52 protein-coding genes, 2 pseudogenes and 1 riboswitch (1 of these 55 running past the window's edge) are annotated in these 56249 nt (G+C 72.7%); of the genes and pseudogenes, 34 read left to right on the top strand and 20 right to left on the bottom strand.

The window, feature by feature from the left end; genetic code table 11:
• Positions 1–1228, top strand: the end of a protein-coding gene (gene aceE, locus NIE79_RS21785; RefSeq protein WP_308193205.1) for a pyruvate dehydrogenase (acetyl-transferring), homodimeric type. The gene continues 1511 nt to the left of window position 1, outside the view; only the last 1228 of its 2739 coding nucleotides appear in the window; its start codon lies off the left edge, out of view; it ends in the stop codon at positions 1226–1228.
• Positions 1229–1362: 134 nt separating this feature from the next.
• Here aceE and NIE79_RS21780 read toward each other — a convergent pair whose 3' ends face one another.
• Complete coding sequence (locus tag NIE79_RS21780; RefSeq protein WP_238680317.1) at positions 1363–1809, bottom strand: SRPBCC family protein; 447 nt, start codon at positions 1807–1809, stop codon at positions 1363–1365.
• Positions 1810–1997: 188 nt separating this feature from the next.
• On the opposite strand from NIE79_RS21780, the gene NIE79_RS21775 reads away from it, so the two are divergent.
• From NIE79_RS21775 to gltX, 3 genes are read left to right on the top strand one after another with little or no spacing between them, the layout of a single operon-like run.
• Entirely contained in the window at positions 1998–3347 is a 1350-nt protein-coding gene (locus tag NIE79_RS21775) for a GH1 family beta-glucosidase (RefSeq protein ID WP_238680316.1), read from the top strand.
• Positions 3344–4621, top strand: coding sequence for an MFS transporter (locus NIE79_RS21770; protein ID WP_238680315.1), 1278 nt, complete (start codon positions 3344–3346; stop codon positions 4619–4621). Before NIE79_RS21775 ends, NIE79_RS21770 begins: the two co-directional genes overlap by 4 nt.
• A 46-nt stretch (positions 4622–4667) precedes the next feature.
• Positions 4668–6077 carry a glutamate--tRNA ligase gene (gene gltX / locus NIE79_RS21765; protein ID WP_308193204.1) on the top strand — a complete coding sequence of 470 codons (1410 nt, stop codon included), beginning with the start codon at positions 4668–4670 and terminating at the stop codon, positions 6075–6077.
• A gap of 124 nt (positions 6078–6201) precedes the next feature.
• On the opposite strand, the gene NIE79_RS21760 is transcribed toward gltX, so the two are convergent.
• Complete coding sequence (locus tag NIE79_RS21760; RefSeq protein ID WP_238680314.1) at positions 6202–6807, bottom strand: copper resistance CopC family protein; 606 nt, start codon at positions 6805–6807, stop codon at positions 6202–6204.
• Positions 6808–7059: 252 nt separating this feature from the next.
• On the opposite strand from NIE79_RS21760, the gene NIE79_RS21755 reads away from it, so the two are divergent.
• Positions 7060–7710 carry a hypothetical protein gene (locus NIE79_RS21755; protein WP_238680313.1) on the top strand — a complete coding sequence of 217 codons (651 nt, stop codon included), beginning with the start codon at positions 7060–7062 and terminating at the stop codon, positions 7708–7710.
• Positions 7711–7766: 56 nt separating this feature from the next.
• On the opposite strand, the gene NIE79_RS21750 is transcribed toward NIE79_RS21755, so the two are convergent.
• Complete coding sequence (locus tag NIE79_RS21750; protein WP_238680312.1) at positions 7767–8096, bottom strand: hypothetical protein; 330 nt, start codon at positions 8094–8096, stop codon at positions 7767–7769.
• Between the two features lie 302 nt (positions 8097–8398).
• Between NIE79_RS21750 and NIE79_RS21745 the strand changes: the two genes are divergently transcribed.
• From NIE79_RS21745 to fabF, 7 genes are all read left to right on the top strand, one after another.
• Complete coding sequence (locus NIE79_RS21745; protein ID WP_238680311.1) at positions 8399–9583, top strand: sensor histidine kinase; 1185 nt, start codon at positions 8399–8401, stop codon at positions 9581–9583.
• Positions 9580–10281, top strand: a complete 702-nt coding sequence (locus NIE79_RS21740; protein ID WP_238680310.1) for a response regulator — start codon at positions 9580–9582, stop codon at positions 10279–10281. Before NIE79_RS21745 ends, NIE79_RS21740 begins: the two co-directional genes overlap by 4 nt.
• 37 nt (positions 10282–10318) lie before the next feature.
• On the top strand, positions 10319–11620 hold the full coding sequence (locus tag NIE79_RS21735) for a PucR family transcriptional regulator (RefSeq protein WP_308193203.1): 1302 nt from the start codon (positions 10319–10321) through the stop codon (positions 11618–11620).
• 78 nt (positions 11621–11698) lie between these two features.
• A complete protein-coding gene (locus NIE79_RS21730) occupies positions 11699–12625 on the top strand; it encodes an ACP S-malonyltransferase (protein WP_238680309.1) in 927 nt (308 codons plus the stop codon).
• Entirely contained in the window at positions 12622–13566 is a 945-nt protein-coding gene (locus NIE79_RS21725) for a beta-ketoacyl-ACP synthase III (RefSeq protein ID WP_238680308.1), read from the top strand. The genes NIE79_RS21730 and NIE79_RS21725 overlap by 4 nt, the downstream gene beginning before the upstream one ends.
• 85 nt (positions 13567–13651) lie before the next feature.
• Positions 13652–13891 (top strand): acyl carrier protein, encoded by a 240-nt coding sequence (locus NIE79_RS21720; RefSeq protein WP_030330276.1) that lies wholly within the window; start codon positions 13652–13654, stop codon positions 13889–13891.
• 2 nt (positions 13892–13893) lie between these two features.
• Positions 13894–15120: a beta-ketoacyl-ACP synthase II gene (gene fabF / locus NIE79_RS21715; protein ID WP_091409277.1), complete on the top strand. Its 1227-nt coding sequence runs from the start codon at positions 13894–13896 to the stop codon at positions 15118–15120.
• 50 nt (positions 15121–15170) lie between these two features.
• Here fabF and NIE79_RS21710 read toward each other — a convergent pair whose 3' ends face one another.
• From NIE79_RS21710 to NIE79_RS21700, 3 genes are all read right to left on the bottom strand, one after another.
• Entirely contained in the window at positions 15171–15389 is a 219-nt protein-coding gene (locus NIE79_RS21710) for a hypothetical protein (protein ID WP_238680307.1), read from the bottom strand.
• 194 nt (positions 15390–15583) lie between these two features.
• Positions 15584–17317: a glycoside hydrolase family 3 protein gene (locus NIE79_RS21705; protein ID WP_238680306.1), complete on the bottom strand. Its 1734-nt coding sequence runs from the start codon at positions 17315–17317 to the stop codon at positions 15584–15586.
• 87 nt (positions 17318–17404) lie between these two features.
• Positions 17405–17896: a DUF3145 domain-containing protein gene (locus tag NIE79_RS21700; protein WP_091409261.1), complete on the bottom strand. Its 492-nt coding sequence runs from the start codon at positions 17894–17896 to the stop codon at positions 17405–17407.
• 308 nt (positions 17897–18204) lie between these two features.
• On the opposite strand from NIE79_RS21700, the gene NIE79_RS21695 reads away from it, so the two are divergent.
• Positions 18205–18534 carry a hypothetical protein gene (locus NIE79_RS21695; protein ID WP_030330285.1) on the top strand — a complete coding sequence of 110 codons (330 nt, stop codon included), beginning with the start codon at positions 18205–18207 and terminating at the stop codon, positions 18532–18534.
• A gap of 74 nt (positions 18535–18608) precedes the next feature.
• On the opposite strand, the gene NIE79_RS21690 is transcribed toward NIE79_RS21695, so the two are convergent.
• A complete protein-coding gene (locus NIE79_RS21690) occupies positions 18609–19232 on the bottom strand; it encodes a carbonic anhydrase (protein ID WP_238680334.1) in 624 nt (207 codons plus the stop codon).
• A gap of 169 nt (positions 19233–19401) precedes the next feature.
• Between NIE79_RS21690 and NIE79_RS21685 the strand changes: the two genes are divergently transcribed.
• From NIE79_RS21685 to NIE79_RS21665, 5 genes are all read left to right on the top strand, one after another.
• Positions 19402–20349, top strand: a complete 948-nt coding sequence (locus NIE79_RS21685; RefSeq protein WP_238680305.1) for an alpha/beta fold hydrolase — start codon at positions 19402–19404, stop codon at positions 20347–20349.
• A gap of 107 nt (positions 20350–20456) precedes the next feature.
• A complete protein-coding gene (locus tag NIE79_RS21680; protein ID WP_238680304.1) occupies positions 20457–22574 on the top strand; it encodes a HelD family protein in 2118 nt (705 codons plus the stop codon).
• A gap of 106 nt (positions 22575–22680) precedes the next feature.
• Positions 22681–23598, top strand: a complete 918-nt coding sequence (locus NIE79_RS21675) for a cation diffusion facilitator family transporter (protein WP_238670076.1) — start codon at positions 22681–22683, stop codon at positions 23596–23598.
• Positions 23599–23743: 145 nt separating this feature from the next.
• Positions 23744–23875, top strand: a riboswitch (cyclic di-AMP (ydaO/yuaA leader).
• 5 nt (positions 23876–23880) lie between these two features.
• Positions 23881–24945, top strand: coding sequence for a coiled-coil domain-containing protein (locus NIE79_RS21670; protein ID WP_372471724.1), 1065 nt, complete (start codon positions 23881–23883; stop codon positions 24943–24945).
• 141 nt (positions 24946–25086) lie between these two features.
• On the top strand, positions 25087–25581 hold the full coding sequence (locus tag NIE79_RS21665; protein ID WP_238680303.1) for a hypothetical protein: 495 nt from the start codon (positions 25087–25089) through the stop codon (positions 25579–25581).
• A 25-nt stretch (positions 25582–25606) separates the two neighbouring features.
• Here the strand turns inward: NIE79_RS21665 and NIE79_RS21660 are convergent, their stop codons facing one another.
• Positions 25607–26074, bottom strand: coding sequence for an SRPBCC family protein (locus NIE79_RS21660; RefSeq protein WP_238680302.1), 468 nt, complete (start codon positions 26072–26074; stop codon positions 25607–25609).
• A gap of 190 nt (positions 26075–26264) precedes the next feature.
• Here NIE79_RS21660 and NIE79_RS21655 point away from each other — a divergent pair, with 190 nt between their 5' ends.
• Positions 26265–27242, top strand: a complete 978-nt coding sequence (locus tag NIE79_RS21655) for a 1-phosphofructokinase family hexose kinase (protein WP_238680301.1) — start codon at positions 26265–26267, stop codon at positions 27240–27242.
• On the top strand, positions 27239–28066 hold the full coding sequence (gene surE / locus NIE79_RS21650; RefSeq protein ID WP_238680300.1) for a 5'/3'-nucleotidase SurE: 828 nt from the start codon (positions 27239–27241) through the stop codon (positions 28064–28066). Before NIE79_RS21655 ends, surE begins: the two co-directional genes overlap by 4 nt.
• Before the next feature lie 18 nt (positions 28067–28084).
• On the opposite strand, the gene NIE79_RS21645 is transcribed toward surE, so the two are convergent.
• Entirely contained in the window at positions 28085–28447 is a 363-nt protein-coding gene (locus tag NIE79_RS21645) for an STAS domain-containing protein (protein ID WP_030330302.1), read from the bottom strand.
• Positions 28448–28832: 385 nt separating this feature from the next.
• Here NIE79_RS21645 and NIE79_RS21640 point away from each other — a divergent pair, with 385 nt between their 5' ends.
• Positions 28833–28973 (top strand): hypothetical protein, encoded by a 141-nt coding sequence (locus NIE79_RS21640; RefSeq protein ID WP_167457621.1) that lies wholly within the window; start codon positions 28833–28835, stop codon positions 28971–28973.
• A 170-nt stretch (positions 28974–29143) separates the two neighbouring features.
• A complete protein-coding gene (locus NIE79_RS21635) occupies positions 29144–29542 on the top strand; it encodes a hypothetical protein (protein ID WP_238680299.1) in 399 nt (132 codons plus the stop codon).
• A 154-nt stretch (positions 29543–29696) separates the two neighbouring features.
• On the opposite strand, the gene NIE79_RS21630 is transcribed toward NIE79_RS21635, so the two are convergent.
• Positions 29697–32375: a cellulose binding domain-containing protein gene (locus NIE79_RS21630; RefSeq protein WP_238680298.1), complete on the bottom strand. Its 2679-nt coding sequence runs from the start codon at positions 32373–32375 to the stop codon at positions 29697–29699.
• 357 nt (positions 32376–32732) lie between these two features.
• Here NIE79_RS21630 and NIE79_RS21625 point away from each other — a divergent pair, with 357 nt between their 5' ends.
• From NIE79_RS21625 to NIE79_RS21615, 3 genes are all read left to right on the top strand, one after another.
• Complete coding sequence (locus tag NIE79_RS21625; RefSeq protein ID WP_238680297.1) at positions 32733–33419, top strand: BON domain-containing protein; 687 nt, start codon at positions 32733–32735, stop codon at positions 33417–33419.
• A 96-nt stretch (positions 33420–33515) separates the two neighbouring features.
• Positions 33516–34013 carry a redoxin domain-containing protein gene (locus NIE79_RS21620; protein WP_238680296.1) on the top strand — a complete coding sequence of 166 codons (498 nt, stop codon included), beginning with the start codon at positions 33516–33518 and terminating at the stop codon, positions 34011–34013.
• Entirely contained in the window at positions 34010–34558 is a 549-nt protein-coding gene (locus NIE79_RS21615; RefSeq protein WP_238680295.1) for a DsbA family protein, read from the top strand. Before NIE79_RS21620 ends, NIE79_RS21615 begins: the two co-directional genes overlap by 4 nt.
• Positions 34559–34563: 5 nt before the next feature.
• Here NIE79_RS21615 and NIE79_RS21610 read toward each other — a convergent pair.
• A pseudogene (locus NIE79_RS21610) lies at positions 34564–37478 on the bottom strand (winged helix-turn-helix domain-containing protein).
• A gap of 76 nt (positions 37479–37554) precedes the next feature.
• Between NIE79_RS21610 and NIE79_RS21605 the strand changes: the two are divergent.
• The 5 genes from NIE79_RS21605 (at position 37555) to serS (ending at position 42876) form a co-directional block, all read left to right on the top strand.
• A complete protein-coding gene (locus NIE79_RS21605) occupies positions 37555–37995 on the top strand; it encodes a hypothetical protein (RefSeq protein WP_238680294.1) in 441 nt (146 codons plus the stop codon).
• The gene (locus NIE79_RS21600) at positions 37992–39140 is read left to right on the top strand and encodes an alcohol dehydrogenase catalytic domain-containing protein (RefSeq protein ID WP_238680293.1); all 1149 of its coding nucleotides are present in this window, start codon (positions 37992–37994) and stop codon (positions 39138–39140) included. Before NIE79_RS21605 ends, NIE79_RS21600 begins: the two co-directional genes overlap by 4 nt.
• A gap of 50 nt (positions 39141–39190) precedes the next feature.
• Positions 39191–40387 carry a saccharopine dehydrogenase family protein gene (locus tag NIE79_RS21595; protein ID WP_238680292.1) on the top strand — a complete coding sequence of 399 codons (1197 nt, stop codon included), beginning with the start codon at positions 39191–39193 and terminating at the stop codon, positions 40385–40387.
• Between the two features lie 25 nt (positions 40388–40412).
• The gene (locus NIE79_RS21590; RefSeq protein WP_238680291.1) at positions 40413–41495 is read left to right on the top strand and encodes a DNA polymerase III subunit beta family protein; all 1083 of its coding nucleotides are present in this window, start codon (positions 40413–40415) and stop codon (positions 41493–41495) included.
• Positions 41496–41592: 97 nt separating this feature from the next.
• Positions 41593–42876, top strand: coding sequence for a serine--tRNA ligase (gene serS, locus NIE79_RS21585; protein ID WP_238680290.1), 1284 nt, complete (start codon positions 41593–41595; stop codon positions 42874–42876).
• Here serS and NIE79_RS21580 read toward each other — a convergent pair.
• The 4 genes from NIE79_RS21580 to NIE79_RS21565 are packed head-to-tail and all read right to left on the bottom strand — an operon-like array spanning position 42873 to position 47511.
• Complete coding sequence (locus tag NIE79_RS21580) at positions 42873–43736, bottom strand: cytochrome c biogenesis CcdA family protein (RefSeq protein ID WP_238680289.1); 864 nt, start codon at positions 43734–43736, stop codon at positions 42873–42875. The two genes, serS and NIE79_RS21580, sit on opposite strands and share 4 nt — an antisense overlap.
• Entirely contained in the window at positions 43733–44350 is a 618-nt protein-coding gene (locus NIE79_RS21575) for a TlpA family protein disulfide reductase (RefSeq protein WP_238680288.1), read from the bottom strand. Before NIE79_RS21575 ends, NIE79_RS21580 begins: the two co-directional genes overlap by 4 nt.
• Positions 44351–44401: 51 nt before the next feature.
• Positions 44402–45865, bottom strand: coding sequence for an NADH-quinone oxidoreductase subunit NuoF family protein (locus NIE79_RS21570; protein WP_238680287.1), 1464 nt, complete (start codon positions 45863–45865; stop codon positions 44402–44404).
• On the bottom strand, positions 45865–47511 hold the full coding sequence (locus tag NIE79_RS21565; RefSeq protein ID WP_238680286.1) for a ferric reductase-like transmembrane domain-containing protein: 1647 nt from the start codon (positions 47509–47511) through the stop codon (positions 45865–45867). The genes NIE79_RS21570 and NIE79_RS21565 overlap by 1 nt, the downstream gene beginning before the upstream one ends.
• A gap of 277 nt (positions 47512–47788) precedes the next feature.
• Between NIE79_RS21565 and NIE79_RS21560 the strand changes: the two genes are divergently transcribed.
• Positions 47789–49234: an alpha-amylase gene (locus NIE79_RS21560; RefSeq protein ID WP_238680285.1), complete on the top strand. Its 1446-nt coding sequence runs from the start codon at positions 47789–47791 to the stop codon at positions 49232–49234.
• Positions 49235–49310: 76 nt separating this feature from the next.
• On the top strand, positions 49311–50222 hold the full coding sequence (locus NIE79_RS21555; RefSeq protein WP_238680284.1) for a L,D-transpeptidase: 912 nt from the start codon (positions 49311–49313) through the stop codon (positions 50220–50222).
• 16 nt (positions 50223–50238) lie between these two features.
• On the opposite strand, the gene NIE79_RS21550 is transcribed toward NIE79_RS21555, so the two are convergent.
• From NIE79_RS21550 to NIE79_RS21535, 4 genes are read right to left on the bottom strand one after another with little or no spacing between them, the layout of a single operon-like run.
• On the bottom strand, positions 50239–50871 hold the full coding sequence (locus NIE79_RS21550) for a response regulator transcription factor (protein ID WP_238680283.1): 633 nt from the start codon (positions 50869–50871) through the stop codon (positions 50239–50241).
• Positions 50868–51998 (bottom strand): sensor histidine kinase, encoded by a 1131-nt coding sequence (locus NIE79_RS21545; RefSeq protein WP_238680282.1) that lies wholly within the window; start codon positions 51996–51998, stop codon positions 50868–50870. The genes NIE79_RS21550 and NIE79_RS21545 overlap by 4 nt, the downstream gene beginning before the upstream one ends.
• Before the next feature lie 27 nt (positions 51999–52025).
• The gene (locus NIE79_RS21540) at positions 52026–52826 is read right to left on the bottom strand and encodes an ABC transporter permease (RefSeq protein ID WP_238680281.1); all 801 of its coding nucleotides are present in this window, start codon (positions 52824–52826) and stop codon (positions 52026–52028) included.
• Between the two features lies 1 nt (position 52827).
• On the bottom strand, positions 52828–53727 hold the full coding sequence (locus tag NIE79_RS21535) for an ABC transporter ATP-binding protein (protein WP_238680280.1): 900 nt from the start codon (positions 53725–53727) through the stop codon (positions 52828–52830).
• A 140-nt stretch (positions 53728–53867) separates the two neighbouring features.
• On the opposite strand from NIE79_RS21535, the gene NIE79_RS21530 reads away from it, so the two are divergent.
• Both NIE79_RS21530 and NIE79_RS21525 read left to right on the top strand, forming a co-directional pair.
• A complete protein-coding gene (locus NIE79_RS21530) occupies positions 53868–54722 on the top strand; it encodes an alpha/beta hydrolase (RefSeq protein ID WP_238680279.1) in 855 nt (284 codons plus the stop codon).
• A gap of 146 nt (positions 54723–54868) precedes the next feature.
• A complete protein-coding gene (locus NIE79_RS21525; protein ID WP_238680278.1) occupies positions 54869–56008 on the top strand; it encodes a site-2 protease family protein in 1140 nt (379 codons plus the stop codon).
• Between the two features lie 73 nt (positions 56009–56081).
• Here the strand turns inward: NIE79_RS21525 and NIE79_RS21520 are convergent.
• Positions 56082–56249 (bottom strand): annotated as a pseudogene (locus NIE79_RS21520) (IS30 family transposase); the annotation flags it as partial.

Genomic DNA, 56249 nt, shown 5'->3' with positions numbered 1-56249 from the left:
CTCGGGCAAGCAGAAGGTGGCCACCACGCAGGCCTTCGTCCGTCTGCTCAAGGACGTGATGAAGGACAAGGAGTTCGGCAAGCGTTGGGTGCCGATCATCCCGGACGAGGCCCGCACCTTCGGTCTCGACTCGATCTTCCCGACCGCGAAGATCTACTCGCCGCACGGCCAGCGCTACACCTCGGTCGACCGCGAGCTGTTCCTGTCGTACAAGGAGTCGACCTCCGGGCAGATCCTGCACGAGGGGATTAACGAGGCCGGTTCGGTGGCCTCGTTCACCGCTGCCGGTTCGGCGTACGCCACGCACGACGAGCCGATGATCCCGATGTACATCTTCTACTCGATGTTCGGGTTCCAGCGGACCGCCGACGGGCTGTGGGCAGCGGCCGACCAGATGGCCCGGGGCTTCCTGCTCGGCGCCACCGCCGGTCGGACCACGCTCAACGGTGAGGGCCTTCAGCACGAGGACGGGCATTCGCTGCTGATTGCCGCGACAAACCCGGCAGTGGTGGCGTACGACCCGGCGTTCGCGTACGAGATCGCGCACATCCTGGAGCAGGGTCTGCACCGGATGTACGGGGACGCGCAGGAGAACGTCTTCTACTACCTGACGGTCTACAACGAGCCGACGCTGCAGCCGGCCGAGCCGGCCGACGTGGACGTGGAGGGCCTGCTCAAGGGCATCTACCGCTACTCGCCGGCACCGCAGGTCGACGGCCCGAAGGCCAACCTGCTCGCGTCGGGCACCGGGATGCAGTGGGCGCTCAAGGCCCAGCAGCTGCTCGCCCAGGACTGGGGGGTGGCCGCCAACGTCTGGTCGGTGACCTCCTGGACCGAGCTGCGCCGCGACGCTGTGGAGACCGAGGAGTACAACCTGCTCAACCCGGGCGCCGAGGCGAAGGTTCCGTACATCCAGCAGAAGCTGGCCGAGGCGGACGGGCCGAAGATCGCGGTCAGCGACTTCATGCGCGCGGTACCGGATCTGATCGCCCGCTGGGTACCCGGCGACTACACGTCGCTCGGCACCGACGGTTTCGGCATGTCGGATACCCGGCACGCGCTGCGCCGGCACTTCCACGTCGACGCGGAGTCGATCGTGGTGGCCACGCTGCGGCAGCTCGCCCGCAGCGGCGCGGTGGCGACCACGGTGCCGGCCGAGGCCGCCAAGAAGTACGCGATCGACGACGTCAACGCCGCCCCGGTCGGCGAGACCGGCGGCGACAGCTGACCCCGCACCACTGAGGAGGGCCCGGCGCAGATGCGCCGGGCCCTTTTCGGTGTACGGAGCGGCGGTGGTCCGGGGGCCCTGGCGGGGATCCGGACCACCGCCGTCGCGGGTGACGCCGGGAGGATGAGCGCTCGTCAGCCGACGGCGGCCAGGTCGGTGAGCCGGGCCAGCGAATCCTCCAGGTCGGCGCCGACCCGACGCAGTCCGAGGCGCAGCATGGCCGCCTTGACCGGGCCGGCCGGCCAGCGGACCACGATGAGGCGCACGATGGTCCCGCCCTCCTCCTCGTCTCCGGTGAGCTGGACGTAGATCTCGGTGCGCGCCTCCGCCCGAGATCCAGCACCCCTGGCCCGTTCCCGCCAGCCGATCAGCGTCGGCTCCTGGTAGGCGATCACCTCGGCCTCATGCGCCGAGCCGCGCCCCGCCTGGACCAGTTGTCGCCGCCCGAAGCCCTCTCCCGAGAGCACTTCGGCCGCGCGGACCCCGGCCAGCCAGGCCGGCAACTGCTCGGCCCGCTGCACGACATCCCAGACCACTTCAATTGGCGCCGCCACGTGCGCACTGCGTTCCACGAGGATCATTTCCGTCTTTCCTCCGGTGAGGACATCCCACGATATCGGCACTCTATGCGCTAAATCGGACTTACCTGGACGGGTTCGGAAAAAGACACGCCGATCAACCATTGCGGAATGCGCCAGGCCGGCCTATGGCGCATTCATCGAGAGCGCCCTAAAGTCCCGAGCACGTTTCACGTTGACCGGGAGGGCGCATGTCGACCGCACCGATGCCCCAGTTCCCCACCGGCTTCCGCTGGGGCGTCTCCACATCGGCCCACCAGATCGAGGGCGCCACCACTGCCGACGGCCGAGCTCCGTCCATCTGGGACACCTTCGCGCGCTCCCCCGGGCGGATCAGCGACGGCAGCAGCGGCGAGGTGGCCTGCGACCACTACCACCGGCACACCGAGGACGTGGCGCTGCTGGCCGGCCTGGGCGTCTCCGCGTACCGGCTCTCCATCGCCTGGCCCCGGGTCCAACCCACCGGCGCCGGCCCGGCCAACCCGGCCGGCCTGGACTTCTACGACCGCCTGGTGGACGAGTTGCTGGCCGCCGGCATCGACCCGGTGGCCACCCTCTACCACTGGGACCTGCCGCAACCCCTCGAGGACGCCGGCGGCTGGCTGCACCGCGACACCGCCGCCCGGTTCGCCGAGTACGCCGAGAAGACGGCTGCCCGCCTCGGCGACCGGGTCCGGCTCTGGATCACCCTGAACGAGCCGTTCATCCACATGAGCCTCGGCTACGGAATGGGTGTGCACGCCCCCGGCCGGATGCTGCTGTTCGACGCCTTCCCGGTCGCCCACCACCAACTGCTCGGGCACGGGCTCGCTGTCGCCGCGCTGCGCGCCCACACCGCCAGCCCGGTGGCGATCGCCAACAACTACTCGCCAGTGCGGGTGATCGGCGACAGTGACGCCGACCGGGCCGCCGGTGCGGCGTACGAGGTGCTGCACAACAGGCTCTTCACCGACCCGCTGCTCGGCCGCGGCTACCCGGAGCTGCCCGGCTTCGACCCGAGCGTCATCCACCCCGGTGACCTCGACACGATCGCCGCGCCGATCGACGCGCTCGGGGTCAACTACTACAACCCCACCGGGGTACGGGCGGCCGAGGAGGGTTCACCCCTGCCGTTCGACCTCGTGCCGCTGGACGGCTACCCGCGTACCGCCTTCGACTGGCCGGTGGCCCCCGACGGGCTGCGCGAGTTGCTCGGCTGGCTGCGCGACACCTACGGCGACGCGCTGCCGCCCATCGAGATCACCGAGGGCGGCTGCGCGTACGACGACGCACCCGACGCGAACGGGCAGGTGGCGGACCCGGAGCGGATCACCTACCTCGACGGGCACCTGCGGGCGGTCCGGGCCGCCATCGACGACGGGGTGGACGTCCGCGGGTACTTCGTCTGGTCCCTGCTGGACAACTGGGAGTGGGCCGAGGGGTTCACCAAGCGCTTCGGGCTGGTGCACGTCGACTACGCCACCCAGACCCGTACGCCGAAGTCGTCGTACACCTGGTTGCGCGACGTGATCGCGGCCAGCCGACCGGGGTCGACGCGGTGACCACCCTCGATCCGACGCCGGCGTCGCTGCCGGCGGCGCTCGCCGAGCCGACGGTGCCGGTGCGCCGCGGCTGGATCGGTTTGATCTTCGCGGCCAACCTCGGCGTGTGGATGGCGTTCTTCACGCCGATCCAGGTGCTGCTGCCGCAGCAGATCGAGCAGATCGCCCCCGGCGACAAGGAGAACATGCTGGCCGTGGTCACCGGCCTCGGTGCGCTGGCAGCGGTGCTGGCCAACCCCCTGGCGGGCGCGTACTCCGACCGGACCTGCCTACGGATCGCCGGCCGCGAGTTCGGTCGTCGGCACGTCTGGACGGCGGGCGGGGCCGTGCTCGGCGCGGCGGCCCTGGTGCTGCTGGCCCAGCAACGAACCATCCTCGGGGTCGCCCTCGGCTGGGTCGCCGCGCAGGTCTGCTTCAACGCGATGCTGGCCAGCCTCAGTGCCGCCATCCCGGACCGGGTTCCGGTGACGCAGCGCGGCGGCGTCTCGGGTTGGGTGGGCATCCCACAGGCGCTCGGGCTGGTGCTCGGCGCGGTACTGGTCACCGCGGTCGTCACCGGCAACGCCGCCGGATACCTCGCCATCGCCGTGGCCATCCTGCTGCTGTCGCTGCCGTTCGCGCTGCTCACCCCCGACGAACCGCTGCCGCGTACCCATCGGCCAGTGGTGCGCACGCGGGCGCTGCTGGCCTCGATGTGGATCAGCCCGCGTCAGCACCCGGACTTCGCCTGGGCCTGGATCACCCGGTTTTTGGTCCAGCTCGGCAATGCCCTGGGCACCCTCTACCTGCTGTACTTCCTCACCGACGGGGTGCGCCACCCCGACCCCGAGGGTGGCCTGCTGATCCTGATCCTGCTCTACACGCTCGGGATGATGCTGACGGCCGTGGTCGCCGGCCGGATGTCCGACCGTTCCGGTCGCCGCAAGATCTACGTGATCGTCTCCGGGCTGATCATGGCGGTGGCGGCGCTGCTGCTGGCGGTCGCGCCGGTCTGGCCGATGGCCGTCGTCGCGGCGCTGCTGCTCGGCGCCGGCTACGGCGTCTACCTCTCGGTGGACGCCGCGTTGATCACCCAGGTGCTGCCCCGGGCCACCGACCGGGCCAAGGACCTGGGCGTCATCAACATCGCCAACTCGGCGCCGCAGGTGCTCGGGCCGGCGCTCTCCGCCCCGCTCGTGGTGTACCTGGGCGGCTATCCCACGCTCTACGCGGTCACCGCCGCGGTCACCCTGCTCGGCAGCGCCCTGGTCGTCAAGATCCGCTCGGTGCCGTAGGGGGCGGTGGCGGAAAGCAGTCGCGTACCGCCGTAGGCTGGGGGACGTGACAGTACGTGTGCGATTCGCCCCTTCCCCGACCGGTATGTTCCACGTCGGCGGCGCCCGCTCGGCGCTGCAGAACTGGATCTACGCCAAGCAGCAGGGCGGCGTGTTCGTGCTGCGCATCGAGGACACCGACGCGGCGCGCAACAAGCCCGAGTGGACCGAGGGCATCCTCTCCGCGCTGGACTGGATCGGGATCTCCCGGGGCAGCTACGAGGGCCCGTACTTCCAGTCGGCGAACGCCGGTGAGCACCGGGCCGCCGCCGCGCGCCTGTACGACTCGGGCCGCGCCTACTACTGCGACTGCACCCGCGAGGACGTGCAGGCCCGCACCGGCTCGCAGTACCAGGGCTACGACGGCTACCACCGCGACCGTGGCCTCGGCCCCGGCCCGGGTCACGCGCTGCGCTTCCGTACGCCCGACGAGGGCGCGACAGTGGTGGTCGACCTGATCCGTGGTGAGCCCACCTTCGAGAACAAGCTCATCGAGGACTTCGTCATCGCCCGGGGCGACGGCTCGCCGGTCTTCCTGCTGGCCAACGTCGTCGACGACATGACCATGGGGATCACCCACGTGATCCGGGCCGAGGAGCACCTGCCCAACACCCCCAAGCAGCAGCTGCTCTGGGAAGCCCTCGGGGTCAAGCCGCCGATCTGGGCGCACGTGCCGGTGGTGGTCAACGAGAAGCGGCAGAAGCTCTCCAAGCGCCGGGACAAGGTCGCCCTGGAGGCGTACCGCGACGAGGGTTACCTCGCCGGCGCGATGCGCAACTACCTCATGCTGCTCGGCTGGGCCCCCTCCGGCGACCGGGAGATCGTGCCCTGGTCGGTCATCGAGGACGAGTTCCGGCTCGACGAGGTCAACCTCTCCTCGGCGTTCTTCGACGAGAAGAAGCTGCGCGCGTTCAACGGTGATTACATTCGCGCGCTGCCGGTGGCCGAGTTCATCGACGCCTGCCAGCCGTGGTTGACCGGCACCGGGACCATCGCGCCACCGCCGTGGCAGCCGGAGGAGTTCGACGCCGACGCGTTCGCCGCCGTGGCGCCGCTGGCCCAGACGCGGATCGCGGTGCTCAGCGAGATCGTGCCGAACGTCGACTTCCTCTTCCTGGCCTCGCCCCTGATCGACGAGGCCGCCTGGACCAAGACGATGAAGGACGGCTCCGCCGAGCTGCTGGACGACGCCGTCGCGGCGTTCGAGGCGCTGGAGTCCTGGGACGCCGAGTCGTTGAAGTCGACGCTGGAGGCGGTCGGCGCCGAGCGGGGCCTCAAGCTCGGCAAGACGCAGGCGCCGGTACGGGTCGCTGTCACCGGCCGCACCGTGGGTCTGCCGCTGTTCGAGTCGCTGGAGGTGCTCGGTCGCGAGCGCACCCTGACCCGGATGCGCGCCGCCCGCCTGCGCCTGGTCTGACGGCCCCGCCCCACCCGCGCGCCGATCTTGCGGGTTCGGTTGTCGACATGAGTGCGATGCCCCTTGTGTCGGGGCAGCAAGTGCAAGATCGCGGAGCGGAGCGCAATGCGCTCCGCTCCGTTGGTCACTGGGCTCCGCGTCTGCGGCGGAACACCAGGCCGGCCCCGAGTGCGGCGAGCAGCAGCAGGCCGCCGAGCGCCCAGATCCACCAGCGACCGCCGGAGTCGGACTGCTCCGACGCCGCCGGCACTGTGGAGGCCGTCGAGCTGCCGGGTGTCGCCGACGCGGGCCCGGCAGAGGGTACGCCGACGGCCGAGGGCGAACCGGTCGGGCTGGCGCTGGCTGCGGCCGACGGCGAGGCGGACGGGTCGGCGGCGGTGCCGGCGGTGAGGGTGAACCGCACCTCGCCCTTCACCGGATGCCCGTCGGACGACGTGAGCTGGTAGCCGACGATGTAGAGCCCGGCGGCGGCCGGCTTGAACGGCACCCGCACCCGACTGCCGTCGAAGGCCGGAGTCCCGCCAGCGACCACATTGTCCGGTCCGGTTATTGTGATCTTCGTCGTAGTCGGCGACGGCTTGGCGAGGAACCGCAGCTCGACCCGGGCGGGTGCCGACGCCACGCGGGCGCCGTCGCGCGGGTTGCTGCCGGTCAGCTCGTTGTGGGCGGCGGCTGGTGCCGCCGGCACCAGAAACGACACACCGAACGCCACGCCGAGCACCACTGGCATGACCCGCACCGTACGTGTAACCCTGCCCCCCATGAACCCCTCCGTAAGGGTACGATCCGCCCGCTGATCAAACGGCTCCTCATTAGTCGAGCAGAGATCGCAGATAGTTCCAATTACTGTTCCGAATGCTGCAACTTATCGACGTTCTGCGGAGTCTGTAGGAGTGGACGCGACCATCTGGTCGATGCCGCACCGGCAGATCGGTCCAGACGTTACGACGAAGCCATCCATCGAACGGGGCGAGGAGGCGGGATGGTCCGACACATGAGGCGGTTGGCCGCCGTGTTGGCGGGCACGCTGGCGGTGGCACTGCTGTCGCTGGGCACCGCCGGCTCGGCCTCGGCGGCGCCGAAGCCGGCACCCGCCGGAGTGGACATCTCCGGCACGGGGCTCTCCGCGCCGCTGCGGTTGCACGCGGACAAGGAGCCCGCCCTGGTGGGCGCGGTCATCGACCAGGTCAACTTCCTCGCTCGCACCGGCATGCCGACCGGTCCGAAGGCTGCCAACCTCGGTCCGAAATACACAGTCGTGGTGCTCGCCGGCGAGACGCCGAAACAGACCTACGACCTCTATCCCAAAGCGATCGGCGGCCCCCGCGTCTTCCGGCCGGCGAAGCAGCCGGACGGCCGCAAGACCAGCGCCGGCTGGTTCCTGGGTCGGCTCAGCATGTCCGAGACCCTGCGCACCGCCGGTGTGCCGCTGGAGCGGCAGTTCGACACGGTCAGTGGCGGCGCGGGCGGCGGCGAGCGAGTCCTCCCGGAGGACACGCTCGACCCGGCGAAGGACCTCGACGAGGCGCTCGGCGACCTGCAGCGCCTGCTGCTGCTCAACGTCGGCGTGATGCTGACCATCACGGTCGGCCTCGCCGGGATCGCCCTGCTGATCCGCCGCCGCACCCGCTGAACTGACGCACTCGCTGACCCGACGCACCCGCTGATCAGCGGGTGCGTCGGTGGTGTTCAGCACCAGCGGCGCGGTGGGCGCTCCCGGCGGATGGCCCGCGGCCGCGGTCGGACAGCGCCGTGCCGATGTGCCCCGGCCCAGCCGGGAAGTTCGCTGAGGCAACCAGCGGGAACGTCCAGGTCGGGCTCGGCGAGGCCGGCGGGCTCGGCAGAGCGCTGACGCGGCAGCACGGGCTCGTCATCGACGCGCCCGTGCAGCGGCTCCACCGGGTGCGATGGTGAGCCGCCGACCGGCCGGCGGTGCTTGCCAGCCGCCTGCGGGTCGTGGTGCCCCGGCCGGCAGGGCTCGCCCTGGGCGCAGCCGTTCTCGGCCTCCCCGTGCGCCATCCCCGGTCTCCTCACGCTCGCCTCACCCTCGGGTGCTCTCCCCGAGGTGCCCTGTCACCGTACTGGCCGGGACCGACGGGCCGCGCGCAGCGTACCCGGGGTCCGGACCGGCCGGGCCTCGCAGACGCCGCTGAGCGCGGAAGCCGGTTACGCAGTTCACAGCTTCTTTTCGTGCCGTTCACCCAACGCGTCAGCAGCGGCGGTCGGGAAGTGTCCGCGTACCCCTTTCGGCGCATGGCGGTGCGGCCGAGGTCCTCCCCCGGTGGGAGTTCGGCGGGCGACGGCTGTGGTGGGATCGGGGCATGCGTGCGCCACCATGGCTCGACTCCGGCACTCTCGGCCGCGACCTCGTGCTGGCTGGCGCGTCGCTGGCCGGTGGCCTGGTGCTGCACGCCCTGGGTTGGCAACCGCAGGTCCGCCCGGACGCGAACGTGCCGTCGGCGTTGTTCCTGCCGCCGCTGGTGGCGGTCTGCGTCGCCGTCGGCCTGCGGCGGGTCGCACCGCGTGCCAGCCTGGCCGTGGGGACCGGCGCGCTGGTGGTCGACACGGCGCTGGGCAGTTCGCTGGGTACGGTCCTGGTCTACACGCAGGTGCTCTACGACGCCTGCGTGTACGGCCCGCCCCGGCTGTGGCGGTGGCTGCTGCGGATCACCGTGGCGCTGAGCCTGGTCGGGGTGGTCGGCGGCGTGCTCGGGTACGGCCAGTGGCGTGGGGCGGCGCTCGGGGTGCTGGTGGTGCTCGCCGGGCTGCTGCCGGTGCTGACCGGCATCAGTGTGCGGCAGTACCGCGATCAGGCCGCCGCCGAGCGGGCGCGGGCCGAGCAGACCGCCCGGCTGGTCGAGTTGGATCGTCGGCAGGCGGTCAGCGCCGAACGGGCCAGGATGGCCCGCGAGCTGCACGACGTGGTCGCGAACCACCTCAGCGCGGTGGCCATCCACGCCACCGCCGTGCTCTCCGTGCCGGGGTTGGATCGCGGCCAGGTGGAGTCGGCGTTGCGGGTGATTCGGGAGAGCAGCGTGCAGGGCCTCGCCGAGATGCGTCAGATGATCGAGGTGCTGCGCGAGCCCGGGACCAGCGCCGACCCGGCCACGCCGGAGGTGGTCACCGCGCGGCTGGCCGAGGCGGACGGCCTCGTCGAGCGGGTCCGGGCGGCCGGCCTCACGGTGCGGGTCCGGACCGATGGCACACCGGGCGCGTTGCCGGTGGGGGTGGACCTGGCCGCGTACCGGATCGTGCAGGAGTCGCTGACGAACGCGCTCAAGCACGGCACGGGTGAGGCGGAGCTGACGATCGCGTACCGACCGGCCGAGGTGGTGCTGACTGTGGAGAACCCGGTGCGCCGGGGCGGGGCCGGGCTTCCGGGCGCCGGTGCCGGGCTGATCGGCATGCGGGAGCGGGCCACGCTGCTGGCCGGCCGGTTCACCGCCGGGCCGCACGACGGCCGTTGGCAGGTGCGGGCGGCCCTGCCCACCGGGGAGGGCGGGTGACCGGGCCGGCGCGGCCACCGGACGACGCTGGCGTGGCGACGGTGCGGGTGGTGCTCGCCGACGACCAGCCGGCGGTACGGGCCGGACTGGCCCTGATCCTGAACGGCACGCCGGGCGTCGAGGTGGTCGGCGAGGCGGCCGACGGCGACGCGGCGGTGCGCCTGTGCCGGGAGCTGCGCCCCGACGTGGCGGTGCTGGATGTGCGGATGCCGCACCGGGACGGGATTTCCGCGACCCGGGCGATAGTCAGCGACGGGCTCGCCGACGTGCTGGTGCTCACCACCTTCGACCTGGACGAGTACGTCTTCGGGGCGTTGCGGGCCGGCGCGGCCGGGTTCCTGCTCAAGGACACCGACGCCGACGGTTTTGTCAACGCGGTGCGGACGGTGGCGCGGGGCGACGGGTTCATCGCGCCCACTGTGACCCGCCGGTTGATCACCGCGTTCGCGGCCACCGCGCCGGGTGCCTCGGCGGACGTCCGGGCCGCGCTGGGCACCCTCACCCCGCGCGAGCGCGACGTGCTGGCCTGCCTCGGGTTGGGTCTGTCCAACCAGCAGATCGCCGATCGGCTGGTGCTGGCGGAGAGCACCACAAAGACCCATGTGAGCCGGATCCTGGCCAAGCTGGACCTGCGCAGCCGGGTGCAGGCCGCGATCCTGGCCCAGGAGGTGGGTCTGCCCGCTCCCCCGCAGCCGTGAGGCCGGCGCCGGCTGTGGTCGGCGGACCGGTGCCGGCGTGGTTGGCCTGCTCACGACGTGTCAGGCTAGGGCGGTGAGCACGCAGGGCGGTGGGGAGCTGTCGGCCACGCTGCGCCGGATCGAACGATCGGCGGGGGCGTTGGCCACCTCCAGCGTGGCCCGGATGGACGAGACGCTGCCCTGGTTCCGGGCGCTGCCGGCCGACCAGCGTTCCTGGGTCATGCTGGTCGCCCAGGCGGGCGCGAGGTCGCTGGTGCAGTGGCTGCGCGAGGGCGGCGGCACTGCGGACAGCACCCAGGAGGTCTCGGACGAGGTCTTCGCCGCCGCACCGCAGGCGCTGGCCCGGTCGATCACCCTCCAGCAGACCGTGGCGTTGATCAAGGTGACGATCGACGTGGTCGAGGAGCAGGTGTCGCACCTGGCCGCCGAGGGCGAGGAGCAGCAGCTGCGCGAGGCGGTGCTGCGCTTCTCCCGGGAGATCGCGTTCTCCGCCGCCCGGGTGTACGCGCGGGCCGCCGAGTCGCGCGGCGCCTGGGACGCCCGGTTGCAGGCGCTGCTTGTCGACGCGCTGTTGCGCGGTGACTCCCCGGACGTCCTGGCCAGTCGGGCCGCCGCGCTCGGCTGGGCGGACGCGCCGCCGGTGGCGGTGGCTGTCGGTCGGTCGCCCGGCGGCGAGGTCTCCGCGGTGCTGCACGTGGTCTACCGGCAGGCCCGCCGGATCGGCGTGGAGGTGATCGGCGGCGTCCACGGCGACCGCCTGGTGATCGTGCTGGGCGGCGCACCGGACCCGCTGACCGCCACGGCGAAGCTGCTGAGCGCGTTCGGGGACGGCCCGGTGGTGGTCGGTCCCGCCGTACCGAGCCTGGACGAGGCGACCGAGTCGGCGCGGGCGGCGCTGTCCGGCTTTCGGGCCGCGCCGGCCTGGCCCAGCGCGCCCCGGCCGGTGCCGGCCGCGGACCTGCTGCCGGAGCGGGCCCTCGCCGGCGACGCGGAGGCCCGTCGGCGGCTACGTCACGATGTGTACGCGACGCTGGTGCGCGCCGGCGGGGAACTGCTGGCGACCCTGGACGCTTTCCTGGCCGCCGGTGGCACGCTGGAGAGCGCGGCTCGGGCCCTGTTCGTACACCCGAACACTGTGCGTTACCGGTTGCGCCGGATCGCCGAGGTCACCGGGTTCTCGCCGCTGTCGCCGCGCGACGCGTTCGCCCTTCAGGTCGCGCTGACAGTGGGTCGGTTGGATCCGGTCGCCCCGCTCGCCTCGCCGGTCCCGACTCAGACAATGACCCCGGCAAGCCGGAAATCAGCCCAAACTGAGGATGATCCCCGCCGATCTTTGTAGGAAACCTCCAAAGGTCCTAGTACGGTTTGGTCGAAGGCGGCACAGCGTTACCCGCCTTTATCCGGGAGAGTCATAGGCGTGCTCGCCGTACTTAGTCCCGGCCAGGGTTCTCAGAAACCCGGCTTCCTGACCCCCTGGCTCGACCTGACCGGCACCGAGGCGCGTCTGCGCGAGTGGTCGGCGCTGGCCGGGGTCGACCTGCTGCACCTGGGCACCGACGCCGACGCCGACGAGATCAAGGACACCGCCCGCACCCAGCCGCTGCTGGTCGCCGCGGCGTTGCTCGCGGCCGAGCACCTGCCGCTGGACGGCGTCGGGCTCACCGCCGGCCACAGCGTCGGCGAGTTGGGTGCCGCCGCCCTGGCCGGTGTGCTGTCGGCCGACGCCGCGATCACCCTGGCCGGCGTACGCGGCCGGGAGATGGCCGCCGCGTGCGCGCTGGAGCCGACCGGAATGGCCGCTGTGCTCGGTGGTGACCCCGACGAGGTGATCGCCGCGATCGAGGCGAACGGGCTGTACCCGGCCAACCGCAACGGCGCCGGGCAGATCGTCGCCGCGGGCGCCCTGGACGGCCTCGACAAGCTCGCCGCCGCGCCGCCCGCCCGGACCCGGATCATCCGACTCCAGGTGGCCGGCGCGTTCCACACCCCGTACATGGCTCCGGCCGAGACCGCGCTCGCCGTGGAGGCCGCCGGGATCACCCCCGCCGACCCGGCCCGGACCCTGCTGTCGAACCTCGACGGCACCGCTGTCGACGACGGCGCGGCAATGGTGCAACGCCTCGTGCGTCAGGTCACCGCGCCGGTGCGCTGGGACCTGTGCATGCGTACGCTGGCCGACCTCGGGGTCACCGGCGTGATCGAACTACCCCCGGCCGGCACTCTCGCCGGTCTGGTCAAGCGGGAACTCAAGGGCGACGGCGCCCCGGAGATCGTCACCCTCAACACCCCGGACGACCTGCCGGCCGCACGGGACCTGATCGCCCGTATCGGAGGCCGTTCATGACTGGCAGTCGCATCGTCTCGATGGGGCACTACCAGCCCTCCCGGGTGGTGACCAACGACGACATCGCCCAGCTCGTCGACACCAACGACGAGTGGATTCGCGACCGGGTCGGCATCGTCAGCCGGCGGATCGCCGACAGTGAGACGGTCGCCGACATGGCCGCCGCCGCCGCCGGTAAGGCGCTGGCCAACTCGGGCCTGACCGCCGCCGACATCGACCTGGTCGTGGTCGCCACCTGCTCCTCCATCGACCGGAGCCCCAACGTGGCCTGCCGGGTCGCCGCCAAGCTGGGCATCACCGCCCCTGGCGCGTTCGACCTCAACACCGCCTGCTCGGGCTTCGCGTACGCGCTGGGCACCGTCGACCACGCCATCCGGGCCGGGGCGTCGCGCAACGCGATAGTCATCGGTGCGGAGAAGCTGTCCGACTTCACCGACTGGACCGACCGCTCCACCTGCATCATCTTCGCCGACGGCGCCGGTGCCGCAGTGGTCTCCGCGACCGCCGACGACGAGCCGGCCGGAATCGGCCCGGTCGTCTGGGGTTCGGTGCCGGACAAGAGCGACGCGGTCCGCATCGAGGGTTGGCGCCCGTACATCCAGCAGGAGGGGCAGGCGGTGTTCCGCTGGGCCACCACCGCGATCGCGCCACTCGCGCTGCAGGCCTGCGAGCGGGCCGGGGTCGACCCGTCGGAGCTGGCCGCGTTCGTGCCGCACCAGGCCAACGCCCGGATCATCGACGGCATCGCCAAGCGGCTCAACATCCCCGACGCGATCATCGCGAAGGACATCGTCGAGTCCGGCAACACCTCCGCGGCGAGCGTGCCGCTGGCCCTGTCCAAGCTGGTCGAGCGCCGGGAGGTGCCCTCGGGCGCACCGGTGCTGCTGTTCGGCTTCGGCGGTGGCCTGACCTACGCCGGTCAGGTCGTCCGCTGCCCCTGATGACCCCCTCGGACGCGTACGCGTCCAGGAGTGGCGGTCGGCGACGCCGACCGCCGGAGAACCCCGATGAAAGGAACCAACCGCAATGACCCGTGACGAGATCACCACCGGCCTCGCCGAGATCCTCGAAGAGGTTGCCGGGGTGAACCCGGACGACGTGGCCGAGGGGAAGTCCTTCACCGACGACCTCGATGTCGACTCGCTTTCCATGGTTGAGGTAGTGGTCGCGGCCGAGGAGAAGTTCGGCGTCAAGATCCCGGACAACGAGGTGCAGAACCTCAAGACCGTCGGCGACGCTGTCAGCTACATCGCGGCGCAGTCCTGATCATGAGTCGTCCTGACGTCGTCGTCACCGGGCTCGGCGCGACGACCCCGCTTGGCGGGGACGTCGCGTCGACTTGGGACGCAATGCTCGCCGGCCGCTCCGGGGTGAGTGCCCTCACCCAGGAGTGGGCCGAGCAACTGCCGGTCCGGATCGCCGCCCAGTTGGCAGTGGAGCCGTCCGAGGTGCTGGACCGGGTCCGCCTGCGCCGCCTGGACCGTTCCGAGGCGATCGCGATCATCGCGGCGCAGCAGGCCTGGGCGGACGCCGGCCTCGCCGGCTCCGACCTCGACGGTGAGCGGTTGGCCGTCAGCGTCGGCTCCGGCATCGGCGGTGCCACCACCCTGCTCGCCCAGGACGACATCCTGGAGGCGTCCGGGCCGCGGCGGGTCTCCCCGCACACCATCCCGATGCTGATGCCGAACGGTCCGGCCGCCTGGGTCGGGCTGGAGCTGGGCGCCAAGGCCGGCGTGCACTCGGTGGCCAGCGCCTGCGCCACCGGCGCCGAGGCTATCGCCCTCGGCCTGGACATCATCCGCTCCGGCCGGGCCGACGTGGTGGTGGCCGGCGGCACCGAAGCGGTCATCCACCCGCTGCCGATCGCCGGCTTCAGCTCGATGCGGGCCATGTCGACCCGCAACGACGACCCGGAGCGGGCCTCCCGCCCGTGGGACCGGGGCCGGGACGGCTTCGTCCTCGGTGAGGGCGCCGGCATCGTGGTGCTGGAGCGGGCCGAGCACGCCGCGGCCCGGGGCGCCCGGGTGTACGCGCGCCTCGCCGGCGCCGGCATCACCTCCGACGCGTACGACATCGTGCAGCCGCACGCCGAGGGCGAGGGCGCCATCCGGGCCATCGCCAAGGCGATCGCCGACGCGGACGTGGCGAAGCGGGACATCGTGCACGTCAACGCGCACGCCACCTCGACGCCGATCGGGGACATGCTGGAGATCGGCGGGCTGCACAAGGCGCTCGGCGACCACCCGGTGCTGTCCGCGACGAAGTCGATGACCGGTCACCTGCTCGGTGCGGCCGGTGCGCTGGAGTCGATCGCCACCATTCTGGCGATCCGCGACAGTGTCGTCCCTCCCACGATCAACCTCGACGACCCGGACCCAGGCCTCACCCTGGATGTCGCCGCGCATAAGGCCCGCCACATGGAGATCCCGGCCGCGTTGAACAACGCGTTCGGCTTCGGCGGCCACAACGTGGCGCTCGTCTTCGCTCGTCCCTGAGATCCTCCGCAAGGGCCCCTCCTCTCGTCGAGGAGGGGCCCTTGCGTCGTTCAGCCTCGGTTGCGGGGGTGCTGTTTCGCGGTGCGCTCGTTGCCGTGGCGGTAGTTGCCCGTCCAGCGGGCCATCACCAACTGCGGGTCGTCGTCGACCTCGGCCAGGAACTCCGCGGCCCGAGCGCCGCGCAGCGTGCCGGCGACCCGGCCGTGGTGGGTGATCACCACAGTGCCGTCCGCCCGTTGCGTGTGCTGAAATCCTGCTGCCGCTCCCATGGGGGTGAGGCTGTCAGACCGACCGGGGTGGCGGCGACCCGATTAACGCCGCGCGGGCACACGATCCCGATTGACGTCGAGGGTTCCGCGACCTCCGCGCCAGCGACTTCGGCGCCACCGGAATGACCTGGGTCGCCACCGACCCGCGGGCCGGGCGAGTGAGGCGGGCGCGCTGAACCGTCCGCGCCGACCGGTCAGGTGCGGCAGGTCGTCGCGGGCAGTCCGGGAACGGCCACCGGGGACCGGCCGCCCGGCCGGGCCTTGCCGGCGATCACCGCGGCCAGGGCGGTCATCGACGCCCGGCTGGAGGAGTACGTCGCCAGCAGCGTCGGCGACTTCGCGTCGGCCAGCACGTACGGGGTGTCCATGGCGACGGTGACCGCCGCGTCGGGGCTCAGGTCCTTGGCACCGTCGCCGTAGCCCACCAGGTGCACTATCGTGCCGCCGCTGGGCTTCACCTGCACCCCGGCGGCGGTCAGCGCGGCGGTGAGCGTGGCCCGGGTGCCGTCCCGACCGCCCGACGTGGTGACGGTGACCGGCCCGCGTACCGCTGGGCCGCAGGCGCCCCGCAGCACTGTGACCGCGGCGGCGGCCAGCGCGTCGGCCGCCGCCCGGTGCGCCGGGGTGTTGAGCGTGGACATCTGCGCCGCCGGCTGCTCCGCGAGCCGGAACTTCATGGTCAGCACCCGGGTGACCGCCTCGACCAGCCGGGTCCGGGGCAGCGATCCGCCGCGCAGCGCGGCGAGCAGTCCGTCGTACGCCTGACCGACGTTCGGGGTCATCAGGATGAGGTCGTTGCCGGCGTTGAGCGCCCGGACCGCCGCCTCGCCGGGAGCCCAGCGCTTCGCGGGCGGCATGTTCATCCCGTCGGTGATCACCACGCCCTTGAAGCCGAGTTGGCCGCGCAGCACGTCGGTGAGCAGCTTGTGCGAGAACGTCGCCGGGGTACCCGGGTCGATCGCGCGCGCGTCCAGGTGACCGGACATCACCGCCATCGCGCCCGCGTCGATCCCGGCGGTGAACGGCGGCCACGCGCCGCTCTGCAACGCCGCGGCGGACTGGGTGAGCACCGGAAGGTCCTGGTGGGAGTCGTCGGCGCTGTGGCCGTGCCCGGGGAAGTGCTTCAGGGTGGCCGCGACCCCGACCGCCTGGAGGCCACGGACCGCGCCGCCCACCTGCGCTGCGGCCTGCTTCGGGTCGGCGCCGTACGACCGGGAGCCGATCACCGTGCTGCGGGTGGCCAGCACGTCGGCCACCGGGGCGAAGTCGATGTTGATGCCCATCGCCGCCAACTCGGTGCCGGCGGCCCGCCAGGCGGCCTCGGTGAGCTTCGGGTCACCGGCCGCGCCGGCAGCGAGGGCGCTGGGCAGCACTGTGACCCCGTCGGTCACGCGGGTGACGACGCCGTACTCCTGGTCGGTGCCGATCAGCAGCGGCGCGGACCCGGCGGCGAGCCGACCGGCGGCGGTACGCAGCCCGGTGGTGAGCTCGTGCACCTGCTTGGGGTTGTCGACGTTCGTGGTCTCCTGGTTGCCCTTGGTCGGGTCGTCGGCGCTGAAGCCGACCAGGATCAGGCCGCCCAGTCGGTACTTGGCGATCATGTCGGCGGGGGTGTCGACGCCGGCGAGGGCCTGGTTACCGGCCGCCGAGCCGGCGGAGACCTTCGTCGCCGAGTCGCCGTAGGCGTACGGCATCAGCACCTGGCCGACCAGGTCTTCGTCGGACAGCGTCGCCACCAGCGCGGCAGCGCGGCTGGCGGGGTCGCTGGCCGGCGGCGCGGCCGGGACGCTCGGGCCCGCGGACGTGCCGACCGGGCTGGGCGTCGGCGTGGGGCGCTCCGGGTCACCTGAGCAGCCGGAGACGAGCAGGGCGGTCAGGGCGGCGACAGCGACACTGGCGCGCCACGGGCGATTCGACACGCCGCCCATCCCACCAGCTTCTCCCTTATCGGGGCAACTTGACCTTACCGGTCGTCACTGGCGCGACGGCGTACGGCCAGCGGCCCACCGGCCGGCTCAGCCGACCCGAGTGAGCAAGGTCACCGGGGCGCCGTCGCCGGCGTACCGGTAGGGCTCCAGGTCAGCGTCCCACGCGGTGCCGAGCGCCTTGTCCAGGGCGTGCGCCAGCGCCTCGGGGGCCCGGGAGGCCGCCATCAGCGCCCGAAGGCGGTCCTCGCCGAGCTGGATGTCGCCGGCCACGCCGACAGTTGCCCGGAACAGGCCACGGGCTGGCACGTACATGAAGCGCTCACCGTCGGCGCCGGGACTCGGCTCCTCGGTGACCTCGAAACGGATCATGGGCCACTGCCGTAGGGCAGCAGCCAGCTCGGCGCCCGTCCCCGGACGACCGGTCCACCCGCACTCGGCCCGGCGTGCGCCGGGGTCGACGGGCTGAGCCGTCCACTGCAGGTTGACCGGCGCGGCTAGGACGCGCGCGATCGCCCACTCGACGTGCGAGCACACGGCGAGCGGGGTCGAGTGGACGTATACGACGCCACGCGTTGGCACGGTGACCTCCCGGAGAGCGAGGTGCGTCTTCCCCTACGACCTCGTCCACCCAGGTGGCTGCTGCAACACATGATGACTCCTGTGACGCGTGGTGCGCCAGGGAATCGGAAAAAACGCCGGGTGGAATAGCCGGACGGGTGGTCCCCGTTGCCTCTCAGGACACCGCGACGACCAGCATGATGTCGTGGTCCTGTACAGTTCCACCGGCGGCTTATGCCGCGTTACACCTTCGCGGGTCGAGTCACGTAGGACCCGCACACAGCCCCCGGACGTCCAGTCCTCCCGTACGTCTTGCAAGGAGTACCTCCGTGGCGAGCAACACCTCTAAGACCGCGCGCGCGTCCGTCCGGGCCGGCCAGGCTGGCCAGGGTGGCGCCCTCAGCGTGCTGGGCGAGTTCAAGTACCTCATCCCGCTCAACGGCGGCAAGCACGCCTACGTGCGGAACCTGACCAACGGCAAGACCGCGCACCTGCGCACGGACTCCGACGCCTTCGTCGAGGAGATCCGCGTGCTGGCCGCCGCCGGCCACGCCGCCAAGATCCGGGCGGAGATCAACAACCTGGCTGCCACCCACCCGGGTGACGGCTGGGAGGCCACCGAGAAGCGCCTGGTCGCGGCCGGCGTCTTCGAGGGCTGAGCCCTCCCCCACCGCACCAACTGAACCGCCCGCCGGGGCTCCCCGGCGGGCGGTTTGGCGCGTCCGGGGGCGGTTCAGCCCGGATCGAGAAGGGCGACCTCGCCGGTGGCCAGGTCGTAGAGGCCGCCGACCACTGCCACCTTGCCGGCAGCCACCGGCCCGGCCAGCAGATCGTCCTCGCGCAGGGTGCGCACCGTGCGTCGGACGTGCCGGCGGATCGCCAGCGGCTGCACCGCCGGGTCGTCGAGCCCCGCCTCGGTCACCGCCGGGGCGATCTCGTCCACCAGGTGCGCCAGCGACCCGCCGGGACGCTGCCCGGTGCGCAGCGCCTCCACAGTGGCCTGCACCGCGCCGCACCGCTCGTGGCCGAGGACCATCACCAGCGGTACGCCGAGCTGGCCGACCACGTACTCGATCGAGCCGCAGACCGCGCGATCGAGCACGTGCCCCCCGGTACGGATCACGCAGATCGCGCCGAAGGTCTGGTCGAAGATCGCCTCCAGCGGCACCCGGGAGTCGATGCAGCCCAGCACCACTGCGTACGGCTGCTGGTCGCCGGAGGCCGCGGCGGCGGCCGTGACGTCGTGTCCGTGCACCGGCTGGCCGCTGACGAACCGCCGATTGCCGGCGAGCAGATCGGCCAGCGCGGCGCGGGGCGTACCGCCGGCCTGCCGCCCCTGCCCCGACGTCGCGCCCATGGGCGCTCCCGACGACCCCATGCCGTTCAGCTTGGCCCGCCGTCGTCCGGCACGGGCGAGGTCGGGAATGTTCGCCACGGCGCGATTGGCGTGGTGTCATGGCGGGTAGCCGGTGTTACCGCCGGGTATCCCGGTGCTGGTGGTACTGGGCGGCCCTGGGGAGGTGGCGATGCCGGAGCGGTTCGAGGTCGGTCTGCCGGACGGTGTACGGCTCAACGTCGAGGCGACGGGTCCGACGGACGCCCAGGTCACCGCCATCCTGCTGCACGGCTGGACGCTGGACGGGCGCGCCTGGCACCGGCAGGTCGACGCGCTCGCCGCACCACAGTTCGGCGGCGCGGTACGGGTGGTCGCCTACGACGCGCGGGGGCACGGCCGGTCCAGCTGCATGGCGCTGCCCACTGCCACAGTGGCCCAGTTGGGTGACGACCTGGCCGCGGTGATCGACGCGGTCGCGCCGACCGGCCCGGTGGTGCTGGTCGGGCACTCGATGGGCGGCATGACGATCATGGAGTACGCCCACCGCCACCCCGCGCACTTCGCCGCCCGCACCGCGGGCCTGGTCTTCGTCTCGACCACCGCCGAGGGGCACACGCACACCGTCTACGGGCTTTCGCCGCGGATCGCCCGGTTGATCCGGTTGGCCGAGACGACCGGCGCCGGCGTGCTGGCCCGGTGTGGCTCGTGGCGCCCGCCCCGGGCACTGCTGAACGCGCTGCAACCGAGCATCCGGTGGATGCTCTTCGGTGACCGCTGCGAACCGGCCGACATCCGCCTGGTGACGTCGGCGGTGGCTCGGGCCTCGCTGCGCTCGATCGGCGGGTTCCGCGCCTCCATCGGCACCCAGCACCGACTGGACACCCTCGCCGCGTTGGCCCACCTGCCGGCCGCCGCCCTGGTCGGCGACCGGGACCGGTTGACCCCGCCGCCGTGCGCCGAGTCGATCGCGGCCGCCCTGCCGGCCACCGAGCTGACCGTCTGTCCAGGTGCCGGGCACATGCTGATGATGGAACGGCCGGAGGAGGTGAACGCCGCGCTCACCGGCGTGCTGCGGCGGGTGCTCGCCGAATCGCCACCGGCCCACAGTGGCGCTACTCCCGCCGAGGCAGGTGCCTGAGTACGTTCGCGCACCTCGGGCGCGGCGGGTCGGGCCCAGGGCCGTACTCTTCTCGGTTGGCCCGCGCGGTTCCCGCCGCCTGCCGGCGACCTCTGAAGGAGCGTGCGTTGACCGACCAGACCGGCCTGGAGCAGGAGATCGCCGTCGAGCAACGACACCTCGACCGGGTGTACGCCCGACTGGCCGAACTGCGGCAGTCGGCCGTCCGCGCCGAGCGGGACGGTTACCGAATGGCCCGGGTGGGCACGCACGGGGCCCTGGTCGAGCGCGACGCGATGGTCTTCCACGCGGCGCAGCGACGGCACACCCTGGACGCCGAGCACGAGGGGCTGGTCTTCGGCCGGCTGGACCTGCGCGACCGTCAGGTGCTGCACGTCGGGCGACTGGGGATCCGCGACGAGGACGCCGTCACGCTTGTCGTCGACTGGCGCGCGCCGGCCGCCGCCGCCTTCTACCAGGCCACGCCGGCGCAGCCGCTGGACGTGGTGCGGCGGCGCACCATCCAGTCCCGCGCCGAGCGGGTCACCCGGATCGAGGACGACCTGCTCGACCCGACGGCGGCCCCGGAGGGCATGACCGTCGTCGGTGACGGGGCATTGCTGGCCACCCTGTCCAAGGCCACCGGCCGGGGCATGCGCGACATCGTGGCGACCATCCAGCGGGAGCAGGACGAGGCGATCCGCTCGCCCGGCTCCGGGGTGACGATCGTCGCGGGCGGCCCCGGCACCGGCAAGACCGCTGTCGCCCTGCACCGGGCCGCGTTCCTGCTGTATTCCGACCGCAGCCGCTACGCCGGCGGCGGCATCCTGGTGGTCGGCCCGTCGTCGGTCTTCGTCGAGTACATCGGCTCCGTGCTGCCGTCGCTCGGTGAGGACACCGCGACCCTGCACTCGCTGGGCACCCTCTTTCCGGGGATGACCGCCACCCGCCCCGACCCGCCCGAGGTGGCGGCGGTGAAGGGCTCGCTGCGGATGCGCCGGGTGCTGGAGCGGGCGGCCCGCGACGCGGTGCCGGGCGGCCCGGGTGAGCTGCGGCTGCTTTACCGCGGCACGCTGCTGCGGCTGGACCGGGCCGCGCTGGACCGGATCCGGGACCGCGCGCTGCAACGCGGCGCACGACGCAACGAGGTGCGCCGGGCCGGTTTCGACGGGGTGTTCGCCGCGCTCTGGGCGCAGGCCCGTGAGCTGAGCAGCGGTCGGCTGCCGGAGCAACCGGCCTTCGAGGCGGAGATCGCCGAGCGGGCGGAGTTCCGGGAGTTCCTCAAGGCCTGGTGGCCTCGGCTGCACCCCCGGCACGTGCTCGGCTGGCTGGCGCAGCCGGACCGACTGCGCCGGTACGCCGGGGGGATCCTCTCCTCGGCGGAGATCCGGCTGCTCAACGCCGCGTACCGGAACCTGGACTCGGCCGGGCTGACCATCGCCGACGTGGCGCTGCTGGACGAGTTGGACGCGCTGCTCGGTAAGCCCGCGCAGCCGGCCCGCGCGCGACGGGATCCTTTCCAGCTCGCCGGCGGCGTCCGCGAGCTGAGCACCCTCGGTGAACGGCAGCGGGCGGCCCGCGCGGCGGCCCGGGAGCGTCCGGAGGACTACCGCGAGTACGCGCACGTGGTGGTGGACGAGGCGCAGGACGTCTCGCCGATGCAGTGGCGGATGATCGGTCGACGCGGCCGGCTGGCCTCCTGGACGGTGGTGGGCGACCCCGCGCAGACCGCGTGGACCGGCGATCCGGAGGAGCTGGACCGAGCCCGCGACCAGGCGCTGGGCCGGCGCAAGCGACACGACTTCACGCTGACCACCAACTACCGCAACTCGTCGGAGATCTTCGCGGTGGCGGCGGCGGAGATCCGCCGGCTCTATCCGGACCTGCCGCTGCCGACCGCCGTGCGCTCCACCGGCGTCGAGCCGGTCGAGCTGGTGGTGCCCGCGACGGGGTTGGAGACCGCGACGGTGGAGGCCGCCGCCGGCCTGCTGGCCGAGGTGGAGGGCACGGTCGGGGTGATCACGCCGGTCCCCCGCCGGGACGAGGTCGCCGGTTGGCTCGGCGCGCTCGGCGCGCCGAGGTTGCAGGTGGTGACCAGCCTGGAGGCCAAGGGCATGGAGTACGACGGGGTGGTGCTGGTCGCTCCGAGCGAGATCCGGGCGGATCCGGGTGCCGGGGTGCGCACCCTGTACGTGGCGCTCTCCCGGGCCACCCAGCGGCTCACCACCATCGACCCGATCGGCTGACGTGTGCGGACTGCCGCCGGCGGGAGGCGCTGCCCGTACACTTGCACACATTGCGATGTGAACATATATTTGACCGGGTCCCGACCAGCGGCGGAAGGTGGTTCTCGTGGGCGCAGGTCATGACCACCACCATGGGTCCGTCGCCAATGCCGCGCACCAGCACCGAGGTCGACTCTGGGCGGCATTCGGGCTGCTCGCCACCCTGATGGTGGTCGAGGCGGTGGTCGCCCTGCACACCGGCTCGCTCGCCCTGCTCTCCGACGCCGGGCACATGTTCACCGACGTGCTCGGCATCGGGATGGCCCTCGCCGCCATCACGGCGACCCGGCGGGCCACCGGCGACCCGCAGCGCACCTTCGGGCTCTACCGACTCGAGGTGCTCGCCGCGCTGGCCAACGCCGTCCTGCTCTCCGGCGTCGCCATCTACGTGGTGATCGAGGCGATCCGCCGCTTCGGCGACCCCCATCAGGTCATCGCCGGCCCGATGCTCGCGGTGGCAGTGCTCGGCCTGCTCGCGAACATCGCCGCCTTCGCGCTGCTGCGCGCCGGGGCCCGCGAGAGCATCAACCTCCAGGGCGCCTACCTGGAGGTGCTCGGTGACCTGCTCGGCTCGCTCGGCGTCATCGGCGCGGCACTGCTCATCACCGTCACCGACTGGTGGTGGGCCGATCCCCTGGTAGCGGTCGCCATCGGCGTGTTCATCCTGCCGCGCACCTGGCGGCTGGCCCGCGCCGCCATCCGCATCCTGGTGCAGGCCGCCCCGGAGCACCTCCAGGTGACCGCCGTGCACGACCGGCTGGCCGCCGTCCCCGGCGTCGTCGAGGTGCACGACCTGCACGTCTGGACGCTCACCTCGGGCATGGAGGTGGCCTCCGCCCACCTGACAATGGCACCCGGCGCGGAGGTCGGCGCGGTGCTCACCGCGGCGCGTACGGCCCTGCACGACGACTTCCGCATCGAGCACGCGACGTTGCAGATCGAGCCCGGCGCCGCCTCCGGAGCGTGTGGCTCCATCGAATGGTGACCGGGGCTTTTCAGAGCATTCCTCGGCTTGCGCGGTAATTTTCCGTGGTGACGCACGCACCGTCCGTCACATTGGCTGCAGCGGCCCCATCGGCACCGGTAGGCTCGGTCCCGGCCTCCACCAGGCGGCGCCCTCCCGGCGCCGGTGGTGGTCGTCGCCTAATCGCCCAGCTGGGCGAACCGGGGAACCATGTTCCTGGGGTGCATCCGCGTCAGCGGTAGGGATCTTCCGTCCCGAACCCGTCAGCTAACCCGGTCGGCGGCTGACGGAAGGACATGCGCAGTGGCACCAGCACGACCACCCGCCGCCCGACTGGCGGCCCTGATCGTCGCGATGTTCGCCCTCGGCGTCGCGCTTCCGGCCGGCACCGCCTCGGCCGCTCCCCCGACCGGCCTGCGGGCCGCCGCACCCGACTCCGACGAGGAGGGCGGCACCCCGGCGTTGCGCGCCCAACTGGAGGCGGCCAGCAAGGGCTACCTGGACGCGAAGCGCGCCCTGGACACCTCAGTGCAACGGCAGAAGCAACTCGCCACCCAGCTGAAGACCATCGAGGTCGAGATCGACCAGCGCAACGGCAAGGTCGGCGAGATCGCCGAAGTGGCCTACCGCACCGGCCGGCTCGGTGCGATGTCGGCGCTGCTCAACAGCAACACCCCGGAAGGGTTCATGGACCGGGCGGCCGCGCTGGACGCTGTGGCGGCCAACGAGGACCGGGTACTGCGCGACCTGCTGAACAGCAAGGACAAGGCCAACCGCACCCGGGTCGCCCTGGACGGCGAGATCAACGAACAGCGCAAGCAGGTCGCGGTGATGGCCAAGCGCAAGGAGCAGGCCGAACGGGCCCTGACCGTGGCCACCACACCCAAGCCGCAGACCACCGCCGACGCCGGCTCCAACCGGGGCACCTCCAGCGCCAACGCGACAGCCGCGCCGCGCAACTCGGACGGCTCCTGGCCCTCCGAGTCGTGCAGCGTCAACGACCCCACCCCGGCCAGCGGCTGCATCACCCCACGCACCCTGCACGCGCTCAACCAGGCCAAGGCCGCGGGCTTCACCAGGTACGTCTCGTGCCACCGCCCCAGCGGCTCCGGTGAACACCCGAAGGGCCGGGCCTGCGACTTCGCGGCGCAGAAGGGCGGCTTCGGCGGGAACGCCACCGGCGGCGACAAGACGTACGGCAACAACCTGGCGGCGTACTTCATCCGCAACGCGGACCGGCTCGCCGTGCTCTACGTGATCTGGTACCGGCAGATCTGGCTGCCCAGCAGCGGGTGGAAGTCGTACAGCGGGGCGCACGGCACCCCGTCCACGGACCACACCAACCACGTACACCTGTCGGTCTACTGAGCCACGCGTCGTGATGCCTGTGAGTCATCCTGATGACTCACAGGCATCACGTGTGTCCGGGCCTGGCTACGTCGCCGGACGTACCGCTGATGTCGTCGCTCGTCGGACGACCCGGCCGCGGTCGGCGGGCAGCATCGCGGTATGCCTCGGATCCGACCCACCACCCGCAAGGCGCTGCTCACCCTGCACCTCGTCACCTCGCTCGGCTGGCTCGGCGCCGACCTGGTGCTGCTCACCCTCGGCATCGCCGTGCAGCGGGGCGCCGACCCGGCTGTGGTCTATCCGGTCACGGCCCTGGTCGGCACTGTGCTGTTCGCGCCGCTGAGCGTCCTGGTCTGGCTGATCGGAGTCGCCAGTTCGCTGCTCACCCCGTGGGGCCTGCTGCGCCACCGCTGGGTCCTGGTCAAGCTCGTGCTCACCACCGTGATGGTCGGGCTGGTGCTGTTCCTGCTCACCCCGAACCTGCGCCACGCCGGAGTGGTCGGCGCTGCCCTGCCCGCACGGGATCGCGCCGACCTGGTCATCGCGCCGGCGGTGTCGACCAGCCTGATGATCATCGCGACGGTGCTGTCCACCTACAAGCCGTGGGGCCGCCGTCCCACCTCCCGACCCGCCCGCCCCACCACAACTCCATGATCGGCGAGCAAGGGTGCGGGGCGGGTCAGGTGGGGTTTGGGGGGGTGTTGGTGTGGTCCAGGGCCGCGCCGAGGCGGGTGGCCAGGGCCAGGTGAGCGGCTTGGGCCTGGCGGAACGCGTACCGGAACAGTGGCGTCGGCGCGGTCAGGGTGATCTCGACGTCGATGCGGACCAGGCCGTCCGGCTCGGCGCGGAGTCGGGTGTGGTTGCGCACCGTGGTGGCCGGCCACTGGCGGGCCACCATGACGATTTCGTCGGCCCCGCTGATCAGCACGTCCGCGTGGTAGGTGGTCCGGAACCGCAGCGGACCGGCCACCAACCGGTCGTTGATCGTGTAGCTGGCCTGGGCCCCGGGCCGGGGCGGCACCCGGCGGACCCGGACGATCAGCGGATGCAGCTCGCCCTGCCGGGTCAGGTCGCTGAGCAACGCCGCCGCCTCGGCGGGTGAGCACCGGGCCTGGACGGTGTAGCTGAAGGTATCGCTGCTGAGCACACCGTCTCCCGCCGTCGTCTGGTCGCCCGATCGTCCCGTACCGATGTCTGGCTGGCAACGCCCCAGGGCCCCCAGCGCCGCGCCGGACCGGGCCGATGCGGCGACCTGTCACTCCCTGCGCCATTAAGGTCGGTTAGTACAAAATCTTCCGAAGGTGCCGGAGGGCGGCCAGCATGAACGGCGACTACCGATGAGTGGGCACGTGATGGTCTTCGCGCCCACTCCACAGCTGACGGTGACAGTGGACCAGCCCAACGACCACCCCGAGCTGCACCTGCACCCCGGCGGGCAGGGCGTCTGGCAGGCCCGGATGGTGATCTCCCTCGGCGTCGACGTGGTGCTCTGCGCCGCCCTCGGCGGTGAGATCGGCCAGGTGCTGGAGCCGCTGCTGGTCAGCGAGGGCGTGGACCTCAAGGCGGTGGTCCGGGACTCCGGCAGCGGCGGGTACGTGCACGATCGCCGTGAGGGCTCCCGGCAGGAGATCGCCGACGTGCCCGGGCAGCCGCTGAGCCGGCACGAGATCGACGAGCTGTACAACCTCGCCCTCGGCGAGGGCCTGCGGGCCTCGGTGAGCATCCTCAGTGGGCCGAACGAACCGTGGCTCGTACCAGCCGACCTGTACCGACGCTTCGCCGCCGACCTCGGCGCGAACGGCGGCCGGGTGGTGGTCGACCTCTCCGGCGATCACCTCGGTTCGGTGCTGGAGAGCGGGGTGTTCTTCCTCAAGGTGAGTCACGAGGAGTTGATCCGCGACGGTCGCGCCCGCAGCGACGACACCGAGGAGCTGACCCGGGCCATGTACGAGCTGCACGCGGGCGGCGCGGAGACGGTGGTGGTGAGCCGCGCCGACCAGCCGGCGTTGGCGCTCATCGACGGGGAACTGTTCCAGGTCGAGATGCCGCGGCTGGAGGCCGCCGACCCGCGCGGCGCGGGCGACTCGATGACCGCCGGAGTGGCGGCCGTCGTGGCCAGGGGCGGTGACATTCGGACCGCCATCCGCACCGGCGCCGCCGCCGGCGCGCTGAACGTGACCCGGCACGGCCTGGGCACCGGGCGACTGGACTCGATCACCGGCCTGGTGGACCGCGTCCGGCTGGTGCCGGCGGACAGCCGGCAACAGGAGCGGACCACACCGGACGAGTTGGCCGAGCGGGTGGCCGAGCGATGACAGTGCGGGTGTTGATCACCAACGACGACGGGATCGCGGCGCCGGGCATCCAGGCGCTGGCCTGGGCTGCCCGCCAGCGGGGCCTGGACGTGGTGGTGGCCGCGCCGATGGAGGAGGCGAGCGGCACCAGCGCCGCGATGAGCGCCATGGAACGCGACGGACGAGTCGTCGTGAACGAGCACCCGCTGCCGGACCTGGCGGGTGTGCCGGCGTACGGGGTCGCCGGGTCACCGGGCTTCATCACCCTGATCGCCCTGCACGGGGCGTTCGGCCCACCGCCGTCGGTGGTGCTCTCCGGCGTCAACCGGGGCGCCAACGCCGGCCGGGCGGTGCTGCACTCCGGGACCGTGGGCGCCGCGTTCACCGCCGCCACCAACGGCTGCCGGGCAATGGCGGTCTCCCTGGACGTGCTCTCCGCCGGCGAGGCGACGGCCGCGAGCGGTGGCGCCGCCGTGGACGCCGCCGCCCGGGTACGCGACGCCGAGCGGCACTGGAGCACCGCCGCGCGGGTCGCCCTGGACCTGCTCCCCCGGTTGACCTCCGCGCCGATGGAGAGCGTGCTCAACGTGAACACCCCGGATCTGCCGCACGGGCAGCTGCGCGGGGTACGGCGCGGCACCCTGGCCAGCTTCGGTCAGGTGCAGATGACTGTGGCCGAATCCGGCCACGGGTTCGTCCGTACCTCGCTGGAGGAGCCGGGGCAGGCAGCGCAGCCGGGCACGGACGTGGCGTTGCTCGCCGCCGGGTACGCGTCGGTGACGGCCATCCGAGCGGTCACCGAGGCGACCGACGTCGACCTGACCGGCCTGGACGAACAGCCCTGACGGAGACGCCCGGCGCGCTCAGGCGCCGGGCAGCACCTCGGGGGTGGCAGCGCCGGCGAAGTAGGGCTCCGGGGCGCCGAAGAGACCGAGCAGGCCGGTCACCCAGAGCTGCCGGTGCACGAACCGGCTCGGCTCGGTGACCACCAGCTTGACGTCGCTGACCTCGGCTGTCTGGAAGCCGGCGACCATGGCGCTGATGCCGACCGAGTCGATGAAGGTGACCAACCTCATGTTGAGTTCGATGCGCAGCGGGCGGCCCTTGGCCAGCACCTCTGCGATCGCTTCGCGCACCTCGTACGCTGTGTCGACGTCGATCTCGCCCCGCGGGGCTATCTCCACGACACCACCGGACAGAACCGACTTCACGATCGACAGGCTCACGCGAGCACCTCCACCCGCCCGTCCCCCGGGCGCCTCATCAGTACGCGGGCCGCGACCGAGAGTATTCCTCTGACGGCCTCGGTCGCCACCCCTCGGGATGAGCAATTCGCGGATCCGGGCCCACAAAGCCACCCATATCCGTACTTTTCAGTATCTGATTACTCAAGACTTTTCGTTATCTCACCATCGCCGATCGGTCGTGACCGACGCGCCGCCGAACCAGGGTAGCGGTCCGGACCCGGCGCACCCGACAAGCGGCCCGGGACGTACGCCTGCCCCGTGTGCCGTCGGCGTGTCGCCCACCGCCGGCCGGCGCGATCCGCACCGCCGGTTGCCGGCACGCCCTAGCATCGGCCGGGACACCCCGCGACGGAGAGGATCTTCAATGATCAAGCGACTTGCCGGGCTGGCCGGCGTCGGTGTTCTGCTCGCCCTCGTCCTGGCCTGCGGTTTCGGTGGCGGAGGCGACGATGACGACGATGACGACGACTTCGCCCGAGGTGTCGCCGTGTCTGCGGTGCGCTGAGTCGGCTGGCGCGCCGAGTTGCGGCGCGCCGAGCTACCGGTGCTCCGCGGAGGTCGGGGTTTGCGTCCGGCTGACGCGGGGCACTGCGGGGTAGGCGACACCGTGACGCGCTGGAAAGACGCCGAAGTCCGAAGTGGCCGGCGGCTTCGGCACCTGAGGAGGTAACCACGATGTTCGGAACCAACCTGCTGGACCGTCGCAGCAAGCCGGAGCGGATTGCGGACCAGGCCTGGGAGCACCTGCTCTCGGCCGTCAGCTACGCCGGGGACAGCGTGCGGGACACCGCCCGCTCGGCCCGCCAAAACAGCAGCGATCTCGCCGACGGGGCGGGTGACCTGGTGGGATCCGCCGCCGACGAGGCGCGCCGCCGTGCCTCGCTGGCCTTCGACGCGCTCGCCGGCCGCCAGCCGGCACTGCCCTGGACGCTCCTGATCGGCGCCGCGCTCGTCGGCGCCGCGGTCGGCTGGGCTGTCGGCTCCGCCGCTCGGGCCGCCGGCAGCCGGGACGACCACGCCGTCGACGACGTGGAGTTCGTCGACGTCGACCGCCCCAACTCCCCCGCCATCTGACCGACAACACCACTGCGGGCCCCGAGCGACTCAGAGTCGCTCGGGGCCCGCAGTGGTGTTGGGGTGGACCCGGTCCGCCGGGTGCCGGACCCCTCAGGCGGCCCGGCGGACCGGTGTTTGGTGGTGATCCGGGGTCCCGGCCCGGATCACCCGCTCAGCGACTCGTGCAGGTGATGGCGGCCGGGGAGGTGTTGCCACCGGTCCACGAGCCGAGGAAACCGGCGGTGGTGCTGGCGCCGGCGGCGAGCGCGCCGTTCCAGCCGCTGTCCCGGACCGACACGGCGGCCCCGGTCTGGGTGTGGGTGCCGCCCCAGAGCTGGTCGATGCGCTGGCCGTCGGCGAAGGTCCAGCCCAGCGTCCAGCCGGCGATGGGGGCGCTTCCGGTGTTGCGGACCGCCAGCTCGGCCTGGAAACCGCCCGACCAGGAGCCGGTCACCCGGTAGGTCGCCGCGCAACCGGCGGACGGCGGCGGGGTGGTCGGGGGCGGGGTGGTGGGCGGTGGCGTGGTCGGGGGTGGCGTGGTCGGGGGCTCGCCGCTGGTGGGGTCGGCGACCAGGATGCCGCGACCGTTGGTGCCGAGGTAGACCCGACCGTGGACACGCGGGTCGCCGGTCAGCGCCTCGGTCGGATTGCCGTACTGGTGGCGGTCGTCGTTGACGCGTACCCAGGTCGCGCCGGCGTCGTCGGAGCGGTGCACGCCCGGTTGACCGTTCACAGTGCCGTAGAGGAACACGGCGGGGTTGGTCCGCCCGGGTGCCGCCTTGCCGAAACCGACGTTGCCGGAGGCGCTGACGGCGCCCAGCCTGGTGAAGCTGGCGCCGGCGTCGGTGGAGCGCCACAGACCACCGGGCCCGGCCAGCCACAGTTCACCGGCCCGGCCCGGTAGGGCCTTGAACCGCACGTCGGTGGTGGGCAGCCCGGTCGCTGCCGTCGGGGTGAAGCTGGCCCCGCCGTCGGTGCTCAGGTAGAAACGCCCGCCGCTGAAGCCGTAGAACCGGGTGGGGTCGACCCGGTCGGACTCGATGGTGGCGTTCGCCGGGATGCCGGTCGACGCTGCCCAGGAGTTGCCGAAACCGACCGAGTGGACGACGCGTTGGCCCGCGTCGCCGGGCGCCCAGACGAAGCGGCTGCCGTCGGCCGCGGCGGCCACAGTGCCGCCCTGGTTGACCCCGGACGGTTCGGTGCCCTGGAACCAGGTGGCGCCGCCGTCGGTGGAGAAGGCGACATGGCTGTCGTTGGGCCGGTCGGCGTCGGTGAAATTGCCGGCGCGCACCAGCACTGCGGGCTTGCTCTCGGCGTAGTCCAGGCTGGTGGTCGTCGTGAAAACCGGCTGGGTGAACAGCATCGACGGGATCGCGTCCAGGTCGGTGTGCCGGAAGCCGCCGACGTCGCCGAGAGCGCTGATCAGGGGTGCGCCGCTGGGCGGGCTGATCAGGTCGAGGACGGCGGTCTCCTCCAGCCCCCGGACCATCGGCCGGAGGGTGAACTGACCGCCGGTGTCCCACTTGGTCAGGTCGGTGGTGCCGTAGATGGTGGCGCCGGTGCCGTACATCATGCGGTTGGAGTCGTGCGGGTCGATCTCCACCGACTCGTTCATCCAGCCGAGCTTGGGCGCGTCCTCCGGGGGTGCCGGGTTGAGACCGAAGGTCAACCACGGCACCGAGGTGATGTCCATGGTGTAGCGGCGGGACCTCTCCGGGTAGTTGCTGAACTCCCAGATCCGCGTCCAGGTCGCCCCGCCGTCGGTGCTGCGGAAGAAGATGGCGTCCGGCCACCAGGAGACCTGGGTGGCCACGAGCAGGGTGTTCGGGCGTTGCCGATCGATGGTCAGCCCGCTGTAGCCGAAGTAGGCGTCGGCGCTGGTGGAGGGCACCGGGCTGATCCGCGTCCAGGCCCCGGTCGACCTGGTGAACTTCCAGACGTCGCCCTTGCCGCCGTCGTACGGGCCGCCGGTGTCGCTGGTGGCGATGTAGAGGTGACCACCGACCGGGTCGACGACCCCCTTGTGGGCCAGGTAGCCGGTGGGCTGACCGGCGATGCGCGCCCAGGTGACGCCGCCGTCGGTGCTGCGGTAGACCGGGTTCTCCTTGTCCGCCACGCCCACGTAGATGGTCTGCGTGGTGGAGCCTGCGGTGCCGGTGCTCTTGTCGAAACTGACCCAGGTCAGACCCTGGTTCTGCCCGTTGTAGCCGTTCGGGTCGCTGGGGTCCGCCCGGTAGTTGCCGACGTTGGGGAAGGCGGCGACGCGGGCCCAGGTCACGCCGTGGTCGGTGCTGCGCCACAGCCCGTTTCCGCCCTCGGCGCCGTAGTACACGATGCTGTTCCGGTTGGGGTCGACGGCGAGCCGCTCCCCCATGCCCCGGCCCGGCATGTTGCCGCCGTTCTTGAACGGCAGCTCGGTGGCCTGCCAGGTGGCGCCCTTGTCGGAGGAGCGCAGAATCGCGCCGTTGTTCGGGTCCCAGCCGTTCGTGTACATGCCGACAGCGGCGTACACCCGGTTGGTCTGCACCGGGTCGGTGGCGATGCTGACCACGCCGTTGTAGCCCCACCGGTCGGCGCCGACCCAGTCGAGCAGCGGCGTCCAGGACTGGCTGGACTGTTCCCAGCGGTACGCCCCGCCGATGTCGGTGCGCGCGTAGATGAGGTTCTTCTCGGTGGGGTTGAAGACGATGCCGGGTACGAAGCCGCCGCCGCCCACCGGGACGTTCCGCCAGGTGTACGCCTCCGCTGTGGCCGGGGTGGGGGCCGACCCAGCGGCGGTGAACGGGACCACCACGACGGCTGTGGCGGCGGCCAACACGGACACGACCGTGCCGGCGAGACTTCTCCGCATCTGCGGTTCCTCTCGGGAGGGAACCCCGGGGGACGGGGTCGATCGCCTGGGTGACGCCGTGGCCCGGGGGACGAGCACGACGACAGGGACGAGCGGAGCTGCCCTGGCTCCACCACCCGACGCGACGGCTCCCGCGATCGAGGAACGCGATTACCGTAACCGAAAGCTGCTCGCTTTGGAAGCGCTCCCATCATCGATGTTCGTCCCCGCCTCCCATCCGTGCCGCCCAGGTCGGGCCACGCCGTCACCCGGTCCGGGCGAGGGCGACTCACCCGGGGCGGCGGCAGGATCGCAGCACGGCGGACCTCCGGCCGCGGCCAGCACACGGTCCGCCATCGAACAGCGGAGGAGGGACAGATGGCCATCGCGGAGATAAACCGCACCGACCAGGACATCCAGTCCGCCGTGCTCGACGAGCTGACCTGGGAACCGCGGGTGCAGCCGCACGAGATCGGCGTGACCGTCGCCGAGGGCGTCGTCACCCTGACCGGCCGCGTGGACAGCTACGCCAAGAAGTGGGCCGCCGAACGGGCCGCCCACCGGGTCACCTCGGTCCGGGCCGTCGCCAACGACGTGGCCGTGCAGCTCGCCAACGGCACCGAGCGCGCCGACAGCGACCTGGCCGCAGCGGCCAGCCACGGGCTGGAGTGGGACGCGTTCGTGCCCATCGAGAAGCTCCAGGTCACCGTCTCGGCCGGCTGGGTGACGCTGCACGGCGACGTCGAGTGGGAGTACCAGCGCCGAGCCGCCGAACGCGCCGTGGCCCGACTGACCGGCGTACGCGGGGTGAGCAACGGCATCACCGTCCGACCGGCCACCGCGCCGGACGCCCGCAACCTCGCCGACCGGATCGTCGACGCCCTCACCCGGGCCGGAGCGACCGAGGCCGAACGGATCAGCGTCCGGGTGCACGGCGACACCGCGATACTCGCCGGGCTGGTGCACTCGATGCCCGAACGGGCCGAGGTCGAGCAGGTGGCCTGGTCCGCGCCGGGCATCCGGGAGGTGCAGAACCACATCGCTGTCGCCCCGGTCCTGCGCTGAACGGACGCGGGCGCCCGCTCAGCGGGCGCTGAACGGACGCGGAACCACCCGGGGTGGGTGAGCCCGCCTCACCCACCCCGGGAGCAGGCTGGTGGCATGAGTGATCCGAACGGGCTGATCCAACCGGGACGCACCGCGCCCGGCTTCACCCTGCCGGCCACCCCGGACGGGGCTCTGCTGGGGCCCGAGCAGTTCCGTGGCCGGCCGGTCGTGCTCGCCTTCTACCCCGCCGACTGGAGCCCGGTCTGCGGCGACCAGATGTCGCTCTACCAGTCGGCGGCACCCGTCTTCGCCCAGTACCAGGCGGTGGTGCTCGGCCTGTCGGTGGATGGCATCTGGTCACACCGGGCGTTCGCGGAGAGCCGGGGCATCGAGTTCCCCCTGCTGGCCGACTTCGAGCCGAAGGGCGAGGTGGCCCGCAGCTACGGCGCGTACATGCCGCACGGTGAGGCGGCCCGCGCGCTGGTGGTGCTGGACCCGGCGGGGCAGGTGACCTGGAGCTACCTGTCGCCGCCCGAGGTCAACCCCGGCGCCGACGGCATCTTCGACGCGCTGGACCGACTCGCCGCCGATCGGAAGGTGATGGCCGGATGAGCACGCCACTGCAGGTCACCGCCCGACTTCGAGACCCGGTGACCACCGACGACCACATCCGGGGGCCGTCCGACGCGGCGGTGACCATCGTCGAGTACGGCGACTTCCAGTGCCAGTTCTGCGGTGCCGCGTACCCGAACCTGCACGAGTTGCTGCGGCAACGGGCCGACACCGTACGACTGGTGTACCGCTACTTCCCGATCGCCAACGTGCACCCGTACGCCGAACGGGCCGCCGAGACGGCCGAGGCCGCCGGGGTTCGGGGCCGGTTCTGGGAGATGCACGACTGGCTCTACGAGCATCAGGACCAGCTCGACCCTGTGCACCTCTCGCTCGGCGTCGAGCAGGTCGGGTTGCCGCCGGACGAGCTGAACGCCGAGGTGGAGAACCGTGCGCACGCGGACCGGGTGCGCCGGGACTTCGTGGGGGGCATCCGCAGCGGGGTGAACGGCACCCCCACCCTGTTCGTCAACGGCGTCAGGCACGACGGCGGGTATGACCTGCCCGACCTGCTGACGGCCGCTGACGCCGCCGCCAACGCCTGACCCGATCAGATCAGCCGCAGCTCGCGCGCCCGCCGGACCGCCTCGCGCCGGCGGGTCGCGTCGAGTTTGCGGTAGATGTTGCGGACGTGAGTCTTCACAGTGTTGACCGAGAGGGACAACTCGCTCGCGATCTCCACGTTGGACAGGATGCTCTGCAGGTAGCGCAAAATGGTCAGCTCCCGCTCGGTGAGCGGCTCGTCGAGCGCGCCCCTGGGCCCGGCGGCCGGCCCGGGGGTGCTCTGCCCGGCCCCTCGCACCAGGTCACTGACCAGGGCGAAGTGCGCGGTGCCCGCGTCCAGGTGCACGGCCAGCAGGTCCCGCACCTGTGGTTCGGCGCGGGTGAAGACCCTCCGACAGCCCTGCGGGCCGGCCAGGTCCAGCGTCTGTTCCAGGATCCGGCCCGCCCGACGTCCGTCCCCGGCGCGTTCGGCCAGCACCGCGTCGAGCAGACCGGCGTCCAGGCGTACCGGTAGCGGCCAGGCCGTGGCGGCCGGTGCCTGCCAGTCCGGCAGGGTCCTCCCGGCTGCGCCGGCGTCGCCGGCGAGCAGTTGCACCTTCGCCAACGTCACCGCGAGCACCGGGTCGGCACCGTCGTCAGAGGCGTCGGCCAGCAGGTCGCGGGCGGAGTCCAGGTCGCCCCGCGCGGCCCGCAGTTCGGCTTCGGCGGCCCGCAGCAGACCGGTCACCTCGGCGGCGGACGGCCGGTGGGCCAGCGCCTCCCTGGCCCGGACGAGCAGCCGCTGACCGGCCGCCGGGTCACCGGAGTCGCGGGCAAGCTGCGCCCGGCACAGCGCGGCCACCGCCGCCGCCACCGGTTCGTCGGACACGGCGGCCAACCAGTCGTCGCCCACCTCGGGGTTGCCGGCCCAGCCGCCCGCCGTGTCGAGCGCCGGGAGGGCGAGGGCGAGGTTCGCTGTGGCTTCCTCGGGCTGGTCGCGCAGCAGCGCCACCACGGCGAGAGCCAGATACGCGTGGCCGCAGTCGAGCCGACAGGACCAGCCCCGACAGGGCGGCATGGCGAGTGCGTCCCGGGCCGCCTGCTCGGCTGCCCGCAGCTCGCCGCGCACCGCGAGCAGCAGCGCGGCCCGGCTCGCGGCGACCAGCTCGGTGCGCCGTCGGCCGGCCTCACGAGCCGCCGCCCGGGCTCGGACGAACCGGGCGGTGGGCAGCGACCCGTCGGCCAACTCGACCAGCCCCAGCGCGGTGCCGGTGAACGCCCGCAGGTCCAGGTCGTCGGCGGCGCCGCCACCACCGGCCGTCGGGGCGGAACCGGTCACCCCGGTCGGCAGCCGGGTCGGCGTCGCCTCCGCCGGGCGGGTGCGCAGCAGGCGAGCGGCGGCGGCCCGAACCTCAGCGCGGTCGTCGGCGAGCCGGGCCACCGTCAACTCCAGCGCGGTGACCAACCGCAGGAACCGGTCCCGGCGCGGCACCGGCAGTCCCGCGGCGTGCCCGGCGGCGGTCCGCAGGTGACCGTTGGCGGCCGGCAGGTCACCGGCGTACGCGCGCTCGGCGGCGCAGGCCAATGCCACCTCCGGGTCGGCGCGGATCACCTCCGCCGGCGGCGGCGCGGGTGCCGGGGCGTGCACCGGGTCCCGGTCGTAGCGGGTCAGCTCCGGCCAGTGCGCGACGAACAGGTCACCGGCCAGGTCCCAGCGGCCGGCGGCCAGGGCGTGCCGCAGACCGTCGGCGGGCCGGCCGTCGCCCGCGTACCAGTCGGCGGCCCGGACGTGCAGCTCGCGCAGTTCGTCGGCGGGCAACCGGGCCAGGTCGGCGCGGAGCAGGTCGGCGAGCAGGGACTCGCACCGGTACCAAGGCGGCCGGGTGTCCTCCCGGTGCAGCAGACCACCGGTCCCGGCCAGGTCGGCCAACGCCTGCCCGGCGTCGGCGCGGCCGGTCAGCGCCTCGGCCAAATCGGCGCAGACGGTGTCGACGACGGCGGTACGGCGCAACAGGTCCGCCTCGGCCGGGTCGAGCGTCGCCAACACCTCCTCGTGCAGGTAGCCGGCGATCTCCGGCTGGTCTCCGCCGAACTGCCCCACCCAGCGCTCCGGGTCGGGCTGTCCGCGTACCGCCAGGGCGGCGATACGCAGCGCGGCCGGCCAGCCGCCGGTGCGCTCCCGCAGCCGGCGCACTGTGGTCGCCGGCAGCGCTGCGGCGTGGGCGGTGAGCAGGTCGGCCACCTCGTCGTCGGTGAACGCCAGCTCGTCCGGGCCGATCTCGGTCAGCTCGCCGGCGAGGCGGAGCCGGTGCAGTGGCAGGTGCAGTCCGGCCCGCGCGCCGATCACCAGACGGAGCCGTCGTCCGGCGTGCCGCAGCAGGAACTCCAGGCCGGTCAACGCCGCCGGGTCGGCGACCCGGTGCAGGTCGTCCAGGATCAGCAGCACCGGCCGGTCGGCGGCGGCGAGCGTGGCGGCCAGCGCCTCCAGTTGGTCGGGGCGCGGAGGCCGGTCGGGCACCGGGCCGTCCTCCGTCGCCCCGGTCGCCGAGCGCAACGCCGCGGCGAGGTACGCCCAGAGCCGGTCGGAGTCGTCGCCTGCCTCCACCGACATCCACGCCGAGACCGGGTCGTCAGCCGACGAAACCGACAGGTCGCCGGAGTCCGGCACGACAGCGCCCGGCTCCACGTCGGGCGGCGCGCCGCCCAGCCGCACCCAGGAGGCGAGCAGTGTGGTCTTGCCCCAGCCTGCGGGGGCAGCCACCAGGGTGACAGGCCCCGCGCTGCCCTCGTCCAACCGGCGCAGCAGGCGGGGCCGCGCCACCACCGGCTCCGGCGGCACGGCCGGCGTCAACCGGGACGCCAACAGCGGTGGCCCAGGTGCCGGTTCGACGCGTAGGTGTTCCTGTTCCGGCACCCAGCCCCACCCCCACCACGCGCTCCGCCCCCGGTCGGCGAGCGGTTACCCGGCACGGGCCGGTTCACCCCTTCCGGGCGAGCGCGCTTCACCCGGGAGCGACAGACGATCGGGGGACGTGGACCGGGAGGACGGGTGGTACCGATGGGACGGCTGGCGCGGGCGGGACCCGCCCTCGGCGGCGCGGCGCTGGCCGGGGCGACGCGGTTGCTGCGCGTACCCCGTCGGGGTGGCCGACCGGGCGCGGACGGCGACGCTGCCGGACCGGCCCGGTGGGAGGTGGTGACCGTCGACCGGCCGCCGGAGCAGGTGCTTCCGGACGGCCGCTGGCCGGAGCCGCTGCGCCGCCTGGACGGGGCTGTCGAGGTGCGGGTGCGCCCGGCGCCCGGCGACCGGGGCACCGAGCTGGCCGCCCGGCCACTGGCCGGCGTCACCCCGCCCACCGGGCTGGCCGCGCACCTGGTCGGCGACGACCCGGGTCTGCTGGTCCGCCGGACCCTGCGCCAGATCAAGCAACGGGTGGAGGCCGGTGAGGTGCTCCGCGCGGACCGCTCCGCGCTGGACCGCCCCGAGGTCCACGGGTGAGGGCGCTGTGCTGGGTGGCCGCCGACGACCTGGCGGTACGCGAGGTGCCCGACCCGGAGCTGCGCAACGAGCGTGACGTCATCGTCCGGGTCCGGCGCAGCGCCACCTGCGGAGGTGACCTGCCGCTGCTGGCCGGCCGCCACCCGCTGCTGCGGCCCGGCGACGTGCTCGGCGCGGAGTTCCTGGGCGAGGTGGTGGAGGTCGGCCCCGGGGTCCGCCGACACCGTGCCGGCGATCGGGTGGTCGTCGGCGCGAGCGTGGCCTGCGGCGGCTGCTGGTACTGCCGCCAGGGCCTGCACTCCTGCTGCGACAACGCCCAGGCCGACCTGCCCGGTGCCGACCCCGACTGGGCCCGCTCCGACGCCGGCTGCTTCGGCCGGCCCCGGGCGGCGGGCGGCTTCGCGGGCGGCCACGCCGAGTACGTGCGGGTGCCGTACGCCGACGTGAGCGCCTTCCGGGTGCCGGACGCCGTCGACGACGACCGGGCGGTGTTCGCCGCCGACGTGGCGCCGACCGGGTGGCTCGCCGCCGAGTTGGGTGCGGTGCGCCCCGGTGACGTGGTGGCGATCTGGGGCGCCGGTGCGGTGGGCCAGTTGACCGCCCGGGCTGCGGTGCTGCGCGGCGCCGCCCGGGTGCTGGTGGTGGACCGGCACGAGCAGCGGTTGCGGATGGCCGAGCGGCACTCCGGCGCCGAGCCGCTCGACTACCGCCGCAGCGACGTCGCGGCCGAGCTGCGCGACAGCAGCGGGGGGCGCGGGCCGGACGTGTGCGTGGTGGCGGTCGGCACGCCACCGCCCCGGTCGAGGGCCGACCGGTTCGGTGGCCAGCACGCCGACCGACCGGACGCGCTGCGGGAGGCCGTGCACGCGTGTCGCAAGGGCGGCGTGGTGGTGGTGCTCGGCACGGCGGGCGGGTTCGTCGACGCGTTCCCGCTGGGCGCGCTGACCGAGCGGCGGCTCACGCTGCGCGGCGTCGGTCGACCGGATCTGCGGGACGTGCCGATGCTGCTGGACCGGATGGCCCGCGACGAGCTGCGGACCGAACACCTGGCCACCCACCGGCTGCCGTTGGCGCAGGGCCCCGAGGGGTACGCGCTGTTCCGGGACCGGGCCGACGGCTGCGTACGCGCCGTGTTCACGCCGTGACCGCCTCCTCGTGATCGCTGATCGGCGACCACGAATGGCAGACTCTGAGGATGACTGGCGAGCGAACGTACGACGTGGTGCTGTTCGGAGCGACCGGGTTCACCGGCGGCCTGACCGCCGAATACCTGGCCCGACACGCGCCGGCCGAGCTGCGCTGGGCGTTGGCCGGGCGCAACCCGCAGCGCCTCGCCGCCGTACGGGACCGGCTCGCCGCGATCGAGCCGAGGCTGGCCGATCTGCCACTGCTCACCGCCGACGTGACCGACGCCGACTCCCTGCGGGCGGTGGCGGAGAGCGCCCGGGTGGTGGCCAGCACTGTCGGCCCGTACGTCCACCACGGGGAGCCGCTGGTCGCGGCCTGTGCCCGGTCCGGCACCGACTATCTGGACATCACCGGCGAGCCGGAGTTCGTCGACAGCATGTACGTGCGTCACCACGCCGAGGCGACACGCACCGGCGCGCGGCTGGTGCACGCCTGCGGCTTCGACTCCATCCCGCACGACCTGGGCGTCTGGTTCACCGTCAAGCAGCTGCCCGCGGACGTCCCGATCACGGTGGACGGGTACGTGCGCGCCGGCGGCCGGTTCTCCGCCGGCACGTACCACTCGGCGCTCACCGCGTTCTCCCGTACCGGGCAGGCCAGCCAGGCCGCCCGGGATCGCCGGGCGGTCGAGCCGCGCCCCACCGACCGGCGGGTTCGGGCGGTGCCCGGCCGGCTCGCCCGTTCGGCGGAGCTGGGCATCTGGACCGTGCCGCTGCCGACCATCGACCCGCAGGTGGTCCGCCGCTCGGCCGCGGCCCGCCCGGAGTACGGCCCGGACTTCCGCTACCGGCACTTCGCCGCTGTGAAGCGGCTGCCCACAGTGCTGGCCGGGGCGGCCGGGCTCGGCGCGCTGATCGGGCTGGTGAAGCTGCCGCCCAGCCGACGCTGGCTGCTCGGCCGGCTCGCGTCCGGGCAGGGGCCCACGGCAGAGCAGCGGGCGTCGTCCTGGTTCCGGGTCCGGTTCGTCGGCACCGGCGGTGGGCAGCGGGTGGTCACCGAGGTCGCCGGCGGTGACCCCGGCTACGACGAGACGGCGAAGATGCTCGCCGAGTCGGCGCTGTGCCTGGCACTCGACGAGCTGCCACCGACCGCCGGGCAGCTCACCCCGGTCGCCGCGATGGGTGACGCGCTGTTCGACCGGCTCGTCCGGGCCGGGCTCACCTTCCGGGTGCTCAAGCAGGAGACGCGGGAGCCCTCGGCTTGACCCTCGACCGGGTCGAGGGGGCAGGATGCCCAGCGTGAGCGACCTGCACAGCATCGGCGAGCTGGCCCGGGCCAGCGGCCTGACCGTCAGCGCCCTGCGCTTCTACGACTCGGCGGGGGTGCTGGAGCCGACACTGGTCGACCCGGTGACCGGCTACCGCTGGTATGCCGGGGAGCAGATCGCCCCGGCCCGGCTGGTGGCCGGGCTGCGTCGGATCGGCATGCCGGTGCCGGAGATCGCCGCCGCGGTACGCGCCGAGCCGGCGGTGGTGCACCAACTGCTCGACGCGCACCTGCGCCGGCTGATCGACGGGCTCAGCGACGCCCGCCGCGAGGTCGACCGGCTCCGGGCCCTGGTCGACCCGGCCCCGCCGACCGCCACCACGCTCCTGGTCGCCCCCGCCGCCCTGGCCGCCGCGCTCGACGCGGTGCGCTTCGCCGTCGGCGTCGATCCGGAGCTGCCGATGCTCGCCGGAGTGCTGTTCGACCTGGAGTCCGACGGCGTCCGGCTCGTTGCCACCGACAGGTACCGGCTCGCGCTGGCTCGGGCCGCGGCCGACGTCGACGGACCGCCGGTGCGGGTGTTCCTGCCGGTGGCCCTCGTCGACCAGCTCCGGCCACTGCTCGACACCGCCGACACCTGGCCGGTACGGCTGACAGTGGCGGGCGCGGACCTGCGGGTGCGGGTGGCCGACAGCACGCTGACCGGCACCGCCCTGCCGTACGACTTCCCGGACTACCACCGGCTGCTGCGTCAGTCCGTCGGTGAGCGGCCGACCGCGCGCCGGATCCCGGTGGACGTGGCAGCGCTGCGCGCCGCGCTGGCCGACCCGGCGGCCCCCACCGTCGCCCTCGACCACGACGGCACGACCCGGGAGGTCACAGTGCTCGGCGTCGACGACCAGGGCTGCCTGCGGCTGCTCCCGGCCGCCGAGCTGACCTCCGACGCGCTGCGGGTCGGGGTGGACGGTGGTTACCTGCTGGACGCGCTGAACGCGGCCGGCGCGCCGCAACTGGTACTGGAGCTGGATGGGCCGATCGCCCCGCTGGCCGTGCGCCGGACGGACGACGCGGACACCTACTCGGTGCTGATGCCGATCCGGCTCTGACCGCGCGGCCGGCACTCCCCGTCCCGAACAGAGATGCGCGCGACGGTAGCATCGGGTGGTTCACCTGTGAACCCCGGACGGAGGCGTACGGAGCAGCATGCTCGACATGGAGTTGATCCGGAAGGATCGCGAGGCGGTGGCGACCGCGCTGGCGAAGCGTCTGGATCCCGCCGAGGTCACCAGTGCCCTGGACGAGATCCAGCGGCTCGACCAGGAACGCCGCGCCCTGATCACGGAAATCGACGCCGAGCGGCAGCGCCGCAAGGCCGAGGCCCGGGCGTACGCGCAGGCGAAGCGCGCCGGCGAGGAGCCGCAGGCCGCCGCGCCGGAGGCGGAGCGTAAGCAGCTCGCCGAGCTGGAGTCCCAGCTGGACGAGGTGCAGGCCCGGCTGCGCGACGCGATGAGTGAGCTGCCCAACCTGCCCAGCGACGACGTGGTAGCCGGCGGCAAGGAAGCCAACCGGGTGGTGAAGACCTTCGGTGAGCCTCCGGTGATCGAGAAGGTCCGCGACCACGTGGAGCTGAGCCGCGCGTTGGGCCTGGTCGACTACGAGCGCGGGGTCAAGCTCGGTGGGTCCGGTTTCTGGATCTACACCGGGGTTGGCGCCCGGCTGGAGTGGGCGCTGCTCAACTACTTCGTCGACCAGCACATCAAGGCCGGCTACGAGTTCCTGCTCCCGCCGCACCTGCTGCTGGATTCGGCCGGCTTCGCCGCCGGGCAGTTCCCCAAGTTCTACGACGACGTCTACCACCTGGACTCGGCGTCCGCCCCGCGCGGCCAGTTCCTGCTGCCCACGTCGGAGACGGCGATCCTCGGCGCGTACCAGGACGAGATCCTGGAGACCCCGAAGCTGCCGCTGAAGGCGTTCGCGTACACCCCGTGCTACCGGCGCGAGTCGGCCGGCTCGCACTCGGACGAGCGCGGCACGGTGCGGGGGCACCAGTTCAACAAGGTGGAGATCTTCCAGTTCACCCTGCCGGAGCAGGCCGACGCGGCGCTGGAGGAGATGCTCGCCCACGCCGAGGGCCTGGTCGAGGGGCTGGGTCTGCACTACCAGCGCACGCTGCTCTCGGCAGGTGACGCCAGCGCCTCGATGAAGAAGACCCTCGACATCGAGGTGTGGATGCCGAGCACCGGCAAGTACAAGGAGGTGTCGTCGGTCTCCTGGGCCGGCGACTACCAGGCTCGTCGGGCGGCCATCCGTTACCGCGAGCCGGGCGGCAAGCAGACGCGCTTCGTGCACACCCTCAACGGGTCGGCGCTGGCGACGAGCCGGCTCTTCCCGGCCATCCTGGAGCAGTACCAGCAGGCCGACGGCAGCGTCCTGGTCCCCAAGGTCCTCCAGGACCGCCTGGGCACCGACCGCCTGACCCCCCGCTAACCGGGTCGTTCGACGGGGGCGGGGTCCACCCCGTGCCCCCGTCGACGCATCCGCACGCCCAGCACGGCGAGCAGGACGAGAGCGGCCAGCAGCAGTGCCGGGCCGACCGAGTCGAGGGCGCTGGCCAGTGTGTGTTGTAGCTGGGACGCCGCTTGGATTACCGGGTCGTGCAGGGCGTCGCGGCGGCCGGCGGCCAGCCTCAGCTCGTACCAGCCGTACCAGGCGACGTAGCCGCCGGCGAGCAGCAGCACCAGGCCACTGAGGCGGGGCACCAGCGCGCCGGCGACGCGCAGCCGGGCCACCAGGCCGTCGCGCAGCAGCGCCACCCCGAGCGCGGCGACAGCTACCACCAGACCCATCCCGAGGGCGTACGCGCCGAACAGCGCCAACCCCTGACCGGTCGAGCCGGCCTGGAGGCTGGTCACCACGATGGCCAGGAACGGCGCGATGGCGCAGCCGAGCGACGCCAGCGCGTACGCCGCGCCGAACAGCGCCATCGACGGCCAGGACCGGGTCAGCCGGGGCGCCCGGGCGGACCGGCCGGGGGCGGGCAGCCGCCGACCGGCGAGCAACCAGCAGCCGGCCAGGACCAGCAGCACCCCGAGCGCCACGGTCAGCCACGGCAGCCGCGGCCGCAGCCAGCCGGCCAGCGGCGCGAGCGCCAGGCCGAACGCGCCGAACACCAGCACGTACCCCACTGTCAGCCCGGCCGCCGCGGTGAGCGCGCGGCCGACCGCGCCGCGGGTGTCCGACGTCCCGGCGACCAACAGCGAGAGGTACGCGGGCAGCAACGCGAAGCCGCACGGGTTGACCGCGCCGAGCATGCCGGCGGTCAGCGCGAGCAGCAGTGTGGCGGTCACGCCCCGGCCAGTGCGGCGACCTTGGCGGTGAGCGCCTCACCGTCCAGGAATCCCTGGTGGACGACAGTGCCGTTCCGGTCGATGATCACGAAGATGCTCTGCTCGGTCACCTTGAACCGCTTCCAGAGCGCGCCAGTGGTGTCCTCGATCTGGGGCGTCGCGCCGAGGTCGAACTCGGTGACGAACTCCTTCATGGCCTTGCGCTCGCCCAGCCCGGCGACGCCGATGATCGGCACGGTGTCCCGGTACCGGGGTTCGATCTCGGCCACCGTCCAGGCCTGGCTGGCGCAGGTGGCGCACCACGGCGCCCAGAACCACAGCACCACCGGTTTGCCGGCGAGTTGTGCCGCGTCGAACGCGGCACCGCCGAGGGTGGTCCCGGTGAAGCGCAGCACGGCCGGGACCTGCGCCGGCGCGGCGGGTGGTCCGCCGGTCGCCGTGCCGGTCGGGGTGGGCGGGGCACCGGTCGAGGCCGGGGTCGATCCGGCGGCGGTGGGCCCACCCGGCGCGGTGCCGGTGCAGGCGGCGACGCCGAACAGGGCCACCACCAGCGCCCCGGCGGTCGCGGCACGGCGTAGCTGCCCGGCCCCTGTCCACGCCCTGCTGATCCGCATCCGCTTCTCCGTTCCGGTCCGGAAGGGACCCCTGCTGGGCCTGTCGGTTCGCTACTCGGCCTTGGCGAGTCGGAGAGCCAACTCCGGGCAGACCTTGACCGCCTTCAGCGCGCCCTCGCGCAGCCAGGTCGGCACGGGGGTGGCCGGGAAGGCGGGGTATCCGTTCGCGTCGAGCCGGATGAAGTCCGGTACGACGTGCGCGCAAAGGCCGTGCCCGTCGCAGCGGGACCAGTCCAGTGTGAGTTTCTGCGGGTTCGCGTCGGGTGCGCCCGGCAGCCCCATCACGCCCTTGACCCGCCGGCCACAGCCGTCACCGGTGCTGTGCAGCCGCAGGTCCTCGGCGAAGACCTCGATCGCGGAGAGCGCGAACCGGGCGGTGCCGTCCGGGTGGCTGCACGCGCCCCGGCCCTTGACCTCGCCGGCGGCGGCGCGCACCACGTCCGCCGGTTGGCTGCCGGCGACGGCCAGGTCCACGGCGCGAGCCAGGTCCGGCAGGCCCATCTTGCACGGCCCGCACTGGCCGGCGGACTCGCCGGCCAGGTAGCGCACCACCTGGGCGGCCTCACCGAGCGGGCAGGTGTCGACACCGAGCGGGACGATGATGCCGGCACCGAGGGTGCCGCCGACAGCGGCCAGGCCCTTGCGGGAGACCTCGGCCTTCTCCGCCGCCTCCGGGGTGATCCACTTACCGTGGTACCCGCCCATCAGGATGCCCTGGACGTCCGGCACCTCGCAGAGGTCGAGGACGTCGCGCAGCGGCATGCCGGCGGTGCACTCCACCACGGCCGGTCGGCCCGCCGCACCGGTCACTGTGAGCAGTACGGTGCCGGGCTCGTCGTCGGTGCCGAGCGCCGCGTACTCGTACGGGCCCAGTCGGGCGCCGACGGCGAGTTGCGCGAACGTCTCGGCGTTGGACAGCAGTGTGGGAAGGCCGCTGACCCCGGAGTCGCTGGAGCGCTTCTTGGTGCCCGGCGGGATGTGCGGCAGCCCGTTGATCCCGTTGACCAGTGCGCCGCCCTCACCGGAGATGAACCGGTGCGGCACTGTGACGATAGTCGTCTGCACCGGCATCCGGCGCTCGTCGAGCGCCTCCATCAGCGAGTCCCGGCCGACGCCGTCGTCCGCCACGCCGATCACGATCTCGTCGGCGTCCAGCGCGTACGCGGCCAGCGCCGCCCCGTCCAGGATCAGGTGCGGGGCGCGGGTCAGCAGCACCTTGTCCTTCCAGCTGGCCGGCTCCCCCTCGGTGGCGTTGACGACCACCACGGCGGCCAGGTCCTGCCGCTCGCAGGACTCCAGCACCGCGCGCAGTTTGCGGGCGAACGGGAAACCCGCTCCGCCCTTGCCGTTGAGCTGCATGCCCTCGGCGAGCTGGAGCAGCTGCGCCGGCTCCATCGGGCCGATCGGTCCGTGCACCTCCTCGTGCGCGAGCAGGTCGAGCCGGCCGTACTCGGCGAAGCCGGCGGTGAGCCGGGGTTCGCCGACACAGGCGACAGGTGGTACGGCGGTCCGCATCACTTCGCCTCACCCCGCAGCCCGGCCCAGTACGCCCCGTCCACCGCGTCGGCGCTGGCCTTGCGGCGCTTGGACTTGCCCTCACCGGCTGCCCGTCGGGCACGGCGGGACGCCAGGTCGACAAGGGTCGGGGTGTCGTCGACGGGCGGCGCCACCTCGTCCGGCACGTATCTGGCCGGCGGACGCCAGTAGTCCGGCTCCTCGGGCAGGTCGTCCTCGACGCTGTGTCGACCGCTGCCGCTGCGCGGCGCCGACGAGATCGGGCTGCTGGAGACCGGGCCGGCCGAGATCGGCTCGACGGAGATGGGGCCGGCGGAGATGGGCTCGTCAGCCTGCCACCGGCGTGGACTGTCCCACGGCTCCTCGGCGTCTTCGACTGTCGGTTGCGGCGGCGCCGAGTAACGGCTCCCGTCGTCCTCGCTGCGGGACCGGCGACGAGACCGCTCGGCGGCCGGCTCGTCGGCGCGCCGCCGGCCGGTCGGCACGGCCTCGTCGCGGGTGCGGGAGCCGCGCCGCCGGGTCACCGGCTCCAGCTCCTCCTCGTCACGTCGGAACGTGCCGGTGTCCTCCACGCTGCGGCGGGCCGATCGGCTGGTGGTGGTCTCCTCGGCCCGACGGCTGCGCGAGGACCGTTCGGTGTCGCGGCGGGCCGCCGGCTCCTCCTCCCGCCGACGTCGGCTGGGCCGGGTCGGCTCGACGAGGGAACCGGGCTCGGGCACCACCGGGACTGTGAACCGTTCGGGATCACGTCGCGCGGCCGGCGCGGCCCAGGTGGCGGTGGTGGTCTCCGCCCAGGCGGGACGCTTGTCGGCGGCCTTGCTGCGCCGACCCAACCCGGCCAGCAGCGATCGGGCGGTCTTCGCCTCCTCGGCCCGGCCTACCATCACCGCGTTGCGCACCGCGGCCTGGTGCTGCTCGCGGCTGCGCCGACCGATGGTGACCGAGAACCGGACCAGCAGGGCAAGCACCACCAGCAGAATGCAGCCGAGGTAGCTGAACATCACCCAGGGCGCTGCGGCCCGACCGGCGTTGAGGCCGTGAAAGACAGCGAACGGCCAGGCCAGGTAGGCGGTGGAGTGCAGCGTGCGCCACAACCACTTCGGACCGACGCTGGCGAAGCGGGCCCGGATGATGCCGGTCCAGATCACGCTGACCATCAACAGCGCGGCCACCGTGCCGAGCCCGACGTAGAGCCCCCGGCCACCGACGAACGGCACCAGCGCGTCGGTCGCCGCCGCCCGCCCGGTGGCGACCTTGGTGAGGACGTGGAAGCCGAGCCCGGCCACGCCCAGCACGCCGGTGGCCCGGTGTGCCGACTGCATCAGCACCCGGTGCGAGATGCGCAGCACCAGTCGGTCGGTGGCGAGCAGGCCGAGCATCACTGTGAGGCTCAACGCCACCAGGGAGACCACCCCGGCGAAGAACTCGGTGAAGAAGAAGCCGTACGCGTACGCCGTCTGACCGGCGCCGGTCAGCATGACCGCCGCCCAGAGCGCGGCGAGCAACGACGCGATCAGCAGGGCGCCCGCCGACCGCGACGGGGTGCGCACCCCTCGACTGCTGGCGCTGGTCCGGACCGTCGCCGCCTTCTTGTCCTGCTGTGCCCGGGCCATCTGCTCCTCGATCGTCTCGCGGCGGCGTACCACCGGCCGACCCCTGCTCCCCCATCCAGTACGGACCGGCGGGGCGCGCGGATCACCCGCCGACGAAAATTTCTGGGCCGACATCGAACCGAGGGGTGCGGCCGTGCGTTGTACCCGCTCCCACCACCGATCCGGACAGCGACGGATGTCCATGCGTTGACAGTCGCTGCAACACGCTTGTAACCTTTCAGCAAATTTCAGCCAGCCTTGCAAGATTTCGGCAAGCCGGCATCCCCCCACCGCACCACCACCCCCGCTTCCGCTCCCGTCAGGAGTCCCCATGCACCGACGTCGACGCGGCTCGGCGCTCCTCGCCCTCGGCCTGATCGCCAGCCTGCTCGTCCCCACCGCCGTGACGGCACCCCCGGCCGTCGCCGCCCCGTCCGGCGGCAAGAAGGTCATCGTCCAGCTCTTCGAGTGGAACTGGCCCTCGGTGGCCAGCGAGTGCCAGAGCACCCTCGGCCCGAAGGGTTACGGCTACGTACAGGTCTCACCCCCGCAGGAGCACGTGCGGGGCAACCAGTGGTGGCTGGCGTACCAACCGGTCAGCTATCGGATCGAGTCCCGCAAGGGCACCCGGGCCCAGTTCCAGTCGATGGTGAACACCTGCCACGCGGCCGGGGTCAAGGTGATCGTCGACGCGGTCGTCAACCACATGTCCGGTCAGGACAACGGCGGCACCGGCTGGGCCGGCTCGTCCTACTCGCACTACGACTACCCGGGCATCTACCAGACGCAGGACTTCCACCACTGCGGCCGCAACGGCGGCGACGACATCGCCAACTACAACGACCGGTACGAGGTGCAGAACTGCGAGCTGGTCAACCTCTCGGACCTCAAGACCGAGTCGGACTACGCCCGCACGAAGATCGCCTCATACCTCAACGACCTGCTCTCGCTCGGCGTCGACGGCTTCCGAATGGACGCCAGCAAGCACATGCCGGCCGCCGACATCGCCGCCATCAGGGGCAAGCTGTCCCGCTCCGCGTACATCGTTCAGGAGGTCATCCACGGCGCCGGCGAGCCGGTGCAGCCGACCGAGTACACCGGCAACGGTGACGTGCACGAGTTCCGCTACGGCAAGGACCTGGCCCGGGTGTTCCGCTCCGAGCGGTTGGCGTACCTGCGCAACTTCGGCGAGGGCTGGGGACACCTGCCCACCGGCCCGGCCTCGGTGTTCGTCGACAACCACGACACCCAGCGCGACTCCGGTGGGGTGCTGACCTACCGCGATCGGGGCATCTACGCGCTGGCGAACGCCTTCATGCTGGCCTGGCCGTACGGCTCCCCGACCGTCATGTCCAGCTACACCTTCAGCAACCGGGACGCCGGCCCACCGTCGGACGGTGCCAACAAGACGCTCAACGCCACCTGCTACTCCGGCTGGGAGTGCGAACACCGCTGGCCGGTGATCGCCAACATGGTCGGCTTCCGCAACGCCACCGAGGGCGCCGGCATGGCCAACTGGTACGACAACGGCAACAACCACATCGCGTTCAGCCGCAGCGGCAAGGGCTTCCTCACCGTCAACGACGAGGACGCCGCGGTGAACGGCCGCTCCTACTTCACGGGGCTGCCCGCCGGTCGATACTGCGACGTCATCCACGGCACGTACGCGGGTGGCACGTGCAGCGGACCGGTGATCACGGTGGACGGTAGTGGCTGGTTCGCGGCGAACGTGCCGGCGCACGACGCCGTGGCCATCCACATCGGCGCGCGAGTCTGATTCGACCCGGGGCCTCCGGACGGCGGGTCTCGCCGAACCGGGGGCCCCGGAGCATCCGCCACCATAGAGTGGTTTCGTGCCGTTTGACCGAAAGACTCCGTACCGTCGTCGCGGCGTCTGGATCGCCGCCGCCATCGGCGTACCCGCGCTGCTGGTGACCGCACTGCTGGTCGGCCAGGCCCTCACCCCGAGTTCGACGGCCCCCGACGACCGCAACGTGGTGGTAGCCGATCCGACTCCGAGCAGTGTGGACCAGAGCCCGGAGGAGTCGATCCCCCCGGCCGCGCCCGCCCCGGACGGGCTGCCGGTGGTCGACTACGACCCCGCACCCGGAGGGTTCCCCGCCGATCCGTTCACCATGGACGTCACACCGCTGACCGACGGCGTGCACCCGACCAGACGGATCGCCGCGTACGACGCGCCCGGCGGTCGACCGCGGGCCTTCCTCGAACCGAGCATCCGCGGTGTCGAGCTGACCATGCCGATCGCCCAGCGGCGCGCCGGCTGGACGGCCGTCCTGCTGCCCTCGGCCAACCGCCGGCTCGCCTGGCTACCGTCCGGCGGGTTCGAGACGGTGCCGCTGCGCGACCAGATCGTGGTGGAACGCAAGGTCCACCGGCTCACCTGGTACCGGGCCGGCAGGGCGGTGCGCTCCTGGGAGGTCAGCCTCGGCCAGTCGGGCCAGGAGACTCCACTGGGACGGACCTTCATCCTGGGCCGCACCCCACCGCCGGAGGAGGTCTACGGCGGAGTGGACATCTACGCCCTCGGATCGGTGCCCGACGACCCGGAGTCGGTGCCCTCCGGGCTGCGCGGCGCGCACATCGGGGTGCACACCTGGCACCACGACGACGAGTTGGGCGAGAACACCACGAACGGCTGTATCCGGCTGACCCGCAGCGGTCAGCGGGAACTGCTCGCCGAGGTCCGTCCCGGCAGCAGTGTCGTCGTGGTCGACCAACTGGCCGCCCCGCCGCCGACCGCCTGAGCGGCGGCACGCACTGTCACTCGCCGAGCAGCCAGCCGTTCTGCTCGGCGACCCGGATCGCGTCGGCCCGGTTGCGGGCACCGGTCTTGCCGATCGCCGCCGACAGGTGGTTGCGTACCGTCCCCTCGGAGAGGTGCAACGCCCTGGCCAGGTCGGCGGCGCTGCCACCGCCGCGCGCGGTGCGCAGCACCTCGGTCTCCCGCTCGGTCAGCGGGCTGACCCCGGCGGCCAGCGTCTCGGCGGCCAGCGTCGGGTCGACCACCCGCAGGCCGGCGTGCACCCGGCGGACCGCGTCGGCGAGCTGCCGGGCCGGGGTGTCCTTGACCACGAAACCGCTCGCACCGGCCTCCATCGCCCGGCGCAGATAGCCGGGTCGGCCGAAGGTGGTCACCACCAGCACCCGGCAGGTCGGCAGCGCGGCCCGCAACGCCGCGGTGGCGGCGATCCCGTCCAGGCCGGGCATCTCCACGTCCAGCAGGGCGACGTCGGGTGCGCTACGTCGCGCCTCGGGCACCACCTCGTCGCCCCGGCCGACCTCGGCGACAACTGTCAGGTCGTCCTCCAGCGAGAGCAGGGCGGCCAGCGCACCCCGGACCAGCGCCTGGTCGTCGGCGAGCAACAGCCGGATCGGCGTGGACCCGCCGCTCACCGGGCCTCCCCCGGCGCGTGCACCCGCAGCAGAAAACCGTCACCCGCCGGCCGACGGCCGACTGTCACCACAGCGTCCAGCCGCCGCGCCCGCTCCCGCAGGCCCACCAACCCGTGCCCGCTCGGGTCGGGAGTGGACGGGCCACGACCGTCGTCACTGATCTCGACCCGATCGGGGTGCACCCGGATCACGCAGCACCGCGCCCCGCTGTGCCGGACCACGTTTGTCACCCCTTCCCGTACCGCCCAGCCGAACAACCGGTCCCACTCCTCCGGCAGCGCCGGCACCTCCGTCGACACGTCGGCCGCGATGCCCGCCGCGGCCAGCGCGGAGCGGGCGCCGGCCAGCTCCGCGGCGAGACTGACCTCGCGGTACGCCCCGACCGTCTGCCGTACGTCGGCCAGCGCGGCCCGGGCCAGCGCCTCCACCTCGGCGATCTCGGTGGCGGCCCGCTCCCGGTCGACCTCGATCAGACGCCCGGCCAACTCGGCCTTGATCGCCACCACGGTGAGCGAGTGCCCCAGGATGTCGTGCAGGTCGCGGGCGGCGCGGGACCGCTCCTCGGCGACCGCGAGCCGGCCGATCTCCTGCTGGGCGGCCCGGAGTTCGCTGTTGCGCTGGGCCAGCCGGGACACCCCGAACATGGCGAACGAGGCGAGCAGCACCGCGAAGACGATGCCGTTCTCCGCCTCCCACCCCGGCACCAGCCAGGAGGCCAGCACGGGGGTCACCGCGCAGAGCGCCACGGCGGCCAACGCCTCCCACGGCGGCAGCAGGAACACCGCCGCCGCGGCCACGTAGACCAGTGTGGCCAGCCAGTCCCCTTCGGTGCCCGGAAGGCTGGCCAGGCCCACCGCGAGCAGCAGCGCCAGCCCGGCCCGCGCCCGGCCCACCGGAATCGGCTGCAGGGACTGGCGCAGCTTGCGGGCCCACTGGAACAGCAGCACGTAACCGACCCCGAAGACGACCAGGGCCACCACGCCGAGGACCCGCCGCCAGGGCTCCGGCTGGTGCAGCGCGGTGGCGAGCGGCACGTTGAGGAAGAACAGCCAGACGGCGGCCAGCAGCCAGCCGGTGACCCGCCAGTGGCGGCTCACCGGCCAGGGCTGCCCGGTCGAGAGGTCCATCGGGTTCACGCTAGCGGTCGCGGCCGGTCAGACCCGCGCGGTGTCCCGGCGGAACAGCCGGGCCGCGCCGACACCGAAGAGCAGAGCCCAGACGACGAGGTTCGCCACCGCCGCCATGCTCACCCCGTCGCCGGTCAGTGGGGCGCGGGCCAGCACGCCCATGCCGTACACCGGGGTGAACTTCGCGACCTGCTGAAGCACGTCCGGCAGCACCTCGACCGGGACGAACAGCCCGCCGAACATGGCCAGCACCGCCAGGACGGGGCCGATGATCTGCATGACGTTCTCGGCCGGCGCCAGGTAGCCGATGAAGAGACCGAACGCGGCGAACACCAGCGAGCCGAGCCAGGCGGCGAGCCCGGACAGCAACCAGACGTACGCCGGGACGCGGACGCCGGCCACGGCCCCCACCAGGAACTCGATGACGACAGCGAGCAGACCGAGGCTCATCGCGGTGATCAGCTTGGTCGCCACGTACGCAGCCGGGCGCAGCGGGGTGAGCCGCAGTTGTCGGCTCCAGCCCAGCGCCCGCTCGGTGGCCACCGCGCCACCGACGCTGGTGGTGGCCACCATAGCCGCGTACACGGCCAGGCTGATCATGACGTACGCCGCCACCGGCCGACCGTTGTCCAGTGACTGCCCGCCCTGCGGCAGGCCGAAGATGAGGAAGAAGACCCCCGGCATGATCAGCGTGAAGGCGAGGGTGCGGCGGTTGCGCAGCACCCGGCGCAGTTCGATGCCCAGGGCGCCGGGGGCGAACCCGCCCAGCGCGGGCAGACGACGGTCCGGCTCGGTGACACCGGCGCGGGTGGGGGTGGAGGGGGTCATCTCAGGCTCCGGTCTGCGCGCTGGTGAGGGCGAGGAAGGCGTCCTCGAGGTTTCGGGAGGTGATCTCGACGTCCCGGGCGGCGGTCCGGGTCAGCAGGTGCCGGGCGACGGCGTCCGAGTCGCCGGTCCGCACCAGCACGCTGTCGCCGCGCACCTCCACGGCGTCCACGCCGGGCAGCGCGGCGAGCGCGGCCTGGTCGGCACCGGGCAGGGTGGCCCGCACGGTACGACCGGCGGCCAGGTTCTTGATCTCCGCGGTGGTGCCGTCGGCGACGATGCGCCCCTGCCGGACCAGCACGATCCGGTCGGCGTACGCGTCCGCCTCGTCGAGGTAGTGGGTGGCGAAGATGACTGTCCGTCCGCGCCGGGCGTCCCGGCGCAGGGCCTGCCAGAAGTCCCGCCGGCCCTCGACGTCCATGCCGGTGGTCGGCTCGTCGAGCACCATCAGGTCCGGGTCGGGCAGCAGGGCCAGCGCGAAGCGCAGTCGCTGCTGCTGACCGCCCGAGCAGCGCCCGACCACCCGGTCGGCGATGTCGGTGATACCGGCCCGCTCCAGCACCTCCGCCGCCGGGCGGGTGTGCCGGTAGAAGTGCGAGGTCATCCGTACCGTCTCTCCCACAGTGAGGTCCTTGAGCAGCCCGCCGGTCTGGAGTACGGCGGCGACCCGACCTCGCGCCACCGCGTCGTCCGGGGTGCCGCCGAGGACGCGGACGGTGCCCGTGTCCGGTCGGGACAGCCCGAGCAGCATGTCGATGGTGGTGGTCTTGCCCGCGCCGTTCGGGCCGAGGAACGCCACCACCTCGCCGGGCTGCACCCGTAGGCTCAATCCGTCGACAGCGGTGACCGCGCCGAAGCTCTTGGTGAGGCCGTCCAACTCGACAGCCGGATGCGTACTGGTCATGCCACTGATGCTCCGGCGGCGCGTACCCCGATGCCCGGAGCGGTCGTCACGCCCCGACCGTGACATTTGTCAGGGCGGCCGGATTCCGGACGGGCACAGCGGGTAACCGCCGGGCCGAACCGCGACACCGGGAGGACGCGATGGGTGCCACGCCGCAGGGTCAGGTCGACACGGTCGTGCTGATCCACGGGCTCTGGATGACGCCGCGCAGCTGGGAGGGGTGGGCTCGGCGGTACACGGAGCGCGGCATGCACGTCATCGCCCCCGCCTGGCCCGGCATGGACCGGTCCGTGGAGGAGTTGCGCGACGACCCCGGCCCGATCGCCGAGCAGAGCATGGCCACGATCGTGGCGCACTACGACCGGATCATCCGGGCGCTGCCCCGCCCGCCGATCATCATGGGGCACTCGTTCGGCGGCCTGTTCGCCCAGGTCCTTGCCGATCGGGGTCTCGGCGCGGCGGTGGTGGGGGTGCATCCCGCGGCGGTGAAGGGGGTGCTCAAGGTGCCACTGAGTCAGCTGCGCTCGGGCTTTCCGATCCTGCGCAGCCCCGCCAACCGCGGCAAGGCCGTTCCGTTCACCCCGGACGACTTCGCCTACACCTTCGGCAACACGATGAGTCGCGAGGACTCCGACCGGGCCTGGCGGCGCTACGCCGTTCCCGGCGCCGGGCGGATCTTCTTCGAGGGCGCGTTCGCCAACCTCGACCCGCGCTCGCCGGCCCGCGTCGACTTCGGGCGTACCGACCGGGCGCCGCTGCTGCTGATGGCCGGCGAGGTCGACCACGTGGTGCCGGCGTCGGTGGTCCGCGCCAACGCCGGGCTCTACCAGAAGTCCCGGGCCCTCACCGCGTACGAGCAGTTCGCCGGCCGGTCACACTTCACCGTCGGCCAGGACGGCTGGGAGCAGATCGCCGACTACGCGCTGGACTGGGCGATGCGCGCGGCGGCCCTGCCCCGCGAGGCGACCATCGCCAGCGAAACCCCCCGCCGCTGACCTGGGCTCGACCGCCAGACAGGCGGACATGATCCACTCGTCTTTCATGAAGTCGGGGTATCCCTGGCGCCAGGACACCCCGACTTCATGAAACCGGAGTGGATCCTTTCTCGCATGCCCGAGGCCTGGCGGGGTATCTCGGTGCGATGAGGGCCAGTTTCCGGCTTGGCCGGGTCGCGGGAGTGCCGGTCGGCGTCAACTGGAGCGTGCTGGTCATCTTCGCGTTGATCGCGTGGGGGTTGGCCGCGAACCTGTTCCCCCGTTCGTACCCCGACCACTCGCCGGTGGCGTACACGATCGCCGGGCTGGCCGCGGCTGTGGTGTTCTTCGTCGGCCTGCTCGCCCACGAGGTGTCGCACGCTGTGGTGGCCAAGCGCAACGGACTGACCGTCGACGGCATCACGCTGTGGCTGTTCGGCGGGGTCGCCGAGTTGCGGGGCGAGCCGCGTGACCCGGGCGCGGAGTTGCGCATCGCGGGCGTCGGCCCGCTGGTCAGCCTGCTGATCGGGGCGTTCTTCGGTGCCATCGCTGCGCTGCTCGCGCTGGCCGGGCAGGGCGGGCTGCTGTTCGGTGCGGTGGCCTGGCTGGCGGGGATCAACGTGCTGCTGGCCATCTTCAACGTGCTGCCGGCCGCACCCCTGGACGGTGGCCGGTTGCTGCGCGCCGCGGTCTGGAAGGCCACCGGTGACCGGACCCGGGCGTCAGTGGTCGCCGCCCGGGCCGGCTGGGTGCTGGGTGTGCTGCTGATCGGCCTGGGGTTGTGGCAGTTCCTGTCCGGGGTCGGTTTCGGTGGGCTCTGGCTGGCCCTGATCGGCTGGTTCCTGATCGGCGCGGCCGGGATGGAGGAGCGGCAGGCCCGCACCGGCACCGCCCTGCGCGGGATTCGGGTGGGCGATGTGATGACCCCGCAGCCGCAGACCGCCTCGGCGCAGATGACAGTCGCGGACTTCGTCGACCACTACCTGTTCGCGTACCGGCATTCGGCGCTGCCGCTGACCGAGGACGGCCGGCCGACCGGCCTGGTCACCGTCGACCGGGTGCGGGGCGTGCCGCCGGAGCGGCGGGCATCCACCACGCTGGCCGAGGTGGCCTGCCGAGCCGACGAACTGGTGCTGGCCCAGCCCGGTGAACAGCTCAACGACCTGCTTCCCCGGCTCAGCGAGTGCGCCGACGGCCGCGCCCTGGTGGTAACCGAAGACGGCCACCTGACCGGGATCGTCTCCCCCAGCGACATCAGCCGCGCCGTCCAACGCAGCACCCTCCGCACCCCCACCCCCTCCCGGTGACCCCACCCCATCCTGGTGATCATGAAGTTATTGCGCCGACACGCCGCTTGGGGTCAAGGGGTGAGTGCAATCGTCAGGTGGCGATGAGGTGGTCCAGGCGCTCGGCTGGGGTTGCCCAGCCGAGTGTCTGGCGGGGGCGGGTGTTCATCTCGTGGGCGACTTCGTCGAGGCCTGCCTGATCGATGCTGCGGAAGTCGTAGCTGCCTTTGGGGAAGTACTGGCGTAGCAGGACGGTGTGGTT

The sequence above is a fragment of the Micromonospora trifolii genome, assembly GCF_022229005.1.
GTDB lineage: Bacteria > Actinomycetota > Actinomycetes > Mycobacteriales > Micromonosporaceae > Micromonospora > Micromonospora trifolii.
The sequence above is the reverse complement of the archived record's forward strand: the minus strand, read 5'-3'. Positions and strand labels throughout refer to the sequence as shown.

Excerpts from the sequence above, each read along its gene's own strand:
- NIE79_RS21720 (WP_030330276.1), top strand. The coding sequence starts at position 13,652 with ATGACCCGTGACGAGATCACCACCGGCCTCGCCGAGATCCTCGAAGAG.
- NIE79_RS21630 (WP_238680298.1), bottom strand. The coding sequence starts at position 32,375 with ATGCGGAGAAGTCTCGCCGGCACGGTCGTGTCCGTGTTGGCCGCCGCC.
- NIE79_RS21595 (WP_238680292.1), top strand. The coding sequence starts at position 39,191 with ATGACTGGCGAGCGAACGTACGACGTGGTGCTGTTCGGAGCGACCGGG.
- NIE79_RS21535 (WP_238680280.1), bottom strand. The coding sequence starts at position 53,727 with ATGACCAGTACGCATCCGGCTGTCGAGTTGGACGGCCTCACCAAGAGC.
- NIE79_RS21635 (WP_238680299.1), top strand. The coding sequence starts at position 29,144 with ATGTTCGGAACCAACCTGCTGGACCGTCGCAGCAAGCCGGAGCGGATT.
- NIE79_RS21710 (WP_238680307.1), bottom strand. The coding sequence starts at position 15,389 with ATGGGAGCGGCAGCAGGATTTCAGCACACGCAACGGGCGGACGGCACT.
- NIE79_RS21775 (WP_238680316.1), top strand. The coding sequence starts at position 1,998 with ATGTCGACCGCACCGATGCCCCAGTTCCCCACCGGCTTCCGCTGGGGC.
- NIE79_RS21545 (WP_238680282.1), bottom strand. The coding sequence starts at position 51,998 with ATGGACCTCTCGACCGGGCAGCCCTGGCCGGTGAGCCGCCACTGGCGG.
- NIE79_RS21640 (WP_167457621.1), top strand. The coding sequence starts at position 28,833 with ATGATCAAGCGACTTGCCGGGCTGGCCGGCGTCGGTGTTCTGCTCGCC.
- NIE79_RS21590 (WP_238680291.1), top strand. The coding sequence starts at position 40,413 with ATGCCCAGCGTGAGCGACCTGCACAGCATCGGCGAGCTGGCCCGGGCC.
- surE (WP_238680300.1), top strand. The coding sequence starts at position 27,239 with ATGACAGTGCGGGTGTTGATCACCAACGACGACGGGATCGCGGCGCCG.
- NIE79_RS21570 (WP_238680287.1), bottom strand. The coding sequence starts at position 45,865 with ATGCGGACCGCCGTACCACCTGTCGCCTGTGTCGGCGAACCCCGGCTC.
- serS (WP_238680290.1), top strand. The coding sequence starts at position 41,593 with ATGCTCGACATGGAGTTGATCCGGAAGGATCGCGAGGCGGTGGCGACC.
- NIE79_RS21780 (WP_238680317.1), bottom strand. The coding sequence starts at position 1,809 with ATGATCCTCGTGGAACGCAGTGCGCACGTGGCGGCGCCAATTGAAGTG.
- NIE79_RS21750 (WP_238680312.1), bottom strand. The coding sequence starts at position 8,096 with ATGGCGCACGGGGAGGCCGAGAACGGCTGCGCCCAGGGCGAGCCCTGC.
- NIE79_RS21755 (WP_238680313.1), top strand. The coding sequence starts at position 7,060 with ATGGTCCGACACATGAGGCGGTTGGCCGCCGTGTTGGCGGGCACGCTG.
- NIE79_RS21620 (WP_238680296.1), top strand. The coding sequence starts at position 33,516 with ATGAGTGATCCGAACGGGCTGATCCAACCGGGACGCACCGCGCCCGGC.
- NIE79_RS21725 (WP_238680308.1), top strand. The coding sequence starts at position 12,622 with ATGACTGGCAGTCGCATCGTCTCGATGGGGCACTACCAGCCCTCCCGG.
- NIE79_RS21575 (WP_238680288.1), bottom strand. The coding sequence starts at position 44,350 with ATGCGGATCAGCAGGGCGTGGACAGGGGCCGGGCAGCTACGCCGTGCC.
- NIE79_RS21705 (WP_238680306.1), bottom strand. The coding sequence starts at position 17,317 with ATGGGCGGCGTGTCGAATCGCCCGTGGCGCGCCAGTGTCGCTGTCGCC.
- NIE79_RS21615 (WP_238680295.1), top strand. The coding sequence starts at position 34,010 with ATGAGCACGCCACTGCAGGTCACCGCCCGACTTCGAGACCCGGTGACC.
- NIE79_RS21665 (WP_238680303.1), top strand. The coding sequence starts at position 25,087 with ATGCCTCGGATCCGACCCACCACCCGCAAGGCGCTGCTCACCCTGCAC.
- NIE79_RS21525 (WP_238680278.1), top strand. The coding sequence starts at position 54,869 with ATGAGGGCCAGTTTCCGGCTTGGCCGGGTCGCGGGAGTGCCGGTCGGC.
- fabF (WP_091409277.1), top strand. The coding sequence starts at position 13,894 with ATGAGTCGTCCTGACGTCGTCGTCACCGGGCTCGGCGCGACGACCCCG.
- NIE79_RS21655 (WP_238680301.1), top strand. The coding sequence starts at position 26,265 with ATGAGTGGGCACGTGATGGTCTTCGCGCCCACTCCACAGCTGACGGTG.
- NIE79_RS21760 (WP_238680314.1), bottom strand. The coding sequence starts at position 6,807 with ATGCCAGTGGTGCTCGGCGTGGCGTTCGGTGTGTCGTTTCTGGTGCCG.
- NIE79_RS21605 (WP_238680294.1), top strand. The coding sequence starts at position 37,555 with ATGGGACGGCTGGCGCGGGCGGGACCCGCCCTCGGCGGCGCGGCGCTG.
- NIE79_RS21690 (WP_238680334.1), bottom strand. The coding sequence starts at position 19,232 with ATGGGCGCGACGTCGGGGCAGGGGCGGCAGGCCGGCGGTACGCCCCGC.
- NIE79_RS21530 (WP_238680279.1), top strand. The coding sequence starts at position 53,868 with ATGGGTGCCACGCCGCAGGGTCAGGTCGACACGGTCGTGCTGATCCAC.
- NIE79_RS21745 (WP_238680311.1), top strand. The coding sequence starts at position 8,399 with ATGCGTGCGCCACCATGGCTCGACTCCGGCACTCTCGGCCGCGACCTC.
- NIE79_RS21560 (WP_238680285.1), top strand. The coding sequence starts at position 47,789 with ATGCACCGACGTCGACGCGGCTCGGCGCTCCTCGCCCTCGGCCTGATC.
- NIE79_RS21540 (WP_238680281.1), bottom strand. The coding sequence starts at position 52,826 with ATGACCCCCTCCACCCCCACCCGCGCCGGTGTCACCGAGCCGGACCGT.
- NIE79_RS21685 (WP_238680305.1), top strand. The coding sequence starts at position 19,402 with ATGCCGGAGCGGTTCGAGGTCGGTCTGCCGGACGGTGTACGGCTCAAC.
- NIE79_RS21625 (WP_238680297.1), top strand. The coding sequence starts at position 32,733 with ATGGCCATCGCGGAGATAAACCGCACCGACCAGGACATCCAGTCCGCC.